We start from the raw sequence: 57,671 nt of genomic DNA on the forward strand, positions 1-57,671 counted from the left end.
CGCCCTGACCAGCCCGGAGAGCTGCCGCCCCGGCCCGCACTCGATCATGATCCACTCGCCGTCGGCGACCAGGGCCGCGACGCAGTCGCCGAAGCGCACCGGCTCGCGCACGTGCCTGGCCCAGTAGGACGGGTCGACGGCCTCGGCGGCGGTGATCCACGTGCCGCTCACGTTCGACAGGAACGGCAGGCTCGGCGCGTTCAGCTCGGTCGCCGCGACCAGCGCGCGGAACTCGCCGAGCATCGGCTCCATCATCGCCGAGTGGAAGGCGTGCGAGGTGCGCAGCGGGGTGCAGCCGATGCCCTCCTCCTCCAGCATCTCGGCCAGCTCGCGCACCGACGCCGACGGCCCGGCCACCACGCACGTGCCGGGACCGTTGATCGTGGCCACCGACACGTCGTCGGGCAGCATCGGCGCGATCTCGTCCGGCATGAGCTGCACGGCCAGCATCGACCCGGGCGGCATGCCCTGGATGAGCCGCCCGCGCGCCTCGACCAGCCGCAGCGCGTCCGGCAGCGTGAAGACCCCGGCGATGGTCGCGGCCACGTACTCGCCGATGCTGTGCCCGATCATCGCCGCGGGCTCGACGCCGAGCGAGAGCCAGAGCCTGGCCAGCGCGTACTCGACGGTGAACAGCGCCGGCTGGGTGAGCGAGGTCTGCCGCAGCCGCTCGTCGGCCTCCTCGCCGGTGGCGAAGATCTGCTCCCTGACGTCCAGGATCGCCGAGCACTCGTCGACGGCCTCGCGGAAGACCGGCTCGTTCTCGTACAGCTCGGCCGCCATGCCGCCGTACTGCGCGCCCTGCCCGGGGAACAGCAGCGCCACCTGGGGCGCCCGCTTCGGCTTGGCCCCGGAGACGATCCGCTTGGGGTCGGCCAGCGCGGCGACCGCGTCGGCGGGCGAGGTGGCCACCACCGTGGCCCGGTGTCTGAGCTCGCGCCGTCCCACCCGCAGGGTGTGCGCCACGTCGGCGAGCTCGACGTCCGGATTCTCGGCCAGGTGCGCGGCCAGCCGTTCCCTGGCCGCGGCGAGCGAGGCCTCGGTCCTGGCCGAGAGCCTCAGCAGGTGCGCGGGCCGCTGCCGGGGGAGCGGCTCGCGCGGCGGCGCCTCCTCCAGCACGGCGTGCGCGTTGGTCCCGCCGATGCCGAAGGAGCTGACGCCCGCGCGGCGGGGGAAGCCGTTGCGCTCCCACTTGAGCGGGGTGGAGACCACGTAGAACGGGCTCGCGGGGAAGTCGATCTTCGGGTTGGGGCTCTTGTAGTGCAGCGTCGGCGGGATGAGCTTGTTCTCCAGGGCCAGCACCGCCTTGATCACGCTGGCCGCGCCCGCCGACTGCCCGAGGTGGCCGATGTTGCTCTTGACCGAGCCGATGCCGCACCACTGGGTGTCGGTCGTGTCCTGGGCGAACACGCTGGACAGCGCCGCCACCTCGATCGGGTCGCCGAGCGCGGTGCCGGTGCCGTGCGCCTCGACGTAGGTGACCGTGCGCGGGTCCACCCCGCCCACACCGAGCGCCTGCGCGATGACCGCGGCCTGCCCGTCCATGCTCGGCGCGGAGAAGCCCACCTTGCCCGCGCCGTCGTTGTTGATCGCGTTGCCGAGCACGACCGCGCGGATGTTGTCCCGGTCGGCGATCGCCTCCGACAGCCGCTTGAGCACGATCACGCCGCCGCCGCTGCCCCAGATCGTGCCGGCGGCGTCGGCGTCGAAGGGCCGGCAGCGCCCGTCGGGGGAGACGATTCCGTCCTGGTCGTAGATGTAGCCCTGGCCCTGCGGCAGGTCGAGCATGGCGGCCCCGGCCAGCGCCATGTCGCACTCGCCGTTGCGCAGCGCCTCACACGCGATGTGCATCGCCACCAGCGCCGTCGAGCACGCGGTGTGCACGGTGTAGCTGGGCCCGCGCAGGTCGAGCTTGTAGGAGGCGAGGGTGGCGCAGTAGTCGACGTGGTTGCCCACCATGATGGCCAGCCACCCGGCGTTGGCCGCCACCTGGGCGTTGCTGCGGATGTTGATCCACTGGTAGAAGTCCGAGCCCGACCCGGCGTAGACGCCGATCTCGCCCGGATAGCGGAACGGGTCGTAACCCGCGTCCTCCAGGGCGGTGTGCGACAGCTCCAGGAACAGCCGCTGCTGCGGGTCGCGCAGCTCGGCCTCTCTGATCGACATGCCGAAGAACGCCGCGTCGAAGTCCTGATGGTCGTCCATCACCATCGCCGCGGGCACGAAGGACGGATCGGCCAGGGTCGTCTCGGGCACCCCCAGCGCTCGCTGCTCGTCCAGGGTGTACGTGGTCAGCGACTCCACACCGTCGGCGAGGTTGCGCCAGAACTGCCGCGCGTCACCCGCTCCCGGAACCCGACACGACAAGCCGATGATTGCGATCGGCTCAACCGTGGGTTCGTCGGTCATGCGGTCGTCCCTTTCTCGTCGCGATTCCTCAGCCGGTCCCGCCGTACGGCGAGGCGGCGGGCCGCCCTGTCGAGGCCGGGGCTGCCGCCCCCGCCGTCGAGGTGGGCGGCGAGCGTTCTGATCGTGGGATGGCGGAACAGCTCCACGATCGGGATGTCACGGCCGGTCGCCGCCTTCAGGCGAGCCTGTACGGCGGCCATGGCGAGCGAGTGTCCGCCGATCTCGAAGAAGTTGTCGTCGGGCCGCAGCCGCGGCACCCCCAGCACCGCGTGCCAGACCTGGGCGACCACCTTCTGGGTGGGCCCGTCCAGGTGGCCGTTGCCGCCGGCCGTCCCGGTGGCCCGGACCGGCGGGCGGCGCAGCGCGGCCCTGTCCACCTTGCCGTTGGGGGTCAGCGGCAGCGAGGGCAGCAGCACCACCTCGCCGGGCACCGCGTGCTCGGGCAGGACCGTGCGCAGCCGCTCCAGCACCCGGTGCGCGGTCAGGCCGGGCCGGGCGGGCACCACGTAGCCGGTCAGCGTCCCATCCTCGGCCCGGGCGGCGGCGGCCCGCACGTCCGGGCAGCCGGCCAGCGCGGCCTCCACCTCGCCGAGCTCCACCCGGAAGCCGCGGATCTTCACCTGGTCGTCGGCGCGGCCGGTCAGGGTGACGGTGCCGTCGGGGTTGGGCCGGCCGAGGTCGCCGGTGCGGAACCGGTCGCCGTCGAACCGCTCCCGGGTCAGCTCCGGGTCGAGATAGCCGGTGGCCAGGTGGCGGCTGCGGACGACCACCTCGCCCAGCTCGCCGATCGCGGCCCGGCGGCCGTCCGCGGTGAGGACGAGGATCTCGCTGCCCTCGACCGGCCTGCCGACGGGCACCGGGTCCGCGGTGGGCTCGCCCAGCTCGTACCAGGCGTGGGCCTGCGGGGTCTCGGTGGTGCCGTAGAAGGCGACCAGCCGGGCGGCGGGCGCGAGCCGCCCGATCCGGGCGGCCTCGGCCCAGGTGAGGCGGTCGCCGCCTATGCCGACCAGCCGGACGGCGGGCAGCGTCGCGCCGGTGCCCGCCAGCATCGCGGCGAGCTGCGGGGTCAGGTGCAGGACGGTGATCGCGTGCTCGCGCAGCCAGGCGGCCAGCCGTACCGGGTCGCGGAGCAGTTCCTGGCCGGGGACGGACAACTGCGCGCCCGCCCTGACCGGGACGAACATGTCGCGCAGCGCGGGATCGTGCGCGAGCCCGGACAGCAGCGCGAACCGGTCCTGCTGCGTGATCCCGAAGGTCCTGACGTACCAGTCGGTGAAGTGGGCCAGCGGGCGGTCGGTGGTGACGACCGGCTTGGGGTCGCCGGTGGTGCCCGAGGTCAGCGAGAGGTAGCCGCGCTCGGGATGGATCGTGTCGTCCTCCTCGTCGGTGAGGACGATCTCCGGCAGCCCCTCCAGCCCGGGTGCGCACCTGATCACGGCCTTCGCCCCCGCGGCCTGCCGCTCCTGTACGGCGGGCGGGTGGGCGGAGTCGACGATCAGCCATCGCGCCCCCGAGGCCAGCACGCCGAGCAGCAGCCCCGGCAGCTCGGGCACCCGGGCCGCCAGCACGGCGACCGTCTCGCCCGGCCGGACCCCGGCGCGCCGGATCGCGGCCACGGTCCTGCGCCGCAGGCTCTCGTAGGCGGTGCCGTCCAGCAGGCCGGGCCCGTCCCACCCGGGCAGCTCGCGCTGCGGGGCCTGCGGCGCGCGGTGCCCGGTCAGCAGCTCGCCGAGCAGGTCGACGTAGTCGCCGAGCAGGGCGTCCATCCGCTCGGCCGAGTAGAGGTCCGGGTTGTAGACCAGCTCCAGCGCGTAACCGCCGGCGCGCTCGCTGACGTACATGGTCACGTCGAACAGCGCGCCCGGCAGCCCGGGCCGCAGCGGCTCGCTCGCGCAGCCCGGCAGGTCCAGCCTCGCCTCGGCGAAGTTGTACATGTTGAACAGGACCTGCGTGATCGGGTTGCGGCTCAGGTCCCGCGGCAGCCGCAAAGACTCCAGCAGCGGGGTCAGCGGCACGTCCCGGTGCCTGATCGCCGCGTTGAGCTCCCGGGCGCAGGCCGTCACCTGCTCCTCGAACCCGCCCGCCGGTCGCAGCCGCAGCGGGAGGACCTGCACGCACATGCCCACCAGCCGGTCGAAGGCCACGTGCGGCCGGTCGGCGTAGGCCGCGCCGACCACCAGGTCCTCGCGGCCCGACAGGCGGGCGAGCTGCCGGGCGAAGGCGGCCAGCAGCACCGCGTAGGGCGTCGCGCCCAGCCTGGCCGCCAGCGCGCCGACCCGCCCGGCCGTCACCGGGTCCAGCTCGGTGCGGCAGGCGGCCCCGCGGAAGGTCTGCTCCGGCGGCCTGGGACGGTCCCTGGGCAGGTCCAGCACCAGCGGGGCGTCCCGCAGGTGGTCGCGCCACCAGGTGAGGGCGGTGGCGTCGTTCTGCTCGCGCAGCCAGCGCACGTAGTCGGCGAAGCCGTGGCCCGCCTCGTCCAGGGCCTGCCCGCGGTAGGCGGCGGCCAGGTCGCGGTAGAGGACGTCCTGCGACCAGCCGTCGAAGACCAGGTGGTGGACGGTCAGGCACAGGACGTGGTCCTCGGGCGCCAGCCGGATCAGCCGCGCCCGCAGCAGCGGGCCCGCGGCCAGGTCGAACCTCGCCCGCGCCTCGGCCTCCAGCAGCCCGGACAGCTCCTCCGGCGAGGCCTCCTGGACCGGCAGCTCCACCTCGTACGGCGGCGCCACCGACACCTCGGGCACCCCGTCGCGCGCGCCGACCCGCCAGCGCAGCACCTCGTGCGCCGTGACGACCGCGGTCAGCGCGCGGCGCAGCGCCGCCGGGTCCAGCGGGCCGCGGACGCGTTCGGCCATCGCGATGTTGTGCGCCGCCGAGCCGGGCGCCAGCCGCTCCACGAACCACATCCGGCGCTGGGCGGGCGACAGGGCAGGCGGGCTGCCGGTCGGCGGAGTCCCGCCGGTGCCGCGCGGGGCCCGCTCGACCAGGGCGCTCAGCCCGCCGAAGGTGCGCGCCGCGTAGACGTCCTCGACCGAGACCTCCCGGCCGAGCTCCGCGCGGACGGCGGCCACCAGGCGCATCGCGCGCAGCGAGTGGCCGCCGTGCTCGAAGAAGTCGTCCTCGTCGCCGGGCACCGGCGCCTGCAGCACGCGGGCCCAGATCCCGGCCAGCCCGCCGGCGTCGCCCTCCTCCCCGGCCGCGTCTCCGCTGCGGGCCGCGTCCCCGTTCCGGGCGGTCGCCTTGAGCGCGGCGAGGTCCACCTTGCCCGAGGGGTTCAGCGGCAGCAGGTCCAGCCGTACCAGCCTGCTGGGCAGCATGTACGGCGGCAGCCGTACCGACAGGTCCTCGCGCAGGGCGGCCAGGTCGGGCGCGTCCCGCGGCGTCACGTAGGCCACCAGCTCGCCCGCGAAGTCCACCACCGCCTGCAGCACCCCGGGGTGGGCCCGCAGCGCCGACTCCACCTCGCCGATCTCCACCCGCTGCCCCTGGACCTTCACCTGCCGGTCCAGGCGGCCCATGAACGCGATGCTGCCGTCGTCCTCCCACGCCACGTGGTCGCCGGTCCGGTACAGCCGCGCCCCCGGCTCCTCCGAGAACGGGTCGGGCACGAACCGTTCGGCGGTCAGCCCCGGCCGCCCCAGGTAGCCGCGGCCGACCTGCGGCCCGCCGATGAACAGCTCGCCCGGCACCCCGGGCGGGCACTCGTTCATCTCCTCGTCCAGGATGTGCGCCCGGCAGCCGCGCAGCGGCCGCCCGATCGGCAGCGGCCGCCGCCACACTCCGTCGAACGCCCCGCCGACCACGCACACCGTCGACTCGGTCGGGCCGTACCAGTTGTGGAAGCGCGCGTGCGCCGACCACCGGGCCACCTGCTCGGGCCCGGGCGGCTCGCCCGCCGTCACCAGGTCCCGCAGGTGCGGCAGCCGGGCGGGATCGACGAGCGGCAGGAGCGCCGGGGGGATGAACCCCCAGGTGACCTCATGCTCTTCGAGGAAACGCTGCAACCTGGCCGGGTCCACCCGGTCCTCGTCTGGCACCAGCTGCACGCATCCGCCCGCGGTGAGCGGCGCCAGCATGTCCAGCACCGAGACGTCGAACCCGAGGGCGGAGAAGGCGATCGACCGGCAGGACCCGTCCAGGCCGAAGTGCGCGACGGTCGCGCTGGTGAAGGCGACGACGCTGCGGTGGCTGACGACCACGCCCTTGGGCCGCCCGGTGGAGCCCGAGGTGTAGAGCACGTAGGCGGCGTTCTGCAGGGCGGCCGGCCCCGCCGGGCGCACCGTTCCGGCGTTTTCGGCCCTGCCGTTCGCGGCCCCGGCGTTTTCGGCCTCGGCGTTCCCGGTGTCCGCGATCCCGACTAGCACGCGGCCGCAGCCGTCGAGCAGTTCCGCGCCCGTCCCGTCCACGACGACCACCGCGATCCCGGCGTCGTCGAGCACCTCCTCCAGCCGCGCGCGGGGGTGTCCCGGGTCCAGGGGCACGTACGCGCCCCCGGCCAGCAGCACGCCGAGCACCGCCACCGGCATCAGCGGGGTGCGCCGCGCGCACAGGCCCACCTGGGTCTCGGGCCCGATCCCGAGCCCGGCGAGCCGGGACGCCAGGTCAGCGGCGCGCGCGACCAGCTCGGCGTAGGTCAGCGTGCTGTCCCACTGCCTGATCGCCGGCGCGTCCGGTGTCCGCGCGGCCTGCGCCAGGATCAGCTCGCCCAGCGATCCGTCCGGCGGCGTGTGCCCGGGCCCGTGCGTCCAGTTCGGGCGAAGCGGGGTCAACGTCATCCTGCGGCCTCCACGCGGTGCGGTTGCGGGCCTTGCCGTACCGTCTCGAAACGCAGGCGGAAGCGGGGGGAGCGGACGGCGACGGCACCGATCGCCCGCCCCAGCGGCAGGTGCGTCACCCGCCACTCCGCCAGCCTCGCCACCTCGGGCGCCGTGTCCGGAATCCACGCCGCCCCCGGTTGCTGCCCGGCGAACCCGAACAGGGCCGGATCCACCCGCAGCCCGTCCCCGCTCGCCTTGAGCACCGCTTCCTTGGCCGTCCACGTGCGCAACGCACTGGGCAGCCGCATCTCCTCGGGCAGCGCCGCGAACTCGGCTGCCTCCCGCTCGTCGAGCGCGCCCTCGCAGAACGCCCGCTCGTTGGCGAGCGGGCGCAGGCGCTCGACGTCCGCGCCGACCTCGTGCCCCCAGGCCAGGGCCACCAGGACCAGGCCGCCCGACTGGCTCAGGCTGAAGGTCAGATCGGTCCCGGTGTACGGCTTGCCGCCGGGCCTGGTGCGCAGCTCCTCGACGCCGGTCTCGACGCCGTAGTCCCTCAGCAGCCGCCTGAGCACCACGCAGCGGCCCACGTACCAGTCCCGGTGCTCCCGGTGCCGAAACCGGGCCGCTCGCCCGGCCTCCCTGGGGGACAGCTCGTCCGTCGCCTCGCACGCCTCGGGCAGCCGCGTCAGGTCGGCCAGCCAGACGTGCACCTCGTCCTCGCCGGGCCGCTCGGGGGAACCGGCGCCGTGGAAGTCCTCGATGATCGCCTCGGCCACCCGCGCGCCGTGGGTGTTGAGGAACAGGTGGCCGGCGTCGAGGGTGTGCAGGCGGAACCAGGAGGAGGTGTGGCGGGCCCAGCCGAGCATCTCCGGATCTACCACCTCGCGATCGTGCGCGCCGGCGAAGGCGACGATCGGATGGCCGAGGGGTTCCTGCCGGGTGTGACGGTAGCCGCGCAGCCACGCCATGTCGGTGCGCAGGGCGGGGACGAGCAGCGTCTTGACCTCCGGCTGCGACCGCAGCGCCTCGGGCGCGCCGAGCCGGTTGATCAGCTCCTCGATGAGCTCCTCGTCGTCCAGGCCCGTCCAGCGGGCCAGGGTCTCCTGGCGCTCCGGCGGGTGCGCGGCGCCGACGTACAGGCGCCGTGGCGGGTGGACGCCCAGCCGCCGCAGCTCGCGCACCACCTCGAAGGCGAGCCGCGCGCCCATGCTGTGCCCGTAGATCGCGTACGGCGGGTGCCGGTCCGCGGCGTGGGGGACCGGGGCGGCGAGGTGGGCGGCGAGGTGGGCGGCGAGGTGGGCGGCGACGGCGCGGGCGATGGGTTCGGGGGCCAGCGCCCCCGGCTCGGCGACCAGGCCGGCCCGGCCCGGGAGCGTCACCACCCGGACGTCGAAGGCACCGTCGAAGGCCTGTCGCCAGGACCAGAAGGCCGAGACGTCACCGCCCGCGTAGGGGAGGCAGAACAGCAGGGGAGCGTCGGGCGGGTAGCGCGTCAGCGAGGCGAACGGCGGGTCCGGTAACGCGTTTTCCTCTCGCATCGCTACGCGAAGTCACCTCCAGACGGGGCCCGCCGGCCCGTGCGAGATCGTCGCTCGAACAGCGGATGAAGGAATCGCTCGGACGGGGGTCGTCCCGCAGAGGATCTGTCTGTGCCAAGCCACGCTCTTCCTATTATTTCGGCTGAAATGTAGTCAAGGGATGAAATTTCAATCAATGTCGAAATAGAGGTTTCGGGCATCGCCGCAAATCGGTACCTCCGCTGTCCGGGACCGGACAAGAGCGAGGTCACACAGGTTCCGGAAGGGATTGGAGCTGGCCTTCGGGGCGCCTCGATCCCGCCGCCGCGTCGCGGCGGACACTCACCGTTACAGATGATCATCCTAGAGAGAGCGGCCGAAAAGAGAGTTCCGGTCTTCCCTATGTCGAGTGGGGCCGTCCGAATCGACAGAAAGCGTCGCACTTAAGTTGATTCGCCAGTCAACTTGGGAGATGGCATGGTCCGAGCCTTATTCGCATGCGCGGCGAGGAATGGCGCGTTCCAAAGCGCCGGACCGCAGGAAAATGGCGCGTTCCAATCCGCCGGGTCGCCGGAGTGCGGCATAACCGCACAGGCGGGCCCGGCGGTTGCCCGTGCGGGCGGGTCAACCGGCCGGGCAAAACGGCGCCTTTCGCCATGTACGGCAACCTCGGCAGGAAAGCCGGAGAACCAACCGCCCGGATCGGCCACGCAGGCATGCCTCTTCGTCACATACTGAAGCGCAACGGATGCTTAAAGTAATCATGGGGGGCAGTGCCGGTGACGCGAACGATCCTCCGGCGGGCCGGTGCGCAGCACGGCGGCGCGGTGGTGGAGGTCACCGCCGCACCCGTTGTCGACGTGACCGTGATCGTCCCCGTCCACAACTGCCGCCCCTACCTGGACCGGTGCCTGACCTCCCTGCTGATCCAGCGGGTGAGCAAGGAGATCGTCGTGGTGGACGACGGCTCCACCGACGGCGGGGCGGAACTGGCCGACCTCTACGCCGCCCACCACCGCGGGGTCGTCCGGGTCGTCCACCAGCCGGCCTCCGGCGGCGCCGGCCGGCCGCGCAACGTCGGCCTGTCCCTGGCGAGGGGCGAATACGTGTTCTTCTGCGACGCCGACGACTATCTCGGTCCCGAGGCGCTGGAGCGGATGCTCGCGATGGCCGAGCGCAACGACTCCGACATCGTCCTGGGGAAGGTCGTCGGCCACGGGCGTAGGGCCCCGTCGTCGATGTTCGACCGCAACGCCGAGCGGGTCCCGCTGGAGGACAGCGCCGTCTACAACAGCCTGAGCTGCTTCAAGCTGTTCCGCAGGCAGATGCTGCAACGGCACGGGATCCGCTTCGACGAGACCCTGACGGTCGGGGAGGACATCGTCTTCACCACCCACGCCTACTGCCATGCCGGCGTGATCTCCGTGGTCGCCGACTACGACTGCTACCACCTGGTCGACAGGCCCGACGGGACCAGCATCATGCAGCGCAGGGAGAGCCGCGATCCGGTCTCCTGGATCCGCATGATCAAGAGGCCGATCGAGCTGATGACCGGTCACGTACGGCCCGGCCCGCTCCGCGACCACCTGCTCCGCCGCCACTTCCGGCTGGACGCCTTCGCCAACCTCGGCCGGCCCTTCCTGGAGGCCGGGGAGGTCGAGCGCAAGGAGATCGCGGCGGAGGTGGCCGACCTGTGCGACCGCTGGCTGACCGACGGGGTGCGCGAGCGGCTCGGGGCGGTGGACCGCGGCCGGATCGCCGCGCTGGAGGACATCGACCGCCTGGTACGGCTGGCGCACATCGAGCTGGCCGTGATGCGCCGCGAGCTCACGGGGCTGCGCTGGGACGAGCGGGACACCGGGCTGGCGGTCTCCGGCCGGGTCGCGCTGGAGGCCATGGAGCCGGCCGGCCACCCCGGGCTCGCCGTCGGTGAGGTCTCGCTGGTGCTCAAGCCGAGGCAGGCGGGCGAGGGGCCGGACTCGGCCGTGGTCGTCCCCGTGGCCTCCGACGGCGAGGAGTTCGCCGGGGTCGTGGACCTCGCGGTCCTGCCCTCCGGTGTCTGGGACGTCCACGTGGCCGTCGCCTGCGAGGGGGTGGTCAGGACGGGGCGGCTCGGCGCCGAGCGCGACCAGCGCATCGCCCGCCCCGCGCCCCGGATGATCGGCGGGACGGTCGCGCTGCCGTACTTCACCCGCCCCTACGGCAACCTCAGCATCGACGTCGGCGGGCACGTGGTCAGCCCGCCCGGCATCGTCCGGCTGATCCGCGCCCGCTGGGCGGCCTGGCACCGGCTGGTCCTCGACGGCGAGATCACGATGGGCGCCCTCACCCCGGACCCGCGGACGGTGCGTCACCTGGTGTGGCGCGAGCGCGGCTCCGGGAGGGAGCGGCGCGTGCCGGTCGTCTCCGAGCCGGGCGGGACGTTCACGGCCGGTCAGGCCGTCGGCAGGCTGCGGCCCGGCACCTGGGACGCCTACCTGGAGCTGGACCTGGGCGGGCCGCCGGTGCGCTTCCGGGTCGAGGCCGAGCCGGAGCTGGTCGCCCCGCCGCGCACGTGGTGGCGGGGGGCGGCCTTGCGGACCGCCAGGCCGTACGCCACGGCGGGCAAGGGACGGCTCAGTCTGGTGGTGCGGGCCACCGGCCCGAAGGCGCTCCTGCGCCGTCTCCTGCGCTGAACCTTCCAGTCGTGTGGCACATCCAGGAGCCGGCGTTCGCCGTACTGGACTGTGAAGGGTTCTCTCCTGCCACTGCCTCCTTAATGCCCATTGATTGCAATAACAAGGCCATGGCTTAAAGTGAGGGAGCACCGCGCACTACCGGAGGTCTCCCGTGCACGTTCCCGATGGCTTCTTCAACCTGGCCGTATCGGTCTCCGCCGGGGCCGTCGCCGCGGCCGGGGTCGCGGTCTGCCTGCGCGGCGCCCGTCGTGAGCTCGACGACCGGACCGCTCCCATGGCGGGCCTGGTGGCCGCCTTCGTCTTCGCCGTGCAGATGCTGAACTTCCCGGTCGCCGCCGGAACGAGCGGCCACCTCCTGGGCGGGGCGCTGGCGGCGATACTCGTCGGGCCGTACACGGCCGTGCTGTGCATGGCGGTGGTCCTGCTGGTGCAGGGCTTCTTCTTCGCCGACGGGGGGCTGACCGCGCTGGGCGTCAACATCACGCTCATGGGCCTGGTCACGGTCCTGGTCGGCTGGGGCGTCTTCCGCCTGATCACCAGGACCGTGCGGAGCCGCGCCGCGATCACCGCGGCGTCGTTCGCCGCCGCGCTGGTCTCGGTGCCCGCCTCGGCCCTGGTCTTCACGCTGCTGTTCTGGATCGGCGGCACCGCGCCCATCGAGATCGGCACGGTCGCCGCCGCCATGGGCGGGGTGCACACCCTCATCGGCATCGGCGAGGGCCTGATCACCGCGGTCACCGTCGGCACCGTGCTCGCCACCCGGCCCGACCTGGTGTACGGCGCGCGCGGGCTGGCCGCCCCGCTGGTCCTGCGCGGCGCCGACGGCGACCGCGTGGTGACCCCCGAGCCCGAGGTCCGCGCCCCGGCCCGCCGCCCGGCGCTGCTGTTCCTGCTACCGGGCGTCGTCGTCACGTTCGTGCTGGCGGGCGTGGTCTCCGTCTTCGCCTCCGGCGACCCCGACGGGCTGGAGCGGGTGGCCGAGGACGAGGGCTTCGGCGACCAGGCCACCGACCACGCGTTCGGCACCTGGACGCTGGCCGACTACGGTGACGTGGCGGGCATCCCGGTCGGCGTCGCGGGAGTCGTCGGCGTGGCCGCCACGCTGATCGTCGCGGGAGCCGTCGGCTACGCGGTGCGCCGGCGCAACCGCGGCCACGACCGTGACCGCGATCACGGCAGGCTCTCGGTGTGACGGCCCGCCGCCGGCGGAAGGCGGCCCATCCGGGCGCGTCCCGGGCGCGAACGCCCGGCGGAGAGCCCGGCAGAGAGGAAGTCCAGTGAGCTCGGGTCACCACCACCAGCTCTACCGGGCGGGCGACACGCCCGTCCACCGGCTGCCGCCGCAGTGCAAGCTGGCGGCGGTGGCCGCGTTCGCCCTCGTCGTGGTGGCCACGCCGCGCGAGTGGTTCGCGGCCTTCGGGGCCTACGCGCTGCTGCTGGCCGCGGTGGCCGTGACGGCCCGGATCCCGGCGGGGTTCGTGCTGCGGCGGATGGTGATCGAGATCCCGTTCGTGCTGTTCGCGCTGGCGATCCCGTTCATCGGGACGGGGGAGCGGGTGCAGGTCGTGGGCCTGTCGCTCAGCCTGCCCGGTCTGTGGGCCGCGTGGAACATCCTGGCCAAGGCCACCTTGGGCGTGGTCGCGAGCATCCTGCTGGCGGCCACGACCGAGCCCCGGATGCTGCTGCTGGGCGCCCAGCGCCTGCGGCTGCCGCCGATGCTGGTGCAGATCGCGATGTTCATGCTCCGCTACATGGACGTGATCCTGGACGAGATGCGCCGCATGCGGGTGGCCAGGGAGTCGCGGGGGTTCACCGCCAGGGACGCGCGGCACATCCCGGTGGTCGCCCGCTCGGCCGGGGCGCTGTTCATCCGCTCCTACGAGCGGGGGGAGCGGGTGCACCTGGCCATGCTCAGCCGCGGCTACACCGGCTCGATGCCGGTGATCCAGGATCTGACCCCCTCGGCCGGGCAGTGGCTCGTGGCCGGTACGCTGCCGGGCGCGGCGCTCGCGGTGCTGCTGGGAGCCTGGGGGCTGACGGGAGTGTGGGGGGTGTCATGACGGCGTCGCTGGAAGTGAGCCGGCTGGCCTACGCCTATCCAGACGGCACGCAGGCGCTGTTCGGCGTGGACCTGCGCATCGAGCGCGGCGAGCGGGTCGCGCTGCTCGGTCCGAACGGCGCGGGCAAGACCACCCTGGTCATGCACCTCAACGGCATCCTGACCGCGGGGCACGGCACGGTGACCGTGGCCGGGCTCCCGGTCTCCAAGGACTCGCTCAAGGAGATCCGGCGCAGGGTCGGCCTCGTCTTCCAGGACCCCGACGACCAGCTCTTCATGCCGACCGTCCGGGACGACGTCGCCTTCGGCCCGGCCAACCTCGGCCTGCGGGGGGAGGAGCTCCAGCAGCGGGTCAAGGACGCGCTGACCCGCGTGGGCATGCTGGAGGCGATCGACAGGCCCCCGCACCACCTGTCCTTCGGCCAGCGCCGCCGGGTGGCCGTGGCCACCGTGCTGGCGATGGAGCCGGAGATCCTCGTGCTGGACGAGCCCTCGTCCAACCTGGACCCCGCCTCGCGCCGGGAGCTCGCCGAGATCCTGCGGAGCCTCGACGTGACCGTGCTCATGGTCACCCACGACCTGCCCTACGCCCTGGAGCTGTGCGAACGCTCGCTGATCCTGTCCGGCGGCGTGATCGCCGCCGACGGCCCGACCCGGACGATCCTGGCCGACGCAGAGCTGCTCGCCGGGCACCGGCTGGAGCTTCCGTACGGCTTCTCCGTGGCCTGAGCTGTTCTGCACCTGCTTGAGCCGTTCTGAGGCGGGCCCCGCGGATCGATCGCGGAGCCGTACGACCTCGCATACGGTTGTGCAAAAGTAAAGAGGACTTGCCTCTCATGGCCGTGAGGAGTGCCGATGAAGCTACGGCTGGCTCGTCGCACCGTCGGCGACGCCGTGGTGGTGGCCGTCGAGGGTGAGCTCGACCTGTTCACCGCGCCCTTCCTGCGTGACGAGGTGCGGGAGGCCATCGAGCTCGACGGCGCGCGGCTGGTCCTCGATCTGACGGAGCTGTCGTTCATGGACTCCAGCGGCCTGTCGGTGCTGATCGAGGCCTGGCGGCTGGCGACGAGCGAGGGCGGAGGAGTCTGCCTGGCCGCTCCCCAGGCGCCGGTGGCGCGGATCCTGCGCACGACCGGCCTCGACCGCCGCATCAAGGTCCACCCCGACGTCGACAGCGCCGTCGGGACGGTCTAGCCCCTGGACGGGGCGGGTGTGACGGAGATTTAGCCCACCCCCAGTAGAACTTCATTCGGTAGCCGCGTTAAAGTCCGCTCATGGACCTGAACGGAGCAGCAGCAATCATCTCGGGCGGTGCCAGCGGCCTCGGCGAGGCCACGGCCCGCGATCTCGCCGCGCACGGTGCGACCGTGGTCATCGCCGACCTGAACGAGGAGCGCGGCAAGGCGCTCGCCGACGAGCTCGGCGGTGTCTTCGTCAAGACCGACGTGTCCGACGAGGCCCAGGTGCAGGCGGCCGTGGACGCCGCGGTGGCCACCGGCAAGCCGCTGCGCGTCGTGGTGAACAGCGCGGGCATCGGCTGGGCCACCCGGACCGTGAACCGTGACGGCTCGCCGCACGACCTGGCCTCCTACCGCAAGGTCATCGACGTCAACCTGATCGGCACCTTCAACCTGATGCGCATCGGCGCCGCCGCCATCGCCAAGACCGAGCCGGTCGACGAGGACGGTCAGCGCGGCGTGGTCATCAACACCGCCTCCGTCGCGGCGCTGGAGGGCCAGACCGGCCAGGTGGCGTACTCCGCCTCCAAGGGCGGCATCGTCGGCATGACCGTCCCGGCCGCCCGTGACCTGGCCGCCGTCGGTGTCCGCGTCAACACGATCTGCCCGGGCATCATCGACACCCCGATCTACGGCTTCTCGCCCAACTCCGACGAGTTCAAGGCCAAGCTGGTCGCGCCGGTGGTCTTCCCCAAGCGCATGGGACAGGCCTCGGAGTTCGCCCACCTGGTCCGCGCGCTCATCGAGAACGACTACATGAACGCCGAGACCATCCGCTTCGACGGCGGCATCCGCTTCCAGCCCAAGTAGGAGTCATCAGTGTCTGAGCCGACTTCCGGAACCGGTGACGAGGTCCTGGTCGAGGTAGAGGACGGCGTGGCCGTCATCACGATCAACCGTCCCAAGGCCAAGAACGCCGTCAACGGCGTCGTGGCCCGGGGCATCGCGGCGGCGCTGGACGAGCTGGAGGAGCGCAAGGACGTCTCCGCCTACGTCCTGACCGGCGCGGGCGGCACGTTCTGCGCGGGCATGGACCTGAAGGGCTTCCTGAGCGGGGACTTCCCGGTCGTCGAGGGCCGGGGCTTCGGCGGCATCGCCGAGGCGCCGCCGGCCAAGCCCATCATCGCCGCCATCGAGGGCTACGCCCTGGCGGGCGGCTTCGAGCTTGCCCTGGCCTGCGACATCATCGTCGCCTCCGAGGAGGCCAAGTTCGGGCTGCCCGAGCCCAAGCGCGGCCTGGTGGCCGGGGCGGGCGGCGTGATGCGGCTGCCGCGGCGGATCCCGTACCACCTCGCCATGGAGATCGCCCTGACCGGCGACCACTTCCCGGCCTCCCGGCTCTACGAGGCCGGCCTGGTCAACCACGTCACGCCCGCGGGCGAGGCGCTGGCCAGGGCCCTGGAACTCGCCAAGAAGATCGCCGCGAACGCCCCCCTGGCGCTGGCGGCGACCAAGCGGGTGATCGTCGAGTCCGCCGACTGGAGCCTCGACGAGATGTTCAAGAAGCAGGGCGAGATCATCAACCCGGTGTTCGGCTCCAAGGACGCCATGGAGGGCGCGGCCGCTTTCGCCGAGAAGCGCGCCCCGCAGTGGAAGGGCGAGTAGGCTCCCCTCTCCGGACTTCCTTCGGGCGCGCCGGGTGCGATCCGCGGATCGCACCCGGCGCGTTCTTGTTCGGAAGTGCGTACGGTGAAGGTGTGGGCGCGTGCGGCAGGGGCACGTGACCTTCACGTGAAGGCTCCACGAAGCCAGGAGAGCGCATGAGCGACTACCCGACCGGGATCACTCCCTCCGGCCGTTCCTCCCGTGAGCGTTTCCGGCGCGGTGCGAGCAGCCTGCTGGCCGGTGCGCTGGGCGCGGCGCTCCTGGTCATCCTCCTGGTCGGGAGCATGTGGGCGATCGAGATCGCCGACTACGTGCTCCCCGGCAGCTTCGACGAAAACGGCATCAGGGCCTGGAACCCCGACGGGCTCCCCGGCATCCTCTTCGCGCCGTTCCTGCACGCCGACTTCGGCCACCTGATGGCCAACTCGCTGCCCCTGCTGGTCCTCGGCTTCCTCGCGGCGCTGCGCGGGGTGGGCCGCTTCCTGGCCGCCAGCCTGATCATCGTCCTGGTCAGCGGCGTGGGCGTCTGGCTCACCAGCGACCCCCGATACGTCACGGTCGGCGCCAGCGGCCTGGTCTTCGGCTACTTCGGCCTGGTCGTGGCCCGGGGCCTGTTCGACCGCCGCCTGCTCGACATCGTGATCGGCATCGGCGTCGCCGTCGCCTACTACTCGATCATCTGGGGCGTCCTGCCCACCGAGGCCGGCGTCTCCTGGCAGGGCCACCTGTTCGGCCTGGTCGGCGGCGTCCTGGCCGCCTGGATCCTGCGCCGCAAGCGCTCGGAGATCGCCCCCTACTGACCCCCTACCGGCCCGCGCCCGTCAGGGCCAGGAAGCGGTCGGCCGCGACGCGGGCGCCGGCGCGGATCTCGTCGGCGGAGGGGGGCCGCTCGCCCAGCAGCACCCGGATCTGCAGATCGCGTACGGCCAGGCCGTACAGGAGCCCGAACGCCTCCGCCGGGTCGTCGATCCGCAGCACCCCGTCCGCGGCCAGCCGGCCCAGATAGGCCTCGACCAGCGGGCCGGTGGTGTGCCGGCCGTGCCGCAGCAGCAGCTCCGACAGCTCAGCCGAGGCCATGGCGGCCCGGTTCAGCGCCACCGAGGCCTCGCCGACGAGCAGGCCGAGCAGGTTCTCGGCGATGGCCGTCAGCATGGCGCGTGGTTCGGCCGGGCGTTCGAGCGCCGCCGTCACCGCGGCGTTGACCTGCTCCGACTGCCGCTCGATCAGCGCCGCCAGCAGCCCCTGGCGGTTGCCGAACCAGCTGTAGAGGCTCTCCTTCGAGGACCCGGCGCGGGCCGCCACGGCCTGCATCGTCATGCCCTCCAGGCCGTGCTCGACGAGCTCGGCGAGTGCGGCGTCGAGCGCCGCCCGGCGCCTGGCGGCCTGTTCACCCGAGCGGGGACGGCCTCGGCGGCTCTGTCCGGTCACGGTCTCTCCTGATCATGCTCGCCATTATCCGAACCATGGAGTACGATTAAATGCGTACCCGATGGTTCGATTTTAACCGGAGCCCTCCATGCTGCTCTCCCCGCCGTCCTCTGAGACCCCCGAGACCTCTGGGACCCCTGAGACCTCTGGGACCCCTGAGACCCCGATCTCCGCGAGCCGGACCGCCGAACGCGCACGCGGCTGGACGCTGGCCGCCGCGACGACGCTCATGGGGCTGATCGCGGGGTTCTTCTACGCCTACGCCTGCTCCGTCATGATCGGACTGGCCCGGGTCGACGACCGCGTCTTCATCGACTCCATGCAGTGGATCAACGCGACCGTGCGCAACCTCTGGTTCGCCCCCGGCTTCTTCGGCGCGCTGGTGGTGACCGCCGTCGCCGCCGCGCTGCACCTGGGCCGGGCGGGCAGGCCGGTGCTGCCCTGGGTCCTCGCGGCGCTCGTGCTGTACGGCGCCGCCTTCGGCATCACCATGGGCGTCAACGTGCCGCTCAACGACCGGCTCGCCGCGGCCGGGGACCCGGCGGCGCTGACGGACCCGGGAGCGGTGCGCGCCGCCTACGAGGGCGTCTGGACGGCTTGGAACACCACGCGCACGGTCATCTCGACCCTGGCGCTGGCCTGCCTGGTGCGGGCGCTGGTGCTGCACGGCCGGCACACCGCGCGCTGAGGACGGCGAAGAGGACGGCGAAAACGTGAAGGCCCCGGGGGAGTCCGCCCCCCGGGGCCTTCGCGGAAACCGCTAGAGGCGCTCGACCACGTAGTCGATGCAGCGGGTCAGGGCCTCGACGTCGTCGGGGTCAATGGCCGGGAACATGGCGATGCGCAGCTGGTTGCGGCCGAGCTTGCGGTAGGGCTCGGTGTCCACGATGCCGTTGGCGCGCAGGACCTTGGCGACCGCGGAGGCGTCCACCTCGTCGGAGAAGTCGATGGTGCCGACCACGTTGGAGCGGAACTCCGGACCGGCGAACGGCGTGGTGTAGGAGGTCTTCTCCGCCCACGTGTAGAGCCGGTTCGCCGAGTCGGCGGAACGGGCGGTGGTCCAGGCCAGGCCGCCGTTGCCGTTCATCCACTCGATCTGCTCGGCGAGCAGGAACAGGGTGGTGACCGCCGGGGTGTTGTAGGTCTGGTCCTTGGAGGAGTTGTCGATCGCGATCGGCAGGCTGAAGAACTCGGGGATGTAGCGCCCGCTGCCGGCGATCTCCTCGACCCTGGCCAGCGCGGCCGGGGACATCAGGGCGATCCACAGGCCGCCGTCGGAGGCGAAGCTCTTCTGCGGGGCGAAGTAGTAGACGTCGGTCTCGCTGATGTCGACGGGCAGGCCGCCGGCGCCGGAGGTGGCGTCCACCAGGACGAGCGAGCCCTCCTCGCCGACCCGCCTGATCGGCATCGCGACGCCGGTCGAGGTCTCGTTGTGGGTGAGCGCGTAGACGTCCACACCGGCCTCGGTGACGGCCTCGGGGTGGCTGCCGACCTCGGACTTGATGACGGTCGGGTCGCCCAGCCACGGGGCCTTGGACACGACGGAGGCGAACTTCGAGGAGAACTCGCCGAAGTGCAGGTGCTGCGACTTCTCGCGGATGAGCCCGAAGGCGGCGATGTCCCAGAACGCGGTGGTGCCGCCGTTGCCGAGGACGACCTCGTACCCCTCGGGCAGGGAGAACAGCTCCGACAGGCCCGCGCGCACCCGCCCGACGAGCGACTTCACCGGCTTCTGGCGGTGGGAGGTGCCCACCACGGAGGTGCCGGAGGCGGCGAGCGCGGAGAGCTGCTCGGGGCGCACCTTCGAGGGCCCGCAGCCGAAACGGCCGTCGGCGGGCTTGAGGTCAGAGGGAATCACGATGTCAGCCACCTGACCAGCCTACTGACCCTCTCGATTGGACTAGACCGGGGTCCGGATTCTGAGATGAATCCCACGAGAATATGGGACGGCCGCCGCGCGGGCGATCCCGGGCGGCGGCCGTGCGGAGTGCCGATCAGGCGTTGCCGAGGATCTCGGCGGCGCCGGGGACGTCGTGGACCGAGCGCTGCGACGGGCCGACGTAGTTGGCGCTGGGGCGGACCAGCCTGCCCGTGCGCTTCTGCTCCAGGATGTGGGCGGCCCAGCCCGCGGTGCGGGCGCAGGTGAACATCGAGGTGAACATGTGCGAGGGCACCTGGGCGAAGTCCAGGATGACCGCGGCCCAGTACTCGACGTTGGTGGCGAGCACCCGGTCGGGCTTGCGGGCGTGCAGCTCCTCCAGGGCGGCCTTCTCCAGCGCGGCGGCGACCTCGTAGCGCGGCGCGCCGAGTTCCTTGGCGGTACGGCGCAGCACGCGGGCGCGCGGGTCCTCCGCACGGTAGACGCGGTGGCCGAAGCCCATGAGGCGCTGGCCCCGGTCGAGCTCGCTCTGGACGTACTTCTTGGCGTCGCCGACCTGCTCGACACCCTCGATCATGTGCAGCACGCGGGCCGGGGCGCCGCCGTGCAACGGGCCCGACATGGCGCCGACCGCGCCGCTCAGCGCCGCGGAGACGTCGGCGCCGGTGGAGGCGATGACGCGGGCGGTGAAGGTGGAGGCGTTCATGCCGTGCTCGGCCGCGGACACCCAGTAGGCGTCGATGGCCTTGACGTGCTTGGGGTCGGGCTCGCCCCGCCAGCGGACCATGAACCGCTCGACGATGGTCTCGGCCTCGTCGACCCGGCTCTGCGGGACCATCGGCAGGCCGAGGCCGCGCGCCGACTGGGCGACGAAGCTCAGGGCGGTCACACTCGCGCGCGCGAGGTCCTCACGCGCCTGGTCCTCGTCGATGTCCAGCAGCGGCTTGAAGCCGTAGGCGGGAGCCAGCATGGCCAGCGCGCTCTGCACGTCGACGCGGATGTCACCGGAATGGACAGGAATGGGGTACGGCTCGGCCGGGGGAAGGCCCGGCTGGAACTTGTTGTCGACGAGCAGGCCCCACACGTTGCCGAACGAGACGCGGCCGACCAGCTCTTCGATGTCGACGCCCCGGTAGCGGAGGGCGCCCCCTTCTTTGTCCGGTTCCGCGATCTCCGTCTCGAAAGCTACGACGCCTTCGAGCCCGGGTTTGAAGTCGGACATTCTCGGCCGCCTCCCTTTCTTGAAGTCAAAGCCTTGATGTCGAGATACCGGCGAGTCATATTCAACCCGCTGGGTTACGGCGCTGTGTCACCGGACCCACCACAACGCGATCCCCCCTGGTGAGGGGCGGTGCACGGGCTCTCTGTCAAACACGCGACAATACCGTTTCGTGGAGGACACCTCGCGCCCGCCCTCGCTGGCTGGGCTCCGCCGTACCTACGAGGGGCAGCCGCTGCTGGAGGCCCATCTCGCGTCCGATCCCGTGTCCCAGTTCGCCGCCTGGTTCGGCGACGCCGTGGACGCCGGGCTTCCCGAGCCGAACGCGATGATCGTCGCGACGGCCTCGGCCGGCGGCCGGCCCACGGCCAGAACCGTCCTGCTCAAGGGCTACGACGAGAACGGGTTCGTCTTCTACACCAACTACGAGTCGCGCAAGGGGCGCGACCTGGCCGAGAACCCGCGGGCCTGCCTGCTGTTCCCCTGGCACTCCATCCGGCGGCAGGTGCGGGTGGAGGGTCCCGTCGTGCGGCTCCCGCGGGAGGAGTCCGCCGACTACTTCAGGTCGCGGCCGTACGGCTCGCGGATCGGGGCCTGGGCGTCGCGCCAGTCGGCGGTCGTGGGCTCCAGGGACGAGCTGGACGAGCGCTACGACAGGCTGGCGGCGCGCTGGCCGCAGGACCCGCCGGTGCCGGACTTCTGGGGCGGCTTCCGGGTCGTGCCCGCGGAGGTGGAGTTCTGGCAGGGCCGGCTCGACCGCATGCACGACCGCCTGCGCTATCGCCGCTCGGGGGGAGCCTGGGTGATCGAGCGTCTCGCCCCCTGAGATCCTGGTCGTATCAGTACGGCCGGATATGTCCGGGCAAGGGGGACTCGCGGTGGGGATGTCGGATTTTGTGCGCAGGCACATGGTGGACACCCGGCCCCTCTCCTCCGCGGACTACCGGCGGCTCTGGATGGGCCAGGGCGTGTCGTTCATCGGCTTCCAGCTCACCTCCACGGCGGTCAGCAAGCAGATCTACGACATGACCGGCTCGTCCTTCTGGGTGGGCATGCTGGGCCCGGCCAACCTCATCCCGCTGGTCGTCTTCGGGCTCTGGGGCGGCGCGATCGCCGACGCCGTCGACCGGCGCAGGCTGCTGATCGTGGGCGCGCTGATCGCCTGGACGGCGACGCTCGTCCTGCTGCTCCAGACGGCCCTCGGCTCCCGGAGCGTCGGCCTGCTGCTGGTGACGGTGGCCGTGCACGCCACCGGGTTCGCCATCACCGGCCCGACCCGGGGCGCGATCATCCCCAGGCTCCTGCCGGTCGAGCAGGTCCCCGCGGCCAACACCCTCAACTTCCTGGTCAGCAGCCTGGGCTCGGTGATCGGCCCGCTGCTGGCCGGGGTGGTGCTCGCCCGGGGCGGGTACGGCACCGCCTACCTCGCCGACGCGCTGCTGTTCGGCGCGGGCTTCTACGCCGCGCTGCGGCTGCCGCGGCTGGAGCCCGTCGGGGACGTGGTCAGGCCCGGCCTGCGGTCGGTCGTCGACGGACTGCGCTACATCGCCGGGAACAAGGTGGTGATGATGTCCTTCGTCGTCGACATCATCGCCATGGCGTTCGCGCTGCCCAGGGCGCTGTTCCCGGAGATCTCGGCCGAGAGGTTCGGCGGCTCGTCCATCGCGTTCGGCTGGCTGACGGCGAGCATCGCCATCGGTTCGGTGCTGGGCGGCCTGCTGTCGGGCTGGGTGGGCCGGGTGCGGCGCCAGGGGATGGCGCTGACGTTCACCATCGCCGTGTGGGGGCTCAGCGTCGCCGCGGCCGGGCTCGCCCGCGAGCTGTGGCTGATGGTCGCCCTGCTCGCGGTCGGCGGCGCCGCCGACCTGGTCTCGGCGGTGTGGCGGCAGACGATCCTGCAGACCCACGCCCCCGACGAGATGCGCGGCCGGATGCAGGGGGTGTTCACGGTGGTGGTGGCCGGCGGCCCCCGGCTGGGCGACCTGCGGGCCGGGATGACGGCCGCCTGGTTCGGCGCCACCACGGCCTGGGTCGGCGGCGGGCTGGCGTGCGCGGTGGCGGTGCTCGTCGCCGGGGTCGCGGTGCCGGCGTTCTGGCGCTACCGGCCGGCGCATGAGGCCGGCGGGAAGCGTGGCGAGACGCGTAAGGCCAGCGATACGTGAGGTTTAACACGCCTTGGAAGGATTGGGGGCGTGTCGGTGTTGCCGTCCTTTGCAGTCATGGGCCACCCAGGGGAGTTCTCCCAATAGGGTCGGACCGAAGACTTTTCTGTCCGGCGCAGCCATGTGGAGACGGCCCGTGGCGGACATAGCATCGAGATAGGACGGGAGGAGCCTTGACCGCACACGGCCTGATCGATACCACGGAGATGTACCTCCGGACGATCTTCGAACTGGAAGAAGAGGGGATCGTCCCCCTGCGTGCGCGTATCGCCGAGCGGCTTCAGCAGAGTGGTCCGACCGTCAGCCAGACGGTCGCGCGCATGGAGCGTGACGGCCTGGTCAAGGTGGAGGGCGACCGGCACCTGACCATGACCGACCTGGGCCGCACCCTCGCCACGCGCGTCATGCGCAAGCACCGCCTCGCCGAGTGCCTGCTGACCCAGGTGATCGGCCTGCCCTGGGAGGAGGTGCACATCGAGGCGTGCCGCTGGGAGCACGTGATGTCGGAGTCCGTCGAGGCCCGTCTGGTCAGCCTGCTGAACAACCCGACCCGCGACCCGCACGGCAACCCCATCCCCGGCCTTGAGGAACTCGGCGTCGAGGGCGCCTCCACGGCCGAGGGACAGCAGCTCCCGTCCATGGCCAGTGTGGCGGGACCGCGTGATCTGCCCGTTGTCGTGCGGCGAATTAGCGAACAAGTGCAAAGCGATCCCGCTGTGATGCTTAAACTCAAGCAAGTTGGGATACAACCCGGACGCGAGGTAACGCTCGCGGCGAGCGATGATGGTGTGCGGGTGATTGGTGACGATGAGACGGGCAACTCTCTTGCGGACCTCCCGCGAGACATCGCTGCCCATGTCTTCGTCTCCGTGCGCTGACCGACGCGCTTCTGCTTGGTTGGATCCCATACGGGAGGCCCTCCACTCCCACGCCGAGACTGCAGCAGGAGCAACCGTGGTTCGCTTTGCGCACAGCCGTCCCCGAGGGGTGGTCGCCGGATGAAGCGGTGGGGGGACCTATCCCAGGACGCCGCCGACCATCTCTCGGCCGGTGCCGTCCTGGACCAGGCCGAGATGGCGGTGGTCGTCACCGATCGGTTCAGCAACCTCCTCTACTGGAACCCGTTCGCCGAGAGACTGTTCGGCCGGGGAGGGGGACCGGACTCCGGTGACGGGTCCGACTTCTCCCTGGGGATCATGGAGAAGGACAACCCGCTGGCCGTCGAGCTCGCCAAGCACGTCCTCAAGGGAGGCGTCTGGGAGGGCACCTTCGACGTCAAGCGCGGTGACGGGACGATCATCTACGTCCGCGCGCAGGCGGTGCCGATGCGGCACCCCTCGGGGTCGGTGACGGGCATCGTCATCACCGCCCGCGAGGCCATGCGCAGCAACGAGCGGGAGAAGGACCGCTTCGGCCTGCTCGAACGCATCGGTGAGCGCCTGGCCGGCTCGCTCTACGTCGAGGAGACGCTCAAACGCGTCGCGGAGATGCTCGTCCCGCAGTTCGCCGACCACTGCTTCATCGAGCTGGCGGAGGGCGACCGGCTGACCCGCAGGGTCTCCACCCACGTCCAGGGCTGGAGCCCGCCGCCGGACACCTGGGCCCCGGTCGGCGCCGAGATCCGTTATCCGGTGGGGCACTACGCCGAGCTCGCGCTCCGCCGCCAGGAGACGATCCTGGTCGAGGACTTCGCCCAGACCACCTATCCCAGTCCCAGCGAGGGCAGCACCCGGCTGGCCGCCGAGATCGGCATGACCTCCGCCATCGTCGCGCCGCTGTGCGTGCGCGGAGAGACCCTCGGGCTGATGTACCTCGGCCTGTCCAACCTGACCGACCGGCGCAGCCCCCACTACGACACCTTCGACCGCGACTTCGTCGGCGCCATCGCCACCCGGGTCGCGCTGGCGGTGGACAACGCGCTGCTGTTCGAGGAGGAGCGGCACACCGCCGAGTCCTTCCAGAAGCACCTGCTGCCCCGGGCGCTGCCCCAGCTCGACGGCCTGGAGATCGCGGTCCGCTACTTCCCGGCCGCGCCGCTCGCCTCGCACGGCCAGGGCATCCAGACCCAGGTCGGCGGTGACTGGTACGACGTGATCCCCCTGTCGGCGGGCCGGGTCGGCATCGTCATCGGCGACGTCGAGGGCCGGGGCGCCAAGGCCGCCGCGATCATGGGACAGCTCCGCGCCGCGCTGCGCGCCTTCGCCCAGGACGACAAGCCGCCCGCGGAGATCCTGGCCAGGCTCGACGAGTGGACCCGCATCATCGCCACCCCCGAGCAGGACGAGAACGGCGAGGACGTCAGCGTCCCGCCCATCGTCACCTGCCAGTACCTCGTCTACGACGCCTGGTCTCGCCAGCTGTCCTTCGCCAACGCCGGGCACGCCCCGCCGCTGCTGCTGGTCGACGGCACCTGCGTCGAGCTCGACATCAAGGAGGTCGGCCAGCCCCTGGGCGTGCGCGCCAAGGGCCTCCACGCCGACCTGGTCTACAAGGAGGAGACCCGGACGCTCCCGCCCGGCGCCGCCCTGCTGCTCTACACCGACGGCCTGGTGGACCGCCGTCCGATGCGCGACTCCGGCGAACGGCCGCCCAGCGACGAGGAGATGCTCGCGCTGCTGTGCGACAAGCTCGTGAAGGTCTCCCGCGACTCGGTCGAGCGCATCGCCGACGCCGCGACGGTGGCGGTGCCCGGTGAGATCGACGACGACATGGCCATCCTCGTGGTCAGGTCCTCGCCCGCCGACCTGGACGTCGAGGAGCGCACCTTCCCCGCCCAGCCGATCATGGTCGGCGAGGCGCGGCGGATGGCCGCCGAGGCGTTCGACGGCTGGAACGTCCCCGAGGAGCGCGCCGAGCTGGCCTGCCTGCTCGTCTCCGAGGTGGTCACGAACGTCGTGCTGCACGCCGCCGGCGCCAGCGTCCCGCGCCGCGAGCTGGTGATGGACGGCGGCCTGCCGGGCGGCTTCGAGGACTCCTGGGACATCCCCGGGTTCGACGACGACATCGTCAACGAGAAGGAGTTCACGCTCCGGCTGCGCCGGGGCAGGGAATCGGTCTGGGTCGAGGTGTTCGACCAGGACCTGCGCCTTCCCCGCATCCGCAGCGCGGGAGAGAACGACGAGGGCGGCCGCGGCCTCTATCTCGTCGACCAGCTCGCCCGCCGCTGGGGCTCCCGCCCCACCACGGAGGGCAAGGCCGTCTGGTTCGAGATCCCCACCAAGTCCCGCTGACCCCCTTCTCACCCGCCACGGGCGAACCGGCGGGCGACACTAGGCTCAGGTCCCGATCAGTGCTTGAGTGGTTGCATGGAGCTGGCCTTCGAACGGCGTGGGGCTGGACCGCCCCTGATCTTGCTGCACGGCATCGGGCACCACTGGCAGGCGTGGCTGCCGGTGCTCGACCGTCTCTCCGCCGAACGCGACGTGATCGCCGTGGACTTCCCGGGGTTCGGCGTCTCTCCTCCGCTGTCCATCGGGCAGCCGTACACGGCCGAGACGCTCGCCGACTCGATCGAGTCGTTCTGCGGGATGCTCGGCGTCCGCGAGCCCCACGTGGCGGGGAACTCCCTGGGCGGGTACGTGGCGCTGGAGCTCGCCTCCAGAGGCGTGGTCCGTACGGCAACCGCCGTCTCCCCGGCGGGCTTCTGGACCAGGGGAGAGCTCCGCTATGCCCAGTCCGTGCTCCGGATGACCCGGGCGGCGGCGCTCAACCTCCCGCCCGAGCGGGCCGAAGGCCTGGCGCACAACCCGGTCGCCAAGGCGTTGTCGGTGGGCCTGATGGTCGCCCACCCGAGCAGGCTCTCCGACGAGGCGCTCCTGGCCTCCTCCGAGGCCCTGCGGAAAGCCGTGGGCTTCGACGAGACGCTCGAGTCGTTCAGCTGGCTGATGCCCCCGGCCCCGCCGAAGACGCCGATCACGATCGCCTGGGGCGAGCACGACCGGCTGCTGCTGCGGCGCCAGGCCGTACGGGCCGCCAAGTGGTCGGGGCAGCGGGTGAAGCTGCTCAAGGGCTGCGGGCACGTGCCGATGAGCGACGATCCGGAGCTGGTCGCCCGGGTGCTGCTGGAGTCGTCGGCGGTGTGAGGCGCCTGCCGGCCGCGGGGCCGGGTCAGCGCATGGTCTGCCCCCAGACGGCGAGCATCACGATGATGAACACGATCATCACGCCCGCGTAGGCGACCGGGCCGAGCCGCATGGCCCGGCGCACCCGGTTCAGCCCCCAGGCGAACAGGAACGCCAGGAACACCAGCAGGATCAGTCCGCTGTCCATCGTCACCGCCTCGGGGGAGCCTTCGCTGACCAGTATGCGCCGTCCGGCCGCGACGCGGGCGGGACCGCCCCCGCCCGCATCGTGAATCCGCGGCAGGCGGCGAACTCGCGGTGGGCCGTGAACTCGCGGTGGGCCGTGAACTCGCGGTGGGCCGTGAACTCGCGGTGGGCGTCGTGAACCCGAGGTGGAACGCCGCCCCGCGGATCCGTGGCAGGGTGGGGCCCCGTGAACGGAACGTCGAAGACCGGCGGCCTCGTGCCGGCGGCCGCCCTCACCCTCGCCCTCGTGCTCTCCGGCTGCTCGCAGGAGACCGGCTCCTCCGCCGCCTCGGCCGGGCCGTCCGCCTCCGGGCCGTCCGCCTCCGAGCCGGCATCGGCCTCATCCGCCCTCTCCAGCCCCGCCACCACTCCCACGGCCACGGCTTCCGCGTCGCCGGGCCCGAGCGGCACTCCCGCGGGCCGGGGGCTGTACGCCGACGCGGTGGGACAGGTGACCCTCGCCGGCGGGGAGCGGATCAGGGTGGAGCCGGACGCCGGTGAGGCGGTGGAGGGCGAGCTGACGCGCTTCACGGTGGTCCTCGACGTGCAGGGCGGGATCTGCGACAAGGGCGGGATCCCGCACAAGTGCAGCGTCGCCCAGCTGAAGAAGGCGCTGAAGGCGGACGTCGCCCTCTACGCCAAGGTCACCGTCAAGGACGGGCTCGTCACGCAGGTCGAGGAGATCGTCAGGAACTAGTGTCCGGCCCGTCCTCCTCGATGAGCGCCGCCATGACGTACCGGTGGATGCGGTTCATCGCGGCGGGCGGGACGTCGGTGAAGCGCAGGCCGACCTCGGTTCCGCCGTCGGTCGCCCGGCGGTGGACGACCTCGGCGCTCAGCGTCAGCGTGCTCTCGCCCGGCAGCGGGATGTCGGTCTCGACGAGGGCGCCCTCACGGATCGGGATGTCCCGGCCGGCGGAGCAGTGGACCCCGGACGCGCTCAGGTCGAGCAGCCGGACGGAGTGGGTCTGACCCGCTGAGTGGATCCGGGCGACGCCCCCGACCGCCGCACGCGGGGAGCCGCGCCGCTCAAGCTGCCCGGTCAGATCCGTCATGGTCGAGATCCGGTGGATCGCCCGGTCGAGATACTCCTTGAGCAGGTCGACGCTGGAGTTCTGCTCCCGGGTGATGACGCCGACCTGGGCGGCGGCCTCGTCGAGGTCGTTGACCTCGCCTGTCATCTCGGTGAGCGTGCCCGTCATGGCGCCGGCGTTCTCCTCCAGCGACCGGATGATGGCGGTGATCTCGTCGGTGGAGTGGGTCGTCGCCGTGGCCAGTTCCTTGACCTCGTCGGCCACGACGCTGAACCCCCTGCCCGCCTCGCCCGCGCGGACGGCCTCGATCGTGGCGTTGAGCGCCAGCAGGTGTGTCTGGGTGGCCACGCCCGAGATGATGTGGGCGATCCCCTCCACCCGGCGCAGGCTCATCTCAAGCTGCTCGATGGTGGCGTTGGCCCGGCGCACCTGCTCGACGACGCGGTGGGTGACGACGTCGGTCACGCCGACCCGCTCGTCGATGGTGCCCGCCGTACTGCGCAGTTCGTCGGTCTTGTTCGCCACCACGCGCAGCTCGTCCATGATGGTCGAGACGTTGGCGTCGATCATCTCCTGGGCGCGCCGGCGGGCCTGCTGCTCGTTGAGCTGACGCTCGGCGTACGAGGCGCGCAGGTGCTCGTCCCGGATGTCCTCGGCGCGCTCCAGCTCCGCCGCCTGCTCGGCCATCACGTCGAGCACGGCGTCGATGGCCCGGCCCAGCGCGCCGACCTCGCCGCGGTCGCCGGACCGGATCCGGAGGCCGCGGTCACCGGAGGCGACGACGGCCTCGGCGGTACGGCGCAGCGGCCCGACCTGCCGCCGGACCTCGTGGCGTACCAGGACCGTCACCGCTCCGGACAGGAGCACCGCTGCGATCGAGGCCAGCACGAACGCGCCGGCGGGGGCGCCGCGCAGGGTCAGGAGGCCGAACACGGCGACCAGGAGGACGGCGGCCCCCGCCAGGGGAGGGGACGCCCATGGAGGTCGGAGTCTCACGGCAGTCATATCGGGCGGCGGAGGCCCGCCATGAGCCGAAACATCCGCCGGCCTCACCGGCCGGCGGAGACTGCCCGGGAACCTCTCGGAGACCTCTCAGAAGCCGAAGGACCGGCCGATGATCTCCTTCATGATCTCGGTGGTGCCGCCGTAGATCGTCTGCACCCGGCTGTCGATCCAGGCCTTGGCGACGGGGTACTCCATCATGTAGCCGTAGCCGCCGTGGAGCTGGAGACAACGGTCGATGACCTTGGTCTGCAGTTCGGTGGTCCACCACTTGGCCTTGGCGGCGTCCACGACGCTGAGCTGCTCGGCGTTCAGCGCGCGGATGCACTTGTCCACGTAGTGCCGGGCGATCTCGACCTCGGTGTCCAGCTCGGCCAGGACGAACCGGGTGTTCTGGAAGCTGCCGATGTTCCGCCCGAAGGCCTTGCGACTCTTGCAGTAGTCGACGGTCGCCGCCAGGACGGTCTCGGCGGCGGCCACGGCCGCCACGGCGATCGACAGGCGCTCCTGCGGCAGGTTGGTCATGAGCTGGAAGAAGCCCCGGCCCTCCTGCCCGCCGAGCAGGTTGGCGGCCGGGACCCGCACGTCCTCGAAGAACAGCTCGGCGGTGTCCTGGGCCTTCATGCCGATCTTCTCGAGGTTGCGGCCCCGGGTGAAGCCCTCCATGCCGCGCTCCACGACCAGCAGGGAGATGCCCCGGGCGCCCTCGTCCGGGTCGGTCTTGGCCACGACCACGACCAGGTCGGAGTTGATGCCGTTGGTGATGAAGGTCTTCTGGCCGTTGAGGATGTAGTGGTCGCCCTCGCGCCGGGCGGTGGTCCGTACCCCCTGCAGGTCGCTGCCGGCCCCCGGCTCGGTCATCGCGACCGCCGTGATCAGCTCGCCGCTCGCGAACCCGGGCAGCCAGCGGGCCTTCTGCCCGTCGTCCGTCATGTCGACGAAGTACGGCGCCATGACGTCGTTGTGCAGCGAGAAGCCGAGCCCGGACGCCCCGATCCGGATGATCTCCTCGACGATGACGGCGTTGTAGCGGAAGTCGGTGATCCCCGCGCCGCCGAACTCCTCCGGCACCCCGAAGCCGAACATCCCGGTCTCGCCGGCCTTCTTCCACACCTCGCGGGGGACGATGCCGTCCTTCTCCCACTGGTCGTGGTGGGGTGCGACCTCCCGGGCCAGGAACTCGCGCACGGTCTCCCGGAAGAGGTCGTGCTCCTCGTCGAAGAGGTCTCGCTGCATTGACTGCCTCCTACTCGGTCTCGCGAACAGAATACGATTCTGTTACCTGGAGGTACAGACGGTCGGCGGTTTCCGCGGGCGCTCTGGACCGTGCCGAGATCACAACTCCATGACAGTGCCCTGCGAGCCTCGCAGTCTCCATGCGGAGGAGCATCGAGGACCACTACGATCCGACCTGGTTGTGATGGAATGACCAGTTTTGTCTCTCGGTGCTGGTGAGCGGAGTTTCCAGTGGTGCGGTTGGGAGCAGGGCTCCGTGCGGCGGTCGCGGTTTCGGCCCTGGGTCTGTTGAGTGGCGCGTTCGTCGTGCTGTCGTCCGGTACGGCCGCCGCCAACAACGCCGAACTCGTCGTCGACTACCGGTGTACCAGCGGCCCCGAGGGGATCGCCCGCAACGGCTCGGTGGACCTGCGGACCACGGTGTCGATCCCCACCACGCTCTCGGTCGGGCAGCCCCTCAGCATCGGCTGGGCGATCGGCTACAAGCCGGGCACGTCCCGGTTCGGCTCGCCGGACTACTTCGCCGCCCAGGGCAAGGTCTCCGTCATCGGGAACCTGCAGCTGTCCGGAGGCTGGATCGGCGTGCTCCAGCCGACCGGGAGCCTCACGCAGGCCGGGCCGCTGCAGCCGGGCACCGTACTGGAACTCCCTCCGTCGATCTCCGACTCCGCGCACACCGACCGGGCGGCGAAGGTCAGGATCACCCCGCAGCGGCTGTATGTGGACTTCACCCCGCCGGAGGGCGAGGTCATGGTCAACGACGACGACCCCCGGGTGAAGTACTTCCCGTTCCCGGGCAACTGGTACGACCTGAACGACCAGCCGCCGAACGCCAACGACCACCACCACGACCTCCACCGGACGAACACCCCGGGGGCCAGCGCCTCCTTCGAGTTCACCGGGACCGGGATCGAGTACGTCGCACGGCGGGACAAGGACGCGGGCCGGGTCTTCTTCAAGATCGACGGCAAGGTGGCCACGCCGTCCTACGTCGACGCCTCCAAGGAGCCCAACGGCGACCCGACGAACTCCTCCACCGAGGGCGGGCAGACGCTGTGGAGCTTCCGCGGCCTCGACTACGGCAAGCACACCATCGAGATCGTCGACGACGGCACCGATGACAAGTGGACGCAGCTGGACGCCTTCCGGGTGATCACCGAGGAACTGCCGAGCCCGCCGCCGCAGTACCGGGCCACCTGCGTGCTGCTCAGCGCGCCGGTGGCGGTGGACGTCACCATCTCCGACGCCCCCACCGCGACCCCGACGAACACCGGCACCGGCACCGCCACCCCCACGGGCACGTCGAGCCCGACGGGCTCCACCTCGCCGAGCCCCTCGGGGTCCGGCTCCCCCTCGCCCAGCGGCAGCAACAGCAACAAGAGCAGCTCCACGCCCTCCGCGAGCTCGTCGGCGGCGGGGACGACCCCCAAGCCGACCCTCACCGTGACCACGGTCGTCACGCCCACCCGGGCGACGCCCACCACCCCGCAGGTCACCGTGATCCCGCAGGGCGGCGCGGACACCGGTGTGGGACCGGAGCAGGAACGCCCGGGTCTCGCGCTCGTCGGGGCGGGGTCGGCGATGGCCCTGGGCAGCGTGCTCGGGGGAGTGGCGCTCAAGCGGCGCAGGTCGGCGCACTCGGGCGGCCGGGGATAGGCAGGGACAGGCAGGAGCCTCAGGAATGCATCCAGGACCTTCGTACGGCGGCCACGACCCCTACCGGGGGCAGACGCCGCCGCCCAAGCCCAAGCGGAGCCTCATGCTCCCGGCGCTGCTGGTGGCCGGGTCGCTCGGCGGGGTGGCCCTGGTGATGGCCGGGCTGCTGGCCTATCTCGGCCCGGTCTCCGACGAGGAGGTCTACGGACCCCCGATCCCGCAGGCCGCCGTGCAGGAGAACGCGGCGGGGCAGGTCCCGCCGGTCGATCCCGGCCAGCCGCAGAACGTGAGCGCGGTGGTCCCGCCGGCCGAGGTGGGGCCGGGCGGGCCGGATGTCCCGCTGACCGCCGCCGCCCCCACGGCGGCGCCCCCGCTGCCCGTCGTGACGCCGCCGCCGCCACTCAAGACCACCAAGGCCACCAGCCCCAGGAAGCTGGCCATCCCGAAGATCGGCGTGATGACCACGCTGACGGAGCTCGGGATCGACGCCAAGCGCAGGGTGCAGACGCCTCCGCTGAGCAAGCCCCAGCTGGCGGGCTGGTACAAGCACGGCCCCATCCCGGGCCAGCAGGGTCCCTCGGTCATCCTCGGCCACGTCAACGCCAACGGTAAGGCCGGGGTCTTCAGCCGCCTGCGCGAGATCAGGCGCGGAGACAAGATCAAGGTGTCGCGCACCGACGGGGCCGTGGTGGAGTTCACCGTCGACGGGGTCGAGCAGGTGAGCAAGACGGCGTTCCCGTCCAAGCGGGTCTACGGCAACACGGGTGAGGCCACCCTGCGCCTGATCACCTGCGGCGGCGTCTACAACCCCAAGACCCGCCACTACACCGACAACATCATCGTCTACGCCACCCTGTCGGCCACCCGCCGCGCCTGATCCGCCCGGCCCGCGGCCGGTGGCGGGGTCAGTCGCGCAGGAGCCCCTCCAGCACCAGGCTGGTGCCGATGCCCAGCAGCCAGACGTCCTTGGCGACGCCCAGGCCCTGGTGGGTAGGGCGCAGGCTGCCCTCCTCGCGCATGCCCGGCGTCTTCAGGTACAGGCCCATCAGGCCGCCGGAGAAGGCGGTGAGCGCGGCGCCGACGAGCGCGGAGGGCACCACGGGGATCATCAGGGCGGCGCCGAGGGCGATCTCGGCCCTCGACAGCGTCCGGGTGAAGTCCTCCGGGTCCATGTCCTTCAGGAAGGGATAGGTGCCCGAGGCCATTCCGTGCAGCTGGGCCGCGGTCTCCTTGTCCGCGGACGCCTTGGTCAGGCCGGAGTTGAGAATGATCGCGCCGGCGGCGATCCGTGCCGGCATCTGGTGCAGGCGGGCCAGGAACCTCATGAGTCCTCACAGTGGTTTCGGCAGGACGGGCGAGGGGACCGAGACCAGCCCTTCCCCGCTTTCCACGGGGCTACCGGATGCCGGCCGCTTTTTTGGGAAAGCGGGAAGCCCTCTGCCGGGTCGCGCGCCCGGAGTCGTGGCCGCTGAGCGGCCGTCCCACCCCGGAAAAACGATCGTCCTGAGACGTGAGAGAATTTATGCCCGTTTTGCCGAGAGGCTCCCGCTTATTGTCGGGGCTTCATAGGATCTAGGGCGGACCGTGACCATCGGCTGGAATCGTGGGTAGTGACCCAGGCCGGTCAATCGCACCGAAATGGAGAAGAGACCGTGCTGAAGCCCAAGACGCGAGGACGCGTCATGGCCAAGACGGCGGCCATCGCGGTGGTGGGAGCAGGCGTGCTTTTCGGGGCCGTTCCGGCGCTCGCCTCTCTGGTGGCCGCGCCCAAGCCGGTCACCTACGACTGCGAGAACTCCGAGGGCACCAGGGCCGCCTACCGGATCCAGATGGACCTGACCGGGCCCGCCAATCCGGCTCCCAGCTCCACTATCGTCGCGACCTGGAAGATCGGCCCGTCCGCCTCGCCCGGCATGACCGCCGCCTCGGCGATCCCCTCCAGTGAGCGCATCGCCGTCGAGGCCGACGTGCTGGTCACCGGCAGCCCCGTCCCCTCGGAGCTGCGCTCGGCCGGGGCCACGGGGACCGCCTCCGCGGTTCCGGCCGGATCCACGCTCCAGCCGCCCAACGTGCTGATCACGATGACCCCGACGGCGACCGGCGTCATCGGGATCCAGCCGGACGGGTTCACGCTCTACCTGGCGCCGACGGCCGGCGCCCCCGCGGGCACGGAGGGTGAGCTGCTCACCTGCACCGTGGCCACGACCGCCTCGGCCGAGGCCTCGGCGGCGGCGCTGCTGATCACCGTGAGGCCCTCGACAGCGAACACGAACACCGGGACCCCGACCCCGACGAACACCGGCACGGGCACCGGGACGCCGACGCCGACGGCGACGAACACCAGGGCGTCGGTGAAGCCGACGATCACCGTGTACGAGACGGTGACGGCCAGCAGCACCAGGACGCGCCAGATCGAGCGGACCCCCGGCGGAGGGGCCGCCACCGGCGGCGGCGGGGACGCCGGCCCGGACGCCCGGGTGATCATCCTGAGCGGGACGCTGATGGTGGCGGGCGCGGCGGTCGGCGGCATGGTGCTGCGGCGCCGTACGGCGGCCCGAGGTTGATCGAGGCGAGACGATGACCACGCCGACCCCGGACGACCGGCGGCCGCGGCCTCCCGCGGGAGGCCGCGGGCCCGCGCAGCCGTACGGGCATCCGCGGCCCGGCCGTGCGCAGCCGGGGGGCCTCCCGCCGGGCCGCCCCCGGCCGGGCGCCGTGCCGCCGGGCCACCCGCGGCCGGTCCCCGGCTATCCGATCGCCGCCTACCGGCGGCCCGGGTACGAGCAGCCCTACGACGAGCCGGGTGACAGCGGGAGGGTGCTGCGCTCGGTGCTGATCCTGGCGGCGATCGCAGGGGTGGTCACGGTGCTGGTCGGGGTGTTCTACATGGCGGCCTCGCCCGAGCAGTACGGCCTGGCCGACGAGCGCTCCTCGCTGCCGCCGCGGGCCCAGCAGAACGCCGCCGCGCCCGCGCAGCCGTACTTCCAGGCGCCCCCGACCGTGCCGCCGCCGCAGCCGACCATTCCCGCGGCCCCGGCGATGCTGCCCTCGACCCCGCTGCGGCTGGTCATCCCGCGGCTCGGCGTCGACGCGCCGATCAAGTCGGTCGGGCTCGACAAGAAGGGGGCCATCGAGGTGCCGCCGGTCTCCAATCCCAACCTCGTCGGCTGGTACCGCGAGGGGCCCACGGCGGGCGAGGCCGGACCGGCGATCATGCTGGGACACAAGGACACCAGATCGGGCAGCGCGGTGTTCAGCCGCCTGGACGAGATCCGCAACGGCGATGTCATCGAGGTGCACCGGAAGGACGGGACGATCGCGGTGTTCACCGTGGGAGGGCTGGAACAGGCCGACAAGTCGGTGTTCCCGACGCAGCGGGTGTACGGCGAGTCACGCGCCCCGCAGCTCCACCTGATCACGTGCGGCGGGACCTACGACCGCTCGAGCGGCCACTACACCGACAACGTCATCGCCTACGCGACGATGACGAGCACCCGACGGGCATGAGCGCGGGGACCACGTCCGGGCTCGGGGAGGCTCAGCCCGAGGCCGGGAAGACGGAAGCCGGGACCGGGACTGAGACCGAGGAGACGGGGGCCGGGATCGGGACCGGGGGAGCCGAGAAGCCCGAGGCCGGGGAGGCCGGGAGCGAGGCCGGGCCCGGGGAGGACGAGAGGGACGGCGGGCCCGGGGCAGGGGCGGCCGAGGGCGCCGACGAGCCGGCGGGGGAGAAGGCTCCCCGGTTCCGCCGGCGGCGGCCGCACGCCCTGGTCCTGGGCGCGATCGTCGCGGTGGCCGCGACCGCCTACGCCGTGCTCGGCCTGGTCAAGCTGGGCACCTTCCGGGCCAGCATCTTCGACCTGGTCATCTTCGACCAGGCCGTGCGCGGCTACGCGGGCTTCGGGCCCCCGGTGGAGCCCTCGGTCGGCATGTTCTACGGCCACGGCATGGACTTCGTCCAGCTCGCCGACCACTTCTCGCCGATCGTGGCCCTGCTGGCCCCGCTGTACTGGATCCACGACGGACCGGAGACGCTGATCGTCGCGCAGGCGGTACTGCTGGCGCTGGCCGCGATCCCGATCTGGCGCTTCGCCGAGCGCCGTCTCGGCGCGACCTGCGCGCACCTGGTCGCGGTGGCCTACGTGGTGTCGTGGCCGGTGGCGCAGACCGCCGGGTTCGACTTCCACGAGGCGGCCTTCGCCCCGCTGCTGACCGCGATCATGATCGAGCGCTTCGACGCCGGCAGGAAGCTGCCCGGGTTCCTGGCCGCGCTCGCGCTGCTGCTGGTCAAGGAGGACATGGGCCTGCTCGTCGCGGCCTTCGGCGTCTATCTGCTCTGCACCCGGCGGCGGCTGGAGGGGGCCGCGCTCGTCTCGTTCTCCCTCGGCGCGCTGGTGATGATCCGCAACGTGCTGATGCCGATGGCGGGTTCGGGGGAGGCCGGGTTCCACTGGGCCTACGGCCGGTGGGGGGCGACCCTGGGAGAGGTCGCCCTGGGGCTGGCCCGCGACCCGCTCGGCGCGCTGTGGCAGTTCGTCAGCCCCGAGATCAAGGTGGACACCCTCGCCTTCCTGCTGTGGCCGCTGCTGCTGACCGTGCTGTTCTCGCCGCTCACCCTGGTGGCGCTCCCGATGATCGCCGAGCGGTTCCTGGGCGACCGCACACAGTGGTGGGGGCCCGACTACCACTACAACGCCTTCATCGTGGCCGTCCTGTTCTGCGCGGCGGTGGACGGCGTGGACCGGCTCGGGAAGCTGCTGAAGAGGCGGTTCGGCGGGCGGCTGCGCGGCTGGTCCCCGGCCCGACACTGGGCGGTCGCCGTCTGCGTGATCGGCATCACGCTGATCCCCCGCTTCCAGCTGGGCAACCTCGTGGAGTGGTCCTTCTACGAGGGCGATCCGCACGTCGCGGCGGCCCGGGAGGCGGTGCGGACGGTCCCGGACGGGGTGATCGTGGAGGCGGTCAACCACGTCGGCCCGGCGCTGACCTCGCGGACGACGGTGCTGCTGTGGGGCATGCAGCCGTACGGCTCGCCGTGGATCGTGGCCGACGTGGACCGCTGGAGCTATCCCTTCCCCTCCCACGACCAGCAGCGCGAACGGGTGGAGGGCGCCCTGCGCGAGGGGTACCGGAAGGTCTTCGAGCGCGACGGCTACGTCGTACTGCACCGGCCGTGAGGTCGCGGGCCGGCGCGCCCGTTTTAAAGCGTTCGCCGTCCTGCGGCGGCCGTTGCGGCCCCGAGGAAGCCGTCCTCCGCCGGACGGCTCCCGCGGTGTAAGTTTCACGGTCGCGCGCCGGCACCCCTTCGCCGCCGCAACGCGCTGACCTGGACTGCCATGGTCGGAACGGGGGCCGCCGCCGGAGGCGGGACACGCTCCCGGTTGACGCTCTCGCGGGCGCAGCCCTACGGTCTGGGCGTTTTCCCATGCCCGTCCCTGGCGTCTGAGATCGGAACCGATAATGAAACGTTTCAATCCCTTGGGAACCAGACGTCGCAGAGTGATCGCCGTCGCCGCGGCCGTCGCCGCGGCGGTGGGCACGGCCGGAGTAGGGCAGGCCGCCGCCCAGGCGGCCGCCGGGTGCCGGGTGGGCTACGAGGTGACCGCCCAGTGGCAGGGCGGGTTCACCGCGGACGTCAGGATCACGAACCTGGGCGACCCGGTCGACGGCTGGACGCTCGCCTGGGACTTCACCGGCGGACAGAAGGTCACCCAGGCGTGGAGCGCGGCGGTGGGCCAGAGCGGCGCGCGGGTGAGCGCCGAGGACGTCGGCTACAACGCGGCCATCGCCACCGGGGCCACGGTGGCGTTCGGGTTCAACGGCTCGTGGGAGGGCGCGGCCAACCCCGTCCCCGCCTCCTTCGCCCTCAACGGCGTCACCTGCACCGGGACGGCGACCCCGACCGCGACGCCGACGGCGACCCCGACCGCCACCCCCACGGCGACTCCCACGGCGACTCCCACGGCGACGCCGACGACCATCCCGGCCGGCGCCAGGCAGGTCGAGGACCTGGACCGGGGCCTGATCAGCGTGCGCTCCGGCAGCGGGAACCTGGTGTCGTGGCGGCTGCTGGGCACCGAGTCCGCCTCGACCGGCTTCAACCTCTACCGCGGCACCACGAAGGTCAACGTCACGCCCATCACCGGCTCCACCAACCACCTGGACGCGGGAGCCGCCGCCGAGGCCTCCTACACGGTGCGGGCCGTCGTGAACGGCGCCGAGCAGGCCGCCTCCGCCCCGTCGCTGCGCTTCGGCAACGGCTATCTGGACGTGCCGATCCAGCCGCCGTCCGGCGGCACCGCCCCTGACGGGGTCGCCTACACCTACGCGGCCAACGACGCGAGCGTCGGCGACCTGGACGGCGACGGCCAGTACGAGTTCGTGCTGAAGTGGGACCCGTCCAACGCCAAGGACAACTCCCAGTCCGGCTACACCGGCAACGTCTACGTCGACGCCTACAGGCTCGACGGCACCCGGATGTGGCGCGTCGACCTGGGCCGCAACATCCGCGCCGGGGCGCACTACACCCAGTTCCAGGTCTACGACTACGACGGCGACGGGAAGGCCGAGGTGGCGATGAAGACCGCCGACGGCACCCGGGACGGCCGCGGCACGGTGATCGGCTCCTCCTCCGCCGACCACCGCAACTCCTCCGGCTACGTCCTGGCCGGGCCGGAGTACCTGACCATGTTCAACGGCCAGACCGGCGCGGCGATGTCCACGGTGAACTACGACCCGCCGCGCGGGACCGTCTCCTCCTGGGGCGACTCCTACGGCAACCGGGTGGACCGCTTCCTGGCCGGTACGGCCTACCTGGACGGGCAGCGCCCCTCGCTGATCATGTCGCGCGGTTACTACACCCGCGCCGTGATCGCCGCCTGGGACTTCCGCAACGGCGCCCTGACCAAGCGCTGGACCTTCGACTCCAACTCCGACACGACCTACGCCGGGCAGGGCAACCACAGCCTCACGATCGGCGACGTGGACGCCGACGGCCGGGACGAGATCGTCTTCGGCGCCGCCGCCGTCGACGACAACGGCGCGCCGCTGTGGAACACCCGCCACGGTCACGGCGACGCGGCGCACCTGGGCGATCTGGACCCGTCCCGGGCCGGCCTGGAGTACTTCAAGGTCAGCGAGGACTCCTCCAAGCCCGGCTCGTGGTTCGCCAGCGCCCGCACCGGCCAGGTGCTGTGGTCCACCGCCTCCGGCGGCGACAACGGCCGCGGCGTCTCGGCCGACGTCTGGGCCGGGAGCCCGGGGGCGGAGTCGTGGTCGGCGAGGGACACCACGCTGCGCAGCACCACCGGCGCGTCCCTGGGCCGCGAGCCCTCCTCGATCAACTTCCTGGCCTGGTGGGACGCCGACCCGGTGCGCGAGCTGGTGGACGCCACCCGCGTCGACAAGTACGGCACCGGCGGGGAGACCCGGCTGCTGACCGCCTCCGGCGTGCACTCCAACAACGGCACCAAGTCCACCCCGTCGCTCTCCGGCGACCTGTTCGGCGACTGGCGCGAGGAGGTCGTCTGGCCGACGGGCGACAACACCGCCCTGCGCGTCTACAGCACGCCCCACCAGACGACCCGCCGCATCCACACCCTGATGCACGACCCGCAGTACCGGGTCGCGATCGCCTGGCAGAACACCGCCTACAACCAGCCGCCGCACCCGTCGTTCTTCATCGGCGACGGCATGGCCACCCCGCCGCAGCCCAAGGTCTACGTGCGCTGACGAGACCCGCGGGGACCGCGGTTCCCGCCCGGCGGCATCGGGCGGGAACCGTTCGCCTTTCCAGCGTCCGCCTTTCCAGCGTCCGCTTTTCCAGCGTCCGCTTTTCCAGCGTCCGCTTTTCCGCCGGGCGCGGACTCATCGGGCGCGGACTTCCCGCCGGGCGCGGAGGCGTCAAAGTGAGTGACCGGAACCCGCGGGCCCGCGGGTGAAACACGCGATCAGGAGTGCGAGCCTGCGCTCGTGCTGCCCGCGCGGCAGTCGGCCGCCGCGCATCAGCGTCACCAGGCCGTGCAGGGCGGCCCAGAAGGCCTCGGTCAGCAGATCCGGGTCCGCGCCGTCCGCGTGCGGGCCGACGGCCGCGGCGAGTTCGTCGAACCCCGCGTGCAGGGCGGCCGGAGCCTCGGGCGTGGCGAAGGGCAGGTCCACCCTCTGGCTGAACATGGCGTCGTAGAGGGCCGGTCGACGCTCGGCGAACGCCACGTAGGCGGCGCTGATCCGGGCGAGGGCCTCGGTGGCGTCCGGCGCCGCGGTCCGGGCCGCGCGCAACTCGGCGGCCAGGTCGGCGAAGCCCTCCAGGGCGACGGCCGTCATGATCGCGTCCTTGCCCTTGAAGTGGCTGTAGAGGACCGGCTGGCTGTATTCGACCCGCTCGGCCAGCCGCCGCGTGGTCACCGCCTCCCAGCCCTCGGCCTCGGCCAGTTCCCGGGCCGCCGTGATGATCAGCTTCTCCCGTCGTGCGCGTTCGCGTTCTCTGCGGTCCTGGATCGACATGCTCCGGAATCTAGCACCGCTAGCGCAATTGTCTACGCTCTGCTAGCTTCGTTCTCGTTACTAGCATTGCTAGCGAAACGGAGACGCACATGCTCACCGCCCTCGCCTACGGGCTCGCCATCGCCATCAACGTGCTGTGCCTGGTCATCGGGGCCAACTTCCTGCGCGCGCCGCGCGCCGCCGCCGCGGGCTACGGCGTCCCCGCCGAGACGGACCGCGCGTACCTGACGATCAAGGGCCTGCGTGACGGCACCTACGGCCTGGTCGGCCTGGCCCTGCTGGCCTTCGTCGGCGCCTACGCCGAGGCCTGGTTCCTGCTCGTCGCCGCCCTGCTCCCGCTCGGCGACATCCTGATCGTGCTGCGCAACGGCGGCACCAGGGCGACCGCGTTCGGCATCCACTTCGCCACCGCCGTGACCATGCTGATCGGCGCCGCCCTGCTCTTCGCCGTCTGACCGGACGCCGTCCCCCCGTGCGGCGGGCACGGGCGTGAGGACCCTGCGCGCGACTGTTGCGGGCATCACAATCCGCCGTTCCGGGGAGGGCGTGGACGGATGTTCTGTTGTAACCTCCTACTGACCGAACATTGCTCGGTTTCATAGGGACGGGACCCAGGAGGCACTGTGGCAGAGGCGTACATCGTCGGGGCGGTCCGTACCCCGGTCGGCAAGAAGAAGGGCGGTCTGTCCACCGTCCACCCCACGGACCTGGCCGCGCACACGCTCAAGGCCCTGATCGACCGCACGGGCGTCGACCCCTCCGCGGTGGAAGACGTGATCATGGGCTGCGTCATGCAGTTCGGCCCGCAGAGCATGGACATCGCCCGCAACGCGTGGCTGTCGGCCGGGCTCCCCGAGAGCGTGGCCGGCGTGACCATCGACCGCCAGTGCGGCTCCTCCCAGCAGTCGATCCACTTCGCGGCCCAGGGCGTCATGTCCGGCACCCAGGACCTCGTGGTGGCCGCGGGCGTGGAGTCCATGAGCATCGTCCCCATGGGGTCGAGCATCACCGCCGCGCTGGAGAAGGGCATGCCCTTCCCGTTCGGCGAGGGATGGGTCGAGCGGTACGGCAAGCAGGAGATCTCCCAGTTCCGCGGCGCCGAGCTGATGTGCGAGAAGTGGGACCTGCAGCGCGACGAGCTGGAGCGCTTCGCCTACGAGAGCCACCAGCGGGCGGCCAAGGCCGTGGCCAACGGCTACTTCAAGGACCAGATCGCCCCGATCAACGGCGTCGAGGACGACGAGGGCCCGCGTCCGGACAGCACGCTGGAGAAGATGGCCGAGCTGAAGACCCTGCGTGAGGGCGGACGGATCACCGCCGCCACCTCCTCGCAGATCTCCGACGGCTCGGGCGCGGTCCTGATCGCCTCCGAGCAGGCGGTGCGCGACCACGGCCTGACCCCGCGCGCCCGCATCGTCACCCTGGCCCTGACCGGCGACGACCCGGTCTACATGCTGACCGCGCCGATCCCGGCGACCCAGAAGGCGCTGAAGAGGTCCGGCCTGTCGATCGAGGACATCGACGTCACCGAGATCAACGAGGCGTTCGCCCCGGTCCCGCTGGCGTGGATCAAGGAGATCGGCGCCGACCCGGCGAAGGTCAACCCGAACGGCGGCGCGATCGCCCTGGGCCACCCGCTGGGCGGCACCGGCGCGATCCTGATGACCAAGCTCCTGCACGAGCTGGAGCGCACCGGCGGCCGCTACGGCCTGCAGACGATGTGCGAGGGCGGCGGCCAGGCCAACGTCACCATCATCGAGCGGCTCTGAGCGGTTCCAAGCCGAGCGGCGCCGGGGCTGGCGGGCTCCCGGCGCCGCCCGTCACGTGGAGAGGGCGGACATCCGCGTCCGTCACCTCGCAGGGACGGACCTCGGGTCCGTCACGTGGAAAGCCGGACCCCGCAGGTCCCGTAGTGGGCGGGACCGCGGGGTCCGGCTTCTTCAGCGGCCGCCCTTGCCGGGGATCCGGCGCGGCTGCTGGGTCGGCCTCATCGGCATGTGCGGCTTGGGCATCTGCCGGGGCGCTGGTGGCATGCTCCACTCGGGAAGCGAGGTGGAGGTCTTTCCGGTCTTGTTCTTGCCGGAACGCTTCTTACCTGAGCGGGTTCGCATATGGACTCCTCGAAGATCTTCAGACGACGCGGCGCCGCGAAGGGCCGGGCCGGAGAACTCAGCTGCCGCGTCAGACGTACGGGGCCGGAGAGCTGAGTGCGGGCGGATCGGCATGGGGCCGATCGACGCCTGCTCTAGGAGTTGATCCACATGCCGTCGACACTATGCGGCCACCGCCGGGCCGTGCAAGGCATTTAACCGGGGGCCGATCTCCCCGGCCGGGGCGCACGCGAGGGTGTGGGTACGGCGGGGCGCAGGCCGTACCCACACGTTCCGCGGGTCACCGGATCGGACGGTGCACGTTCTCGGCCTCAGAAGGGCCGGAGCCGGTGACGGCGATCCACGGCCCCTCGATGGAGGCGTCCAGGATGCCCTCCTCCAGGAAGGCGTAGCGGCCCTGCAGGAGATAACGCGCCAGCCGTACGTCGCGCGCGTCGGTGTTGATCCACAACCGGCGGAACAGCGCCTCGGCCCGCAGCCGCGCCTGGCGGCAGAAGACGTCGGCGATCTCGGCGGGCTTGCATCCCAGCTCGGTGGCCTCCTCCTGGGCGCGCACGCACGTCGCGGTGATCGCGAACAGCTCGGCGCCGATGTCCACGATCCTGCCCAGGAAGCCCTGCTTGTGCTCCAGCCGGCCCTGCCAGCGGGACATGCCGTAGAAGGTGGAACGGGCGAGCCTGCGGCTGGCGCGCTCGACGTATCGCAGGTGACCGGCCAGAGGGCCGAAGTCGCCGTAGGCGCCGGGCCGGTTGCCGGAGCCCGCGACCAGCGTGGGCAGCCAGCGGGCGTAGAAGCCGCCGGCGCGGGCGGCCGCGCGGGCCTTGTCGCGGCCCGAGGCCGCGGGGTCGATGAGCCGACCGGCCACCGACAGGTGCGTGTCCACCGCCTCGCGGGCGATGAGCAGCTGCATGATCTCGGTGGAGCCCTCGAAGATCCGGTTGATCCGCACGTCCCGGAGTATCTGCTCGGCGGGCACCCCCCGCTCGCCTCTGGCGGCCAGCGACTCGGCGGTCTCGTAGCCGCGCCCGCCGCGGATCTGCACCAGCTCGTCGGCGACCTTCCAGGCCATCTCCGAGGCGTACAGCTTGGCCAGGGCGGCCTCGATCCTGATGTCGTTGCTCTCGTCGTCGGCCAGGCGGCAGGACAGGTCCATCACCGCCTCCAGCGCGTAGGCGGTGCCGGAGATGAACGCGATCTTCCGCGCCACCGCCTCGTGCCCGCCGATCGGGCTCCCCCACTGCACGCGTTCCGTGGCCCACTCACGGGCGATCTTCACAGCCCACTTGGCGTTGCCCGCGCAGGAGGCGGGCAGGGACAGCCGGCCGGTGTTCAGGGTCGTCAGGGCGATCTTCAGTCCCTGGCCCTCGCGGCCGATGAGGTTGGCGGCCGGGACGCGCACCTGGTGGAACCGCGTCACGCCGTTCTCGATGCCGCGCAGTCCCATGAACGCGTTGCGCCGCTCGACGGTGACGCCGGGGCTGCCCGCCTCGACGACGAACGCGGAGATGCCGCGCTCCGTGCGGGCCATCACCACCAGCAGGCCCGCCACCACCCCGTTGGTCGTCCAGAGCTTCACGCCGTCGAGCACGTAGTCGTCGCCGTCGCGGGTGGCCGTGGTCCCCAGCCGGGCCGGGTCGGAGCCGACGTCGGGCTCGGTCAGCAGGAAGGCCGAGACTTCACCCTTGGCGCACCGGGGCAGGAAGGCGCGCTTCTGCTCCTCGGTGCCGAACAGCTTCAGCGGCTGCGGCACCCCGATCGACTGGTGCGCCGAGAGCAGGGTGCTGATCGCGGGGGAGTAGGAGCCGGTGAGCAGCAGCGCCCGGCCGTAGTGCAGGTGGCTCAGGCCCAGCCCGCCGTACTCCTCGTCGATGGTGATCCCGAACGCGCCGAGCCCCGCGAGTCCCTTGACGACCTGGTCGGGGATCTGCGCGGTCCGCTCGATCAGCGCCGGGTCCACCGAGGTGTCGAGGAAGCGGCGGAGGGCGCGCAGGAACTCCTGGCCCTTCTTGGCCTTCTCATCCGGCAGGACGGGCGCGGGATGGACCAGGTCGAGGCGGAAGTCGCCGAGAAAGAGCTGCTTGCCGAAGCTGGGCCGGACCCACTCCTTCTCTCGGGCCTGCTCGGTCACCTCGCGTGCCTTGGCGTACTCGGTCATCGTGACCTCCTCGGGCGCGGATGGCTCCGACGCTACCCCTGGGTAGGGATCCCGAGAAGGGCACCCGGGTCAGCGCGGGACGCGGGCGACGCAGAAGACCGTCTGACCGAAGGGCGGCCGGATGAACCGCTCGATGAAGCGGGTGGCCGGCACGACCGTGCGGTCGTAGATCTTGACCAGGCGGGGGTCGGGGTAGCCGACGCCGCCGCGGCGCACGGCGGCCCACCAGGCGATGCCGCCGAGGAAGTTGATCGGCTTGAGCACGTCGATGTCGAGCCCGGCCTTGGAGACCGTGCTGCGCAGCGTGGCGGGGGTGTAGCGGGTGACGTGGCCGACCTTGCGGTCGAAGTCCCCGTAGAGCTGCATGTAGCCGGGCACCCAGATGACGATGCGCCCGCCGGGCACGGTCACCGCGGCGAGCGAGCGCAGAGCCTCGACGTCCTCCTCGATGTGCTCCAGGACGTTCATCATGACGACGGTGTCGACCTTCTCCCCGATGGGGATCTCGGTCGGCAGGCCGAACTGCAGGACGTCTACGTCGTCGTGGGTGGCGAAGCGCTTCTGCAGCTGCTCCACGCAGTAGGGGTCGAAGTCGCTGACCACCAGCCGGTCCAGCCGGGGCAGGAACTGCTCGGCGAAGTGTCCCAGACCGGAGCCGATCTCCAGCAGGGAGCGGCCCACGTGCGGGGCGACCATGTCGAACTCGTACTGCCGGTAGTTCTTGGCCTCGTCGCCACCGAGGTGGTTCTCCAGGGCCTCGTCGCCGGCCGCGGGTTGCACTACGCGGTCATACCCAGACATGCGTTTCCGTCCAGCTCGCAGAAAACCGTGGCGCGGTGGCCACGGCTCGGACAGGCAAAGTCTAGTAGCCGTTCCCCCGGCGGGGTTCCGCAAACCTTTTTCCGATCTTCGGGAGGAGGCTGCCCGCGGTGCGCGGAGAGCGTTCGGAGACGGGGGCCGACAGATCGGGAGACGTTCTCCGGCGGAGATCCATTACGGCATTTTCTTTGTGAATCCCCAGTTCAGCCGCGCCGCCGGGGGAACATGGACGATTCGGACGTTCTCTCGTTCCAGGAGGAACTTCACCCCTGGTGAGCAGGGAGATTTCTCCTCGGGAGGAAGAATTCACACCCGCAAATCTCATCACGCTGAGTTCGTAATCCTCACCAGGTGTTATGTCTTCCAGTGGAAGGAGCACGAAACTATGTCCAACCCATGGTGGCGTGGGAACCTCCCCACGGAGACGAGCAGTTTCGTCGGCCGGGAGGCCGAGATCCGGAAGCTGATCAAGACTCTCGCCGACGCGCCGCTGGTCACGGTCGTCGGTGCCGAAGGCGTGGGAAAGTCGCGGATCGCCGTCAAGGCCGCCGAGGAATGCCGTGACTTCCATCTGGACGGTGCCTGGCTGGTCGAGCTGTCGGGCGAGCGCAACGGCGACCTGCTGGCCCACACGGTCGCGGCCGTCCTCGGGCTCCGTGAGGAGTCGCCCCGTCCCCAGTCCGAGGTGCTCGTGGAGTTCCTCGCGGGCAAGAAGCTCCTGCTGCTGCTCGACACCTGCGAGGACCTCCTGCCCGCCTGCCGCGAGCTGGTGACGGCGATCCTGGCCGGGGCGCCCGGCGTGCGGATCGTCGCCACCTCCCGTCAGCCTCTCGGCCTGGCCGAGGAGGCGGTCCTGCGCGTCGAGCCCTTCCCCGTGCCCCGGTCCGGCGGCGAGGGACCGGGGGAGAACGAAGCGCTCCGGCTCTTCCTCGACCGGGCCCGGTCCACGGCCCCCGGCCTGACCCCCGACGGGACGGGGCTGGAGGCCGCCGCCCGGATCTGCCGCCGCCTGGACGGCATCCCCCTGGCCATCGAGCTGGCGGCCGGGCGGGTCACGACGATGCCGGTCGAGTCGTTCGCCGAGCGGCTGGAGAGCCGGTTCACCGCGCTGTCGGCCAACCGGGCGCTGATCTCCCACCGGCAGACGCTGCGCACGGCGATCGCCTGGGCCTACGAGCTGTGCACCCCCGGCGAGCGCCTGCTCTGGGCGCGCCTGTCGGTCTTCGCCGGGAACTTCGACGCCGAGGCGGCCGTCTGGGTCTGCGGCGACGAGCACCTGCCGGACGTCTCCGACCTGCTGTCCGAACTCGTGGAGCGGTCCCTGCTCATCCGGGTGCCCGGCGGCTACCGGCAGCTCGACACGATCAGGGAGTACGGCAGGGAGCAGCTCGTCCGGCTCCAGGACGAGGAGCGGCTGGCCCTGCGGCACCGCTACTACTACCTCGACCTCGCCCGCCGCGCCGACCGCAACTGGTACGGCCCCGACCAGGAGAGCTGGGCCCGGCGCCTGAACTTCTCCATCACCAATCTCCGCCTCGCCCTCGACTCCGACGTGCCCTCCAGCCCGATGTCCATCGAGCTCGCCGGGACGCTGTGGATCCTCTGGTTCTGCCTGGGCCGCATGCACGAGGGCCGCTACTACATGAAGCGGGCGATCGACGCCGCGCCCATCACCGACCCCGGCCTGCCCAAGCTCCTGTGGGCGGACGGCTGCGTGGCGATGGCCCAGGGCGACATGGAGTCCGGCCGCCACCGGGCCGAGATGGCGCTGACGGCCGCTCTGGACTGGGGCGACTACGCGGCGGCCGGCCACGCCCAGCTCCGCCTGGCGACCCGCGCCCTGTGCGTGGGAGAGCTCGAAGAGGTCGCCCCCAGCATCGAACTGGTTCGTGAATACTTCCGGAGGGCACAGATCATGACCGTCAGCGAGCCCCTCGCCCTGGTCACCGCGGCCATGGCCGCCGTCTGGCAGGGTGACTTCGCCAGGGCCATCGACGTGCTGGAGGAGGCCCAGCGCCTGTGCGACAGCCGAGGCGAACGCTGGGCCCGCGCCTACGGTGACTACGTCCTGTCCATCGCCCAGCTCGGCCTGGGCCGGGCGGAGGAGGCCGAGGTCGCCGCCCGGCAGTCGCTGGAGGCCAAATGGCAGCTGCGCGACACCACCGGGGTGGCGCTGGCCCTGGAGCAGCTCGCGGTGATCGCCGCGGTCCAGGGCGACGGATACCGTACGGCGCGGCTGCAGGGATCGGGCATGCGGCTGTGGACCACGTTCGGGCTGCGGGGGTTCGGCACGGAGAGCATGTCGGAGCCGCGGACCGTGGCCGAGCGCACCGCCCGCCAGCTCATCGGCGACGGGACCTACGACGCCGCCTTCGCCGAGGGACACGACGACGACCCCGACGCCGCGGTCGCCTTCGCCCTCGACTAGGGCACGTCTTGAGGATCTTCTCGCCTGCCGCGACGGCGAAGATCGATAAGACATGCTCCGGGGGCTTCCGTCCGGGACCGCGATGCGGTGAAATCTGTCAGGACATCCGAAGGAGTCCAGACGGACGACGACGAGGCGATCGCCCGCTCCCTGGCCGGTGACCTGTCCGCCTACGAGGTACTGGTCACCCGCTACAGCATGCTCGCGCACCGCACCGCCGCGATGCTCGGCGCCGGAGACGAAGCCGAGGACGTGGTCCAGGAGGCCTTCGTCAAGGCCTACCGCCACCTGGCCGGCTTCCGCCGCGACGCGCCCTTCCGGCCCTGGCTGCTGCGGATCGTCGCCAACGAGACCCACAACCTGACGCGCTCGCGCGGGCGCCGCGCCGACCTCGCCGGCAAGCTCACCGACCTCGACCCGCCCGAGGCCGAGGGGCCCGAGGAGGCCGCGGTGGCCACCGACCGCCGTACCCGGCTGCTCGAGGCGGTGCGTACGCTTCCCGAGCGGGAACGTCACCCGGTCGTCTGCAGGTATTTCCTGCAGTTGTCGGAGGCCGAGACCGCCCAGGTGCTCGGCATCCCGGTCGGCACCGTCAAGTCGCGGACCTCCCGCGGCCTGGCCCGTCTGCGTGAGGAGGTGGACCGTGACCTCACCTGACGAGCCCGACGACCTGGAGTCCCGCCTCCTCGCCCTCGGCGAGTCCCTCGACGTCCCGGCCCCGCCCCCCACCGACGTGGCCGCCGCCGTACGCGCCCGCCTCGAAGCCCTCCCCTCCCCCCAACGCCACCCCCTCCCCACCTCCACGGATTCCGACGCCGGGGGCACTGCTTCCCCCGAGGCCGCCTCCTCGGATGCGGCGTCCCCCGGTGCCGGTTCCGCGGATCCCGTCGTCCCGGATGCGGCGTCCCCCGAGGCCGATCCCTCCGGCTCCGGGGATTCCGAGCCGTCCGATCCGGATGCCTCCGGCCCGGCCTCCCCGGCCCCCGGCCCGTCCCGGCCCGCACGGGGCTCCCGTCGTCCACGGGGTTTCCCCCCGGCGCCGGTACGGCGGGCGGGGCGTACGGCGCGGCCCGGCGCCCGGGTGCGGCGGCGGGTCGTGGTGGCAGTGGTGGCCGTCATGGTCGCGTTGTTCTTCGGCGCCACCCCCGTGGGGCGGGCCGCCGTGGCCGAGATCCTCAGGTTCGCCGGGATCGAGCTGAGGATCGGCGGGGATCCGGGGCCGCTGCCGTCAGGGGTGCCGAGCCCGCTGCCGGGGGAGGAGCGCGTCACGTTGCAGCAGGCGCGTGAGCGGGTCGTCTTCCCGGTCGGGGTCCCGGCGGCGCTGGGTGAGCCGCAGGACGTCAGGGTCAGCGACGGCGGCCGGGTGGTGTCGATGCTGTGGCCCGGTGTCAGGCTGGACCAGTACGACGGCACGCTCGACGTCGTCTTCCGCAAGGAGCTGGGCGAGCCCTGGCCGGAGGACGCCGTGGTCGGCAACTCGCACGCCTGGTGGATCCCGGCCAAGCACGCCCTGACCTACCGGCCAAGGGCGGGCGGGCCCGAGGTGGAGTCCCGCCTGTCCGGCTCCACCCTCATCTGGCAGCGCGGCCAGGTCGGCCTGCGCCTGGAAGGACCCGCCGACCTCGCCCGCGCCCGGGAGATCGCCGAATCGGTCCGTTGAGCGCCGCCGGTCGCACCCCGGCTCCTCAGCCCGCCGGCTCCGGCGGCACACCGGACGCCAGCCAGTCGTCCACCCCCCGCAACAGCTCCTTGCGCACCGTCTCCGGCGCCGCCGAGCCCCGGATCGACTGCCGCGCCAGCTCGGCCACCTCCGCGTCGGCGAACCCGAGCACCCCCCTGGCCAGCTCGTACTGGTCCAGCAGCCGCGAGCCGAACAGCAACGGGTCGTCGGCGCCCAACGCGATCGGCACCCCCGCCTCGAACAGCCGCCGCAGCGGCACGTCCCCGGGATGCTCGGCCACCCCGAGCCCGACGTTCGACATCGGGCAGACCTCGCACGTGATCCGCCGCTCGGCGAGCATCTCCATCAGCCGGGGCGACTCCGCGGCCCGCACCCCGTGCCCCAACCGGTCGGCGCCCAGCTCCTCCACGCACTCGGCCACGCTCGCCGGGCCCAGCAGCTCCCCGCCGTGCGGTACGGCCAGCAGCCCCGCGCGCCTGGCGATCCGGAAGGCCCGGTCGAACTCGCGGGCCCGGCCCCGGCGCTCGTCGTTGGACAGGCCGAACCCGACCACGCCCCGGTCCATGTACTGCACCGCGAGGCGGGCGAGCGTCCTGGCGTCCAGCGGGTGCCGGGTCCGGTTGGCGGCCACCACGACCGCGATCCCGATCCCGGCGTGCTCGGCGGCCCGGTCCACCGCGTCGAGCATCAGCTCCATCGTGGCCGTGAGCCCGCCGAAGCGCTGGGCGTACCCCGACGGGTCCACCTGGATCTCCAGCCAGCCCGACCCCTCGGCCGCCTCGTCCTCGGCGGTCTCCCGCATCAGCCGGTAGAGGTCGTCGGGCCGCCGCAGCACCGACCGCGCGATGTCGTAGAGCCGCTGGAAGCGGAACCAGCCCCGCTCGTCGGTGGCCCGGAGTTTGGGCGGCCAGTCCTCCTTCAGCGCGTCGGGAAGGTGCAGGCCGTGCCCGTCGGCCAGCTCCACCAGCGTGGAGTGGCGCATGGAGCCGGTGAAGTGCAGGTGCAGGTGGGCCTTGGGCAGATCGCGGAGCGGACGTGGCATTTCCATATGGTGCCGTACCCTCGGCGCACCGCGGTGAATGCGGCTCTCAACCTGGCGGCGCGTCCGTGCGTTGGGGAGGGCGAAAGGGGACCCCGCCGATGACGGAAGAACGCTGATGACGGAAGAAGACGAGGCGGCCTTCGACGAGTTCCTGGCCGCACGGAGTACGGCGCTGCTGCGCACCGCGATCCTGGTCTGCGGCGCGTCGCAGCACGACGCCGAGGACCTGGTGCAGAACGCGCTGGAGAAGGTCTACCGGCACTGGAGCCGGATCCGCCACGACAACCCCGAGTCCTACGCACGCAGGGTCGTGGTCAACGCCGCGATCAGCGCCGCGCGCAGGCGCCGGGTGATCCAGGAGATCACCTTCGCCCGGCCGCCGGACACCCCGGCCGCCTCTCCCGACGTGGAGCTGCGCGAGGAGTTGATGACGGAACTGCGCCGGCTGCCGGCGCGGATGCGCGCGGTGCTGGTGCTGCGCTACTGGGAGGACCTGTCGGAGAACGAGACGGCCGCGCTCATGGGCTGCTCGACGGGGACCGTGAAGAGCCAGGCCGCACGGGGGCTGGCCAGGATTCGCGAACGCATGAGCCCGCGGGAAGGGGTGCTGGGATGAGGCTCGAAGAGGAACTGGCGGAGGCGATGGAGGCGCACGTCGCGGGGGTGCGCGCCACACCGGCGATGGGCGGGGCGATCCGCCGCCGTCACCGGTCCCACCGTCTGCGGTTTCGTACGGCGGGCGTCGCGCTGGCCACCGCCGCCGTCGCCGGGGCGGTCCCGGTCTACCTGTCGCTGAACGCCGGCCCGCCCGCCACCGTGTCCGGCCCGGCCGCGCAGTCCGGTCAGGGCACCGCGGTCGCGGTCGTGCCGGACGTGGCGGTCCCGGAGGTCGTCGGCATGCAGACGCAGGAGGCGCTCGCCGTCCTGGAGGCCGCCGGGTTCAAGGCGCAGATCGAAGGAGACGGGGGAGACGGGGGCCTGGTGGTGCAGCAGACCCCGGCGGCCGGGGAGAAGGTCGCGCCGGGACACGTCGTCGTGCTGACCTCGGCCCCGCCCAGCCCGACGGCGGACCCGAAGCCCACGGAGGACGCGGGCCGGGGTGGGGAGGACAGGCCGAGCATCCCGGACGACCTCGGCGACCTGGGCGACGGCCGCAGGTTCGGCGGCGTGGAGTTCACCTACCTGCCCGCGGGCCTGCAGTGGGGAGAGGGGTCGGTCAAGGACGGCTTCGGCAAGACCAGCTACAGCACCTGGTGGCAGGAGGACGGCCTGGAGCCCGGCATGTACAGCGTCCAGGCCGTCGTCTACCGGGGGCAGGCGGCGACCGAGCTGGGCAGGCGGATGAAGGGCTACCGCGACCAGGGCGCCAGGCCCGTGGAGATCGGGGGCGAGCGGGTCTACATCGTCCGTGCGGGCGAGGACGTGGGGCAGATCGAGGAGGAGGGCACCCCCACCGCCGTCTGGACCGAGAGCCCGGGGCTGGCCGTCGAGGTCATGATGAGCCCCGACTACTACGCCCGGCTCGGTCAGGAGAAGGCCGGGGCGGAGCTGAAGAGGATCGTCGAAGGGGTCGTCCCCGGCAGGTGATCGGACCCGTCCGCGGGAAACGGGAAACGGTCGCGGTACGGCTTCCGCCGGGCGGGAGCCGTACCGCCGCCGGAGATCGTGCTCACCGGGAATCGTCAAGGAACGAGGGAAATTTCCCAACGGGCTTCCACGTGCACGTGCGTCCGTGCGACGGTAAGTACACGCACAGTTGGAATGACGCCGGGGCTGTTATGGAAACGGACGTCTTCGTCGGCAGGCAGGCGGAGCTGGCTGACATCTGCGGCCTGCTCGGCAGGGCCCGCCATGTCACGCTGACCGGTGCCGCCGGAGCGGGCAAGACCCGCCTCGCGATGCGCCTCGCCGAGCCGCTGGAGCGCGAGTCGCCGGGATACGTCCGCATCGTCGACGTCTCCGAGACGCCGGACGACCTCCTGGCCCTGACCGAGACGGTCGCCGGTGCGATCGGCGCCCACCAGCGGCCGGGGAGGCCGGTGGAGCGGGTGGTCGCCGAGCTGTCCGCCAACCCCGGGCTGGTCGTCCTGGACGGATGCGACCGCGTCGCCCACACCGCGGGCGTTCTGGTGGACCACCTCCTGCGGGAGGTCGAGGGGCTGCACGTCCTGGCCACCAGCAGGCAGCGGCTGGGCTTCCCGCACGAGCACGTCTACCCGATCGGCGGGCTGTCCACCGCCGACGCCGTCGACCTGCTCGTCATGCTCGCCGGGGACAGGCTCGCCGGAACCGACCCGGCCGAGATCTGCCGGCGGCTGGACAACCTCCCGCTGGCGATCGAGCTGGCGGCCGAGACCCCCGACCCCGCCGGGGCCGACCTGTTCGCCGGCCCGTCCGACCCGTTCAGGGACTGTCCGCGCCCCGGCGGCGGACCGGGGCCGTCCGGCTGCGCGTCCCCTCGGATGTTCCCCCGGCGTTACGCCTCCCTGTGCGGCGCGCTCGGCATGAGCTACGAGCTGTGCGACCCCGAGGAGCGCCTCGTGTGGGCCCGGATGTCGGTCTTCTCCGAGTGCTTCGACGCCGAGGCCGCGCAGAGCGTCTGCAGCGTCGGCGACCTCTCGGCCGGGCAGGTCCTCGACGCTCTGAACGGGCTGACGGACAGGTCCGTCCTGACCCGGGAGGGGGGTCCCCGCGGCGCCCGCTACCGCCTGCTCGGCGTCGTCCGCGGGTTCGGCGCCGCCCGGCTGGCCGAGCTGGGCGAGACCTGCCAGGGCCGGCGCCGCCACCGCGACTTCTTCTTCGGCCTCGCCGCCCGCGCGGCGCAGGGCTGGAAGGACGACCAGCTCACCTGGTACCGCCGGCTGGCTCCCGACCTGGCCAACCTGCGCCAGGCCGTCGAATACTGCTACGACCGGCCCGAAGACCGCCGCCAGGGCCTCGAACTGGTCTCCTTCCTGTGGTTCCTGTGGATCTGCTGCGGCAATCACACCGTCGGATACTCCCTGCTCCAGCGCGGCCTGGAGCTGGAGCGCGAGCCGGGCACCGAGCGGAACAAGGCGCTGTGGGTCTACGCCTGGATGGCGATCCAGCGCGGCGACGTCGAGGACGCCGAGCGCGCCCTCGCCGAGTGCGACACCGGGGTCCCCGGCTGGGACTCCACCGCCTACGTCAGCCATTTCCACGCCCACCTGGCCATGGCCAGGGGCGATCTGACCGAGGCGATGCGGTTCATCAAGGACGCCCGGATGCGCCACCGCTCGGCCGGCGACGTCTTCCCGGGCTTCCTGCCCACCTACGTCGTCGTGGCCACCGCGCTGATGCTCGCCGACCGGCACGAGGAGGCGGTCTCGGTCCTGCACGAGGGGCGCGACCTGTGCGCCTCCTGCGGCGACTACTGGACCCTGGCCCGCCTCGACCTGCTCCTGGCCCAGGCCGAGCACCTGCTCGGCAACACGCCGGCGGCCGCCGCGGCCGCCCGGGAGTCCATGCGCGGGGCCCGGCTGTTCGGCGACGACGTGTGCCTCATCGAGGGGATCGAGACCTTCGGGGTGATCGCGGAGGGCGACGGGAACGACGCCCTGGCGATCAGGCTGCTCGGCGCCGCCGCCGTGGCCCGCGGAGGGGCCGGCCTGCCGCCGTGCCGCGCGCCGATCCTCGCCGGCCTGCTGGAGGGCTCGGAGGAGAGACTGCGCGGCCGTACGGACGAGAAGGAGTACGACCGCCTCCTCGAACCGGGGCAGACGAACGGCCTGGGGGACGCCGTGGAGCACGCGCTGCAGGGCGTGGCCGAGTCGGAGCCCGAGGACGAGTACGACGACTGACGGGACCGACAGGACGGCCGGGCTTGAGGGCAGGACGGCCGGGCTTGAGGGGATTCGAGGGGACGGCCGGCGGTCCGTCCGGGACCGTCCGCGTGCGCGGAGACGGCCCCGGACCGGGGGACGGCGGCCGGTCGCCGGGTCAGCGGGCGTCGGCCAGGAACTTGGCGACCCGGCTGACACCCTCGGCCAGGTCGTCGTCGCCGAGGGCGTAGGACAGGCGGAAGTATCCCGGCGTGCCGAACGCCTCGCCAGGGACGAGCGCGACCTCGGCCTCCTCAAGGATGATCTCGGCCAGCTCGGCGGAGGTCTGCGGGCGCCGGCCGCCGAACTCCTTGCCCAGCAGCTGCTTGACCGAGGGGTAGGCGTAGAACGCGCCCTTCGGCTCGGGGCAGACCACGCCCGGGATCTCGTTGAGCATGCGGACCATGGTCTGGCGGCGGCGGTCGAAGGCCTCGCGCATGCGCTCCACGGCCGACAGGTCGCCGGTGACGGCGGCCAGGGCGGCGGCCTGCGCGACGTTGGAGACGTTGGAGGTGGCGTGCGACTGGAGGTTGGTCGCGGCCTTGACCACGTCCTTGGGGCCGATCAGCCAGCCCACCCGCCAGCCGGTCATCGCGTAGGTCTTGGCGACGCCGTTCAGCACGACGACCTTGTCGCCCAGCTCGGGCACGACGGTGGCGATGCTCGCGAAGCTGGCGTCGCCGTAGGTGAGGTGCTCGTAGATCTCGTCGGTGACGACCCACAGGTCGTGCTCGGCGGCCCAGCGGCCGATCGCCTCCACCTGCTCCGGCGTGTAGACCGCGCCGGTCGGGTTGGACGGGGAGACGAACAGCAGGACCTTGGTGCGCTCGGTGCGGGCGGCCTCCAGCTGCTCGACGCTCGCGAGGTAGCCGGTGGTCTCGTCGGTCACGACGTCGACCTGGACGCCGCCGGCCAGCTTGATCGCCTCGGGGTAGGTCGTCCAGTACGGCGCGACCACCAGGACCTCGTCGCCCGGGTCCAGCAGCGTGGCGAAGGCCTCGTAGACGGCCTGCTTGCCGCCGTTGGTGACCAGCACCTGCGCCGCGTCGACCTGATAGCCGGAGTCGCGCAGGGTCTTGTCGGCGATGGCCTGCTTGAGCTCGGGGAGACCGCCGGCCGGGGTGTACTTGTGGAACCTCGGGGTCCGGCAGGCCTCGACGGCGGCCTCGACGATGTAGTCGGGAGTCGGGAAGTCCGGCTCGCCGGCGCCGAAGCCGATGACCGGGCGGCCCGCCGCCTTCATCGCCTTGGCCTTGGCGTCCACGGCGAGAGTGGCGGACTCGGAGATCGCGGAGATGCGCGCGGAGATGCGAGGACGGGTCATACGTCCATGGTTACAGACCCGCCGTCGTGTTCCGGTGGGTATCCAACATCCGGACGGTCGGCGGGGCCGCGGCGGCGAGGGCTTGGAAAGTTCATGACCTGCGGGATCGTTTTCCAGTTCGACGTGGCGGCCATTCCCACGTAGACTCCGGCGTGGCCTCGCCGCCGAGTGCGTGATCGGCGGGCGGGGCTGGTGAGCCAGGGACAAACTTCGGGTCAACCGGGGTATGGTGGTTCATGTCTTAGGGCACTAGCGCAATTGGTAGCGCACCGGTCTCCAAAACCGGCGGTTGGGGGTTCGAGTCCCTCGTGCCCTGCGAGGAGCGGTCCGCGCATCAGGGCGTCTAGCGCGCCGCGGATATGCGTTGGATACGACGGATCAGGTGAGGACTGTGGCGATCGACACGCGCGGCGAAACCGCAGACAAGCCGAGCGGTGAGAAGAAGTCCAAGCGCACTTCTCCCGCCCTCTTCTACCGGCAGGTTGTCGCTGAGCTGCGTAAGGTCATCTGGCCGACGCGCAAGGAACTCATTTCTTACACGATCATCGTCCTGGTCTTCGTTTTGATCCTGGTCGGGATCGTGTCCGGGCTCGATGCGCTGTTCACCGAGGGTGTGCTGAGGATCTTCGGCGGATCCTGAGACGGCGGACGGCGGGCTCTCCCGCCGTGAGCTCATTCCCTCCGCAAGTCCAGTCAGCCCACCGAGGAAAAGAGAAAGAGCCACCGTGTCCGAGTCTTCACAGCCGGCCGGCGAGTCCCGCGAAGAGTGGGAGGGCGGGCCGGAAGAGGCCATCGACGCCGCGGAGGATTCGTTCGACGAGTCCGGTGAGACGGACGTCGAGACCGACGTCGACGCCGAGGACGATGTCGAGGCGGACGTCGACGACGAGACTGAGGCCGAGCAGGTTCCGGCCGCCGCCGTCGACGAGGACGGTGACGTCCTTCCCGACGTCGACCCGGTCGAGGAGTTCAAGCGCCAGCTGCGCGGCCTGTACGGCGAGTGGTACGTCATCCACTCCTACGCCGGCTACGAGAACCGCGTGAAGGCCAACATCGAGACCCGCACGCAGTCCCTCAACATGGAGGACTACATCTTCCAGGTCGAGGTGCCCACCCACCACGTGACCGAGGTGAAGAGCGGCAAGCGCCAGCTCGTCAAGGAGCGCGTGCTGCCGGGTTACGTGCTGGTCCGCATGGAGCTCACCGACGAGTCCTGGTCCGCGGTGCGCAACACCCCCGGTGTGACCGGCTTCGTGGGCCTGTCGAACAAGCCGAGCCCGCTGAGCGTGGACGAGGTCGCCAAGCTGCTGGCCCCCGAGCCCAGCGAGGAGACCAAGAAGACCACCGCCAAGACCACCGCGGCGACCGTCGACTTCGAGGTCGGCGAGTCCGTCACGGTCATGGACGGCCCCTTCGCCACCCTGCCCGCGACGGTCAGCGAGATCAGCGTAGAGTCGCAGAAGCTCAAGGTGCTCGTGTCGATCTTCGGTCGTGAGACCCCGGTCGAGCTGTCGTTCAACCAGGTCTCGAAGATCTGACCCGTCACATAAACTAAGACGTTCGGTGGCCGTGTTTCGCGAAACA

Annotated in this window: 47 protein-coding genes and 1 tRNA gene (1 of these 48 cut by a window edge); 32 read left to right on the forward strand and 16 right to left on the reverse strand. The window is 71.8% G+C overall.

Annotation, left to right across the window (positions count from 1 at the left end; genetic code table 11):
• The 3 genes in view from Psi01_RS09565 to Psi01_RS09575 are tightly spaced (each overlapping or abutting the next) and all read right to left on the reverse strand, a layout consistent with a single transcriptional unit that may run on beyond the window.
• On the reverse strand, positions 1-2,409 hold the 5' portion of the coding sequence (locus tag Psi01_RS09565; protein WP_204063592.1) for a type I polyketide synthase. It extends 2,985 nt beyond the left edge of the window; the window shows 2,409 of its 5,394 coding nt (coding positions 1-2,409); the start codon lies at positions 2,407-2,409; its stop codon lies off the left edge, out of view.
• Positions 2,406-7,181, reverse strand: a complete 4,776-nt coding sequence (locus tag Psi01_RS09570; protein ID WP_204063593.1) for a non-ribosomal peptide synthetase — start codon at positions 7,179-7,181, stop codon at positions 2,406-2,408. The genes Psi01_RS09565 and Psi01_RS09570 overlap by 4 nt, the downstream gene beginning before the upstream one ends.
• Positions 7,178-8,701 (reverse strand): thioesterase domain-containing protein, encoded by a 1,524-nt coding sequence (locus Psi01_RS09575; RefSeq protein ID WP_204063594.1) that lies wholly within the window; start codon positions 8,699-8,701, stop codon positions 7,178-7,180. Before Psi01_RS09575 ends, Psi01_RS09570 begins: the two co-directional genes overlap by 4 nt.
• Before the next feature lie 758 nt (positions 8,702-9,459).
• Between Psi01_RS09575 and Psi01_RS09580 the strand changes: the two genes are divergently transcribed.
• The 8 genes from Psi01_RS09580 to Psi01_RS09615 all read left to right on the forward strand — a co-directional run bounded on the left by Psi01_RS09580 (position 9,460) and on the right by Psi01_RS09615 (position 17,060).
• Positions 9,460-11,355, forward strand: a complete 1,896-nt coding sequence (locus Psi01_RS09580) for a glycosyltransferase family 2 protein (RefSeq protein WP_204063595.1) — start codon at positions 9,460-9,462, stop codon at positions 11,353-11,355.
• A 154-nt stretch (positions 11,356-11,509) separates the two neighbouring features.
• On the forward strand, positions 11,510-12,550 hold the full coding sequence (locus Psi01_RS09585; RefSeq protein ID WP_204063596.1) for an energy-coupling factor ABC transporter permease: 1,041 nt from the start codon (positions 11,510-11,512) through the stop codon (positions 12,548-12,550).
• Between the two features lie 85 nt (positions 12,551-12,635).
• Positions 12,636-13,418, forward strand: coding sequence for a cobalt ECF transporter T component CbiQ (gene cbiQ, locus Psi01_RS09590; protein ID WP_204063597.1), 783 nt, complete (start codon positions 12,636-12,638; stop codon positions 13,416-13,418).
• Entirely contained in the window at positions 13,415-14,146 is a 732-nt protein-coding gene (locus Psi01_RS09595; protein ID WP_204063598.1) for an energy-coupling factor ABC transporter ATP-binding protein, read from the forward strand. The genes cbiQ and Psi01_RS09595 overlap by 4 nt, the downstream gene beginning before the upstream one ends.
• Before the next feature lie 126 nt (positions 14,147-14,272).
• Complete coding sequence (locus Psi01_RS09600) at positions 14,273-14,611, forward strand: STAS domain-containing protein (protein ID WP_204063599.1); 339 nt, start codon at positions 14,273-14,275, stop codon at positions 14,609-14,611.
• 80 nt (positions 14,612-14,691) lie between these two features.
• The gene (locus Psi01_RS09605) at positions 14,692-15,465 is read left to right on the forward strand and encodes an SDR family oxidoreductase (protein WP_203878990.1); all 774 of its coding nucleotides are present in this window, start codon (positions 14,692-14,694) and stop codon (positions 15,463-15,465) included.
• A gap of 9 nt (positions 15,466-15,474) precedes the next feature.
• On the forward strand, positions 15,475-16,260 hold the full coding sequence (locus Psi01_RS09610; RefSeq protein WP_239127369.1) for a crotonase/enoyl-CoA hydratase family protein: 786 nt from the start codon (positions 15,475-15,477) through the stop codon (positions 16,258-16,260).
• A 155-nt stretch (positions 16,261-16,415) separates the two neighbouring features.
• On the forward strand, positions 16,416-17,060 hold the full coding sequence (locus Psi01_RS09615; protein WP_204063600.1) for a rhomboid family intramembrane serine protease: 645 nt from the start codon (positions 16,416-16,418) through the stop codon (positions 17,058-17,060).
• A 4-nt stretch (positions 17,061-17,064) separates the two neighbouring features.
• Here the strand turns inward: Psi01_RS09615 and Psi01_RS09620 are convergent, their stop codons facing one another.
• Positions 17,065-17,688 (reverse strand): TetR/AcrR family transcriptional regulator, encoded by a 624-nt coding sequence (locus tag Psi01_RS09620; RefSeq protein WP_239127371.1) that lies wholly within the window; start codon positions 17,686-17,688, stop codon positions 17,065-17,067.
• A gap of 88 nt (positions 17,689-17,776) precedes the next feature.
• Here Psi01_RS09620 and Psi01_RS09625 point away from each other — a divergent pair, with 88 nt between their 5' ends.
• Positions 17,777-18,376 (forward strand): anthrone oxygenase family protein, encoded by a 600-nt coding sequence (locus tag Psi01_RS09625; RefSeq protein WP_239127373.1) that lies wholly within the window; start codon positions 17,777-17,779, stop codon positions 18,374-18,376.
• Between the two features lie 72 nt (positions 18,377-18,448).
• Here Psi01_RS09625 and serC read toward each other — a convergent pair whose 3' ends face one another.
• Together serC and Psi01_RS09635 are read right to left on the reverse strand one after the other, a co-directional pair.
• Entirely contained in the window at positions 18,449-19,558 is a 1,110-nt protein-coding gene (gene serC / locus Psi01_RS09630) for a phosphoserine transaminase (protein WP_204063601.1), read from the reverse strand.
• Positions 19,559-19,682: 124 nt separating this feature from the next.
• Positions 19,683-20,789, reverse strand: a complete 1,107-nt coding sequence (locus tag Psi01_RS09635) for a citrate synthase 2 (RefSeq protein ID WP_204063602.1) — start codon at positions 20,787-20,789, stop codon at positions 19,683-19,685.
• Positions 20,790-20,958: 169 nt separating this feature from the next.
• On the opposite strand from Psi01_RS09635, the gene pdxH reads away from it, so the two are divergent.
• The 5 genes from pdxH (at position 20,959) to Psi01_RS09660 (ending at position 27,030) form a co-directional block, all read left to right on the forward strand.
• Positions 20,959-21,612 (forward strand): pyridoxamine 5'-phosphate oxidase, encoded by a 654-nt coding sequence (pdxH, locus tag Psi01_RS09640; RefSeq protein ID WP_204063603.1) that lies wholly within the window; start codon positions 20,959-20,961, stop codon positions 21,610-21,612.
• A gap of 58 nt (positions 21,613-21,670) precedes the next feature.
• Positions 21,671-22,948: an MFS transporter gene (locus tag Psi01_RS09645; protein ID WP_239127375.1), complete on the forward strand. Its 1,278-nt coding sequence runs from the start codon at positions 21,671-21,673 to the stop codon at positions 22,946-22,948.
• Between the two features lie 173 nt (positions 22,949-23,121).
• Positions 23,122-23,826: an iron-dependent transcriptional repressor DtxR gene (locus tag Psi01_RS09650; RefSeq protein WP_203878984.1), complete on the forward strand. Its 705-nt coding sequence runs from the start codon at positions 23,122-23,124 to the stop codon at positions 23,824-23,826.
• Positions 23,827-23,946: 120 nt separating this feature from the next.
• Positions 23,947-26,178 carry an ATP-binding SpoIIE family protein phosphatase gene (locus tag Psi01_RS09655; protein WP_204063605.1) on the forward strand — a complete coding sequence of 744 codons (2,232 nt, stop codon included), beginning with the start codon at positions 23,947-23,949 and terminating at the stop codon, positions 26,176-26,178.
• 75 nt (positions 26,179-26,253) lie between these two features.
• A complete protein-coding gene (locus Psi01_RS09660) occupies positions 26,254-27,030 on the forward strand; it encodes an alpha/beta fold hydrolase (RefSeq protein WP_204063606.1) in 777 nt (258 codons plus the stop codon).
• 25 nt (positions 27,031-27,055) lie between these two features.
• Here Psi01_RS09660 and Psi01_RS09665 read toward each other — a convergent pair whose 3' ends face one another.
• Positions 27,056-27,217, reverse strand: a complete 162-nt coding sequence (locus Psi01_RS09665; RefSeq protein ID WP_204063607.1) for a hypothetical protein — start codon at positions 27,215-27,217, stop codon at positions 27,056-27,058.
• A 225-nt stretch (positions 27,218-27,442) separates the two neighbouring features.
• On the opposite strand from Psi01_RS09665, the gene Psi01_RS09670 reads away from it, so the two are divergent.
• Complete coding sequence (locus tag Psi01_RS09670; protein ID WP_204063608.1) at positions 27,443-27,952, forward strand: hypothetical protein; 510 nt, start codon at positions 27,443-27,445, stop codon at positions 27,950-27,952.
• On the opposite strand, the gene Psi01_RS09675 is transcribed toward Psi01_RS09670, so the two are convergent.
• Complete coding sequence (locus tag Psi01_RS09675; protein ID WP_204063609.1) at positions 27,942-29,285, reverse strand: methyl-accepting chemotaxis protein; 1,344 nt, start codon at positions 29,283-29,285, stop codon at positions 27,942-27,944. The genes Psi01_RS09670 and Psi01_RS09675 overlap by 11 nt on opposite strands.
• A gap of 96 nt (positions 29,286-29,381) precedes the next feature.
• Positions 29,382-30,527: an acyl-CoA dehydrogenase family protein gene (locus Psi01_RS09680; protein ID WP_204063610.1), complete on the reverse strand. Its 1,146-nt coding sequence runs from the start codon at positions 30,525-30,527 to the stop codon at positions 29,382-29,384.
• A gap of 288 nt (positions 30,528-30,815) precedes the next feature.
• Between Psi01_RS09680 and Psi01_RS09685 the strand changes: the two genes are divergently transcribed.
• Both Psi01_RS09685 and Psi01_RS09690 read left to right on the forward strand, forming a co-directional pair.
• Positions 30,816-32,183 (forward strand): hypothetical protein, encoded by a 1,368-nt coding sequence (locus tag Psi01_RS09685; RefSeq protein ID WP_204063611.1) that lies wholly within the window; start codon positions 30,816-30,818, stop codon positions 32,181-32,183.
• A 25-nt stretch (positions 32,184-32,208) separates the two neighbouring features.
• Positions 32,209-33,060, forward strand: a complete 852-nt coding sequence (locus Psi01_RS09690; RefSeq protein WP_204063612.1) for a class F sortase — start codon at positions 32,209-32,211, stop codon at positions 33,058-33,060.
• A 28-nt stretch (positions 33,061-33,088) separates the two neighbouring features.
• On the opposite strand, the gene Psi01_RS09695 is transcribed toward Psi01_RS09690, so the two are convergent.
• Positions 33,089-33,508 carry a hypothetical protein gene (locus tag Psi01_RS09695; RefSeq protein ID WP_204063613.1) on the reverse strand — a complete coding sequence of 140 codons (420 nt, stop codon included), beginning with the start codon at positions 33,506-33,508 and terminating at the stop codon, positions 33,089-33,091.
• Between the two features lie 327 nt (positions 33,509-33,835).
• On the opposite strand from Psi01_RS09695, the gene Psi01_RS09700 reads away from it, so the two are divergent.
• The 4 genes from Psi01_RS09700 (at position 33,836) to Psi01_RS09715 (ending at position 39,914) form a co-directional block, all read left to right on the forward strand.
• On the forward strand, positions 33,836-34,747 hold the full coding sequence (locus Psi01_RS09700) for a hypothetical protein (RefSeq protein ID WP_204063614.1): 912 nt from the start codon (positions 33,836-33,838) through the stop codon (positions 34,745-34,747).
• Between the two features lie 13 nt (positions 34,748-34,760).
• A complete protein-coding gene (locus Psi01_RS09705; protein WP_204063615.1) occupies positions 34,761-35,690 on the forward strand; it encodes a class F sortase in 930 nt (309 codons plus the stop codon).
• On the forward strand, positions 35,687-37,360 hold the full coding sequence (locus Psi01_RS09710) for a DUF2079 domain-containing protein (RefSeq protein WP_239127377.1): 1,674 nt from the start codon (positions 35,687-35,689) through the stop codon (positions 37,358-37,360). Before Psi01_RS09705 ends, Psi01_RS09710 begins: the two co-directional genes overlap by 4 nt.
• A 301-nt stretch (positions 37,361-37,661) precedes the next feature.
• Positions 37,662-39,914, forward strand: a complete 2,253-nt coding sequence (locus Psi01_RS09715) for a rhamnogalacturonan lyase family protein (protein WP_444980714.1) — start codon at positions 37,662-37,664, stop codon at positions 39,912-39,914.
• A 171-nt stretch (positions 39,915-40,085) separates the two neighbouring features.
• On the opposite strand, the gene Psi01_RS09720 is transcribed toward Psi01_RS09715, so the two are convergent.
• A complete protein-coding gene (locus Psi01_RS09720) occupies positions 40,086-40,685 on the reverse strand; it encodes a TetR/AcrR family transcriptional regulator (RefSeq protein ID WP_204063617.1) in 600 nt (199 codons plus the stop codon).
• 89 nt (positions 40,686-40,774) lie between these two features.
• Between Psi01_RS09720 and Psi01_RS09725 the strand changes: the two genes are divergently transcribed.
• Together Psi01_RS09725 and Psi01_RS09730 are read left to right on the forward strand one after the other, a co-directional pair.
• On the forward strand, positions 40,775-41,140 hold the full coding sequence (locus Psi01_RS09725; protein ID WP_204063618.1) for a DUF4267 domain-containing protein: 366 nt from the start codon (positions 40,775-40,777) through the stop codon (positions 41,138-41,140).
• Positions 41,141-41,308: 168 nt separating this feature from the next.
• Positions 41,309-42,454 carry an acetyl-CoA C-acetyltransferase gene (locus Psi01_RS09730; protein ID WP_204063619.1) on the forward strand — a complete coding sequence of 382 codons (1,146 nt, stop codon included), beginning with the start codon at positions 41,309-41,311 and terminating at the stop codon, positions 42,452-42,454.
• A 171-nt stretch (positions 42,455-42,625) separates the two neighbouring features.
• Here Psi01_RS09730 and Psi01_RS09735 read toward each other — a convergent pair whose 3' ends face one another.
• The 3 genes from Psi01_RS09735 to Psi01_RS09745 form a co-directional block, all read right to left on the reverse strand.
• On the reverse strand, positions 42,626-42,796 hold the full coding sequence (locus Psi01_RS09735; RefSeq protein ID WP_204063620.1) for a hypothetical protein: 171 nt from the start codon (positions 42,794-42,796) through the stop codon (positions 42,626-42,628).
• 280 nt (positions 42,797-43,076) lie between these two features.
• Positions 43,077-44,951 (reverse strand): acyl-CoA dehydrogenase family protein, encoded by a 1,875-nt coding sequence (locus tag Psi01_RS09740; protein ID WP_204063621.1) that lies wholly within the window; start codon positions 44,949-44,951, stop codon positions 43,077-43,079.
• 69 nt (positions 44,952-45,020) lie between these two features.
• Positions 45,021-45,731, reverse strand: a complete 711-nt coding sequence (locus Psi01_RS09745) for a class I SAM-dependent methyltransferase (RefSeq protein WP_239127379.1) — start codon at positions 45,729-45,731, stop codon at positions 45,021-45,023.
• A 424-nt stretch (positions 45,732-46,155) separates the two neighbouring features.
• Between Psi01_RS09745 and Psi01_RS09750 the strand changes: the two genes are divergently transcribed.
• The 3 genes from Psi01_RS09750 (at position 46,156) to Psi01_RS09760 (ending at position 49,858) form a co-directional block, all read left to right on the forward strand.
• Positions 46,156-48,198 (forward strand): ATP-binding protein, encoded by a 2,043-nt coding sequence (locus Psi01_RS09750; RefSeq protein ID WP_204063623.1) that lies wholly within the window; start codon positions 46,156-46,158, stop codon positions 48,196-48,198.
• Between the two features lie 87 nt (positions 48,199-48,285).
• Positions 48,286-48,855: an RNA polymerase sigma factor gene (locus Psi01_RS09755; RefSeq protein WP_204063624.1), complete on the forward strand. Its 570-nt coding sequence runs from the start codon at positions 48,286-48,288 to the stop codon at positions 48,853-48,855.
• Positions 48,842-49,858 carry a hypothetical protein gene (locus Psi01_RS09760; RefSeq protein WP_204063625.1) on the forward strand — a complete coding sequence of 339 codons (1,017 nt, stop codon included), beginning with the start codon at positions 48,842-48,844 and terminating at the stop codon, positions 49,856-49,858. Before Psi01_RS09755 ends, Psi01_RS09760 begins: the two co-directional genes overlap by 14 nt.
• Before the next feature lie 25 nt (positions 49,859-49,883).
• Here Psi01_RS09760 and Psi01_RS09765 read toward each other — a convergent pair whose 3' ends face one another.
• The gene (locus Psi01_RS09765) at positions 49,884-50,921 is read right to left on the reverse strand and encodes an adenosine deaminase (protein WP_204063626.1); all 1,038 of its coding nucleotides are present in this window, start codon (positions 50,919-50,921) and stop codon (positions 49,884-49,886) included.
• Between the two features lie 115 nt (positions 50,922-51,036).
• Between Psi01_RS09765 and Psi01_RS09770 the strand changes: the two genes are divergently transcribed.
• From Psi01_RS09770 to Psi01_RS09780, 3 genes are all read left to right on the forward strand, one after another.
• On the forward strand, positions 51,037-51,537 hold the full coding sequence (locus Psi01_RS09770) for a SigE family RNA polymerase sigma factor (protein WP_204063627.1): 501 nt from the start codon (positions 51,037-51,039) through the stop codon (positions 51,535-51,537).
• Positions 51,534-52,508 (forward strand): PASTA domain-containing protein, encoded by a 975-nt coding sequence (locus Psi01_RS09775; protein WP_204063628.1) that lies wholly within the window; start codon positions 51,534-51,536, stop codon positions 52,506-52,508. Before Psi01_RS09770 ends, Psi01_RS09775 begins: the two co-directional genes overlap by 4 nt.
• 191 nt (positions 52,509-52,699) lie before the next feature.
• A complete protein-coding gene (locus Psi01_RS09780; protein ID WP_204063629.1) occupies positions 52,700-54,742 on the forward strand; it encodes an ATP-binding protein in 2,043 nt (680 codons plus the stop codon).
• 139 nt (positions 54,743-54,881) lie between these two features.
• Here Psi01_RS09780 and Psi01_RS09785 read toward each other — a convergent pair whose 3' ends face one another.
• Positions 54,882-56,087, reverse strand: a complete 1,206-nt coding sequence (locus Psi01_RS09785; protein ID WP_204063630.1) for a pyridoxal phosphate-dependent aminotransferase — start codon at positions 56,085-56,087, stop codon at positions 54,882-54,884.
• A 243-nt stretch (positions 56,088-56,330) separates the two neighbouring features.
• Between Psi01_RS09785 and Psi01_RS09790 the strand changes: the two genes are divergently transcribed.
• From Psi01_RS09790 to nusG, 3 genes are all read left to right on the forward strand, one after another.
• Positions 56,331-56,403 (forward strand) — tRNA-Trp (locus tag Psi01_RS09790).
• 75 nt (positions 56,404-56,478) lie between these two features.
• Positions 56,479-56,727: a preprotein translocase subunit SecE gene (secE, locus tag Psi01_RS09795; RefSeq protein WP_203878955.1), complete on the forward strand. Its 249-nt coding sequence runs from the start codon at positions 56,479-56,481 to the stop codon at positions 56,725-56,727.
• Between the two features lie 85 nt (positions 56,728-56,812).
• Positions 56,813-57,625, forward strand: a complete 813-nt coding sequence (nusG, locus tag Psi01_RS09800) for a transcription termination/antitermination protein NusG (RefSeq protein ID WP_204063631.1) — start codon at positions 56,813-56,815, stop codon at positions 57,623-57,625.
• Positions 57,626-57,671: the final 46 nt, after the last annotated feature.

The sequence above is a fragment of the Paraplanobispora siamensis genome (assembly GCF_016863175.1).
GTDB lineage: Bacteria > Actinomycetota > Actinomycetes > Streptosporangiales > Streptosporangiaceae > Planobispora > Planobispora siamensis.

Excerpts from the sequence above, each read along its gene's own strand:
- Psi01_RS09570 (WP_204063593.1), bottom strand. The coding sequence starts at position 7,181 with ATGACGTTGACCCCGCTTCGCCCGAACTGGACGCACGGGCCCGGGCAC.
- Psi01_RS09575 (WP_204063594.1), bottom strand. The coding sequence starts at position 8,701 with ATGCGAGAGGAAAACGCGTTACCGGACCCGCCGTTCGCCTCGCTGACG.
- Psi01_RS09595 (WP_204063598.1), top strand. The coding sequence starts at position 13,415 with ATGACGGCGTCGCTGGAAGTGAGCCGGCTGGCCTACGCCTATCCAGAC.
- Psi01_RS09600 (WP_204063599.1), top strand. The coding sequence starts at position 14,273 with ATGAAGCTACGGCTGGCTCGTCGCACCGTCGGCGACGCCGTGGTGGTG.
- Psi01_RS09605 (WP_203878990.1), top strand. The coding sequence starts at position 14,692 with ATGGACCTGAACGGAGCAGCAGCAATCATCTCGGGCGGTGCCAGCGGC.
- Psi01_RS09615 (WP_204063600.1), top strand. The coding sequence starts at position 16,416 with ATGAGCGACTACCCGACCGGGATCACTCCCTCCGGCCGTTCCTCCCGT.
- Psi01_RS09625 (WP_239127373.1), top strand. The coding sequence starts at position 17,777 with ATGCTGCTCTCCCCGCCGTCCTCTGAGACCCCCGAGACCTCTGGGACC.
- Psi01_RS09635 (WP_204063602.1), bottom strand. The coding sequence starts at position 20,789 with ATGTCCGACTTCAAACCCGGGCTCGAAGGCGTCGTAGCTTTCGAGACG.
- Psi01_RS09645 (WP_239127375.1), top strand. The coding sequence starts at position 21,671 with ATGTCGGATTTTGTGCGCAGGCACATGGTGGACACCCGGCCCCTCTCC.
- Psi01_RS09655 (WP_204063605.1), top strand. The coding sequence starts at position 23,947 with ATGAAGCGGTGGGGGGACCTATCCCAGGACGCCGCCGACCATCTCTCG.
- Psi01_RS09660 (WP_204063606.1), top strand. The coding sequence starts at position 26,254 with ATGGAGCTGGCCTTCGAACGGCGTGGGGCTGGACCGCCCCTGATCTTG.
- Psi01_RS09665 (WP_204063607.1), bottom strand. The coding sequence starts at position 27,217 with ATGGACAGCGGACTGATCCTGCTGGTGTTCCTGGCGTTCCTGTTCGCC.
- Psi01_RS09680 (WP_204063610.1), bottom strand. The coding sequence starts at position 30,527 with ATGCAGCGAGACCTCTTCGACGAGGAGCACGACCTCTTCCGGGAGACC.
- Psi01_RS09690 (WP_204063612.1), top strand. The coding sequence starts at position 32,209 with ATGCATCCAGGACCTTCGTACGGCGGCCACGACCCCTACCGGGGGCAG.
- Psi01_RS09695 (WP_204063613.1), bottom strand. The coding sequence starts at position 33,508 with ATGAGGTTCCTGGCCCGCCTGCACCAGATGCCGGCACGGATCGCCGCC.
- Psi01_RS09705 (WP_204063615.1), top strand. The coding sequence starts at position 34,761 with ATGACCACGCCGACCCCGGACGACCGGCGGCCGCGGCCTCCCGCGGGA.
- Psi01_RS09710 (WP_239127377.1), top strand. The coding sequence starts at position 35,687 with ATGAGCGCGGGGACCACGTCCGGGCTCGGGGAGGCTCAGCCCGAGGCC.
- Psi01_RS09720 (WP_204063617.1), bottom strand. The coding sequence starts at position 40,685 with ATGTCGATCCAGGACCGCAGAGAACGCGAACGCGCACGACGGGAGAAG.
- Psi01_RS09725 (WP_204063618.1), top strand. The coding sequence starts at position 40,775 with ATGCTCACCGCCCTCGCCTACGGGCTCGCCATCGCCATCAACGTGCTG.
- Psi01_RS09735 (WP_204063620.1), bottom strand. The coding sequence starts at position 42,796 with ATGCGAACCCGCTCAGGTAAGAAGCGTTCCGGCAAGAACAAGACCGGA.
- Psi01_RS09740 (WP_204063621.1), bottom strand. The coding sequence starts at position 44,951 with ATGACCGAGTACGCCAAGGCACGCGAGGTGACCGAGCAGGCCCGAGAG.
- Psi01_RS09750 (WP_204063623.1), top strand. The coding sequence starts at position 46,156 with ATGTCCAACCCATGGTGGCGTGGGAACCTCCCCACGGAGACGAGCAGT.
- Psi01_RS09765 (WP_204063626.1), bottom strand. The coding sequence starts at position 50,921 with ATGCCACGTCCGCTCCGCGATCTGCCCAAGGCCCACCTGCACCTGCAC.
- Psi01_RS09770 (WP_204063627.1), top strand. The coding sequence starts at position 51,037 with ATGACGGAAGAAGACGAGGCGGCCTTCGACGAGTTCCTGGCCGCACGG.
- Psi01_RS09775 (WP_204063628.1), top strand. The coding sequence starts at position 51,534 with ATGAGGCTCGAAGAGGAACTGGCGGAGGCGATGGAGGCGCACGTCGCG.
- Psi01_RS09780 (WP_204063629.1), top strand. The coding sequence starts at position 52,700 with ATGGAAACGGACGTCTTCGTCGGCAGGCAGGCGGAGCTGGCTGACATC.
- Psi01_RS09785 (WP_204063630.1), bottom strand. The coding sequence starts at position 56,087 with ATGACCCGTCCTCGCATCTCCGCGCGCATCTCCGCGATCTCCGAGTCC.